Annotated in this window: 54 protein-coding genes, 1 tRNA gene and 1 pseudogene (2 of these 56 running past the window's edge); 32 read left to right on the forward strand and 24 right to left on the reverse strand. The window is 58.6% G+C overall.

All coding sequences use genetic code 11. The features are described 5' to 3' along the window. Window positions 1–553, forward strand: partial view of a TSUP family transporter gene (locus tag AC1DWG_RS13535; RefSeq protein ID WP_477752651.1) — the 3' portion only. 254 nt of this gene lie to the left of the window's left edge; only the last 553 of its 807 coding nucleotides appear in the window; the start codon falls outside the window, past its left edge; its stop codon occupies window positions 551–553. 29 nt (window positions 554–582) lie between these two features. Here the strand turns inward: AC1DWG_RS13535 and AC1DWG_RS13540 are convergent, their stop codons facing one another. Continuing rightward, a complete protein-coding gene (locus tag AC1DWG_RS13540) occupies window positions 583–1,032 on the reverse strand; it encodes a carboxypeptidase regulatory-like domain-containing protein (protein ID WP_477763792.1) in 450 nt (149 codons plus the stop codon). 253 nt (window positions 1,033–1,285) lie between these two features. Here AC1DWG_RS13540 and AC1DWG_RS13545 point away from each other — a divergent pair, with 253 nt between their 5' ends. From AC1DWG_RS13545 to vapC, 6 genes are all read left to right on the forward strand, one after another. Then, window positions 1,286–2,344: a PDDEXK nuclease domain-containing protein gene (locus tag AC1DWG_RS13545; RefSeq protein WP_477787888.1), complete on the forward strand. Its 1,059-nt coding sequence runs from the start codon at window positions 1,286–1,288 to the stop codon at window positions 2,342–2,344. Window positions 2,345–2,412: 68 nt separating this feature from the next. Beyond that, window positions 2,413–3,387 (forward strand): alpha/beta hydrolase family protein, encoded by a 975-nt coding sequence (locus AC1DWG_RS13550; protein WP_477787889.1) that lies wholly within the window; start codon window positions 2,413–2,415, stop codon window positions 3,385–3,387. A 36-nt stretch (window positions 3,388–3,423) separates the two neighbouring features. Then, entirely contained in the window at window positions 3,424–3,840 is a 417-nt protein-coding gene (locus AC1DWG_RS13555; RefSeq protein WP_477752655.1) for a hypothetical protein, read from the forward strand. Window positions 3,841–3,846: 6 nt separating this feature from the next. Beyond that, window positions 3,847–4,299: a hypothetical protein gene (locus AC1DWG_RS13560; protein ID WP_477763789.1), complete on the forward strand. Its 453-nt coding sequence runs from the start codon at window positions 3,847–3,849 to the stop codon at window positions 4,297–4,299. Between the two features lie 168 nt (window positions 4,300–4,467). Continuing rightward, window positions 4,468–4,698, forward strand: a complete 231-nt coding sequence (vapB, locus tag AC1DWG_RS13565) for a type II toxin-antitoxin system VapB family antitoxin (protein ID WP_223544571.1) — start codon at window positions 4,468–4,470, stop codon at window positions 4,696–4,698. Further along, window positions 4,698–5,105 (forward strand): type II toxin-antitoxin system tRNA(fMet)-specific endonuclease VapC, encoded by a 408-nt coding sequence (vapC, locus tag AC1DWG_RS13570; RefSeq protein WP_477763788.1) that lies wholly within the window; start codon window positions 4,698–4,700, stop codon window positions 5,103–5,105. The genes vapB and vapC overlap by 1 nt, the downstream gene beginning before the upstream one ends. Window positions 5,106–5,182: 77 nt before the next feature. Here the strand turns inward: vapC and gabP are convergent, their stop codons facing one another. Then, window positions 5,183–6,574 carry a GABA permease gene (gabP, locus tag AC1DWG_RS13575; protein ID WP_477752658.1) on the reverse strand — a complete coding sequence of 464 codons (1,392 nt, stop codon included), beginning with the start codon at window positions 6,572–6,574 and terminating at the stop codon, window positions 5,183–5,185. Between the two features lie 564 nt (window positions 6,575–7,138). On the opposite strand from gabP, the gene AC1DWG_RS13580 reads away from it, so the two are divergent. The 10 genes and pseudogenes from AC1DWG_RS13580 (at window position 7,139) to AC1DWG_RS13625 (ending at window position 16,314) form a co-directional block, all read left to right on the forward strand. Next, on the forward strand, window positions 7,139–7,912 hold the full coding sequence (locus AC1DWG_RS13580; protein WP_007972784.1) for an ABC transporter ATP-binding protein: 774 nt from the start codon (window positions 7,139–7,141) through the stop codon (window positions 7,910–7,912). Window positions 7,913–7,925: 13 nt separating this feature from the next. After that, a complete protein-coding gene (locus AC1DWG_RS13585) occupies window positions 7,926–8,672 on the forward strand; it encodes an ABC transporter substrate-binding protein (RefSeq protein WP_477787890.1) in 747 nt (248 codons plus the stop codon). A 78-nt stretch (window positions 8,673–8,750) separates the two neighbouring features. After that, entirely contained in the window at window positions 8,751–9,446 is a 696-nt protein-coding gene (locus AC1DWG_RS13590) for an ABC transporter permease (RefSeq protein WP_008046524.1), read from the forward strand. Further along, the gene (locus AC1DWG_RS13595; RefSeq protein ID WP_477787891.1) at window positions 9,443–10,132 is read left to right on the forward strand and encodes an ABC transporter permease; all 690 of its coding nucleotides are present in this window, start codon (window positions 9,443–9,445) and stop codon (window positions 10,130–10,132) included. Before AC1DWG_RS13590 ends, AC1DWG_RS13595 begins: the two co-directional genes overlap by 4 nt. After that, window positions 10,113–11,342 carry a methyltransferase gene (locus AC1DWG_RS13600; RefSeq protein WP_477787892.1) on the forward strand — a complete coding sequence of 410 codons (1,230 nt, stop codon included), beginning with the start codon at window positions 10,113–10,115 and terminating at the stop codon, window positions 11,340–11,342. Before AC1DWG_RS13595 ends, AC1DWG_RS13600 begins: the two co-directional genes overlap by 20 nt. 344 nt (window positions 11,343–11,686) lie before the next feature. Further along, entirely contained in the window at window positions 11,687–12,511 is an 825-nt protein-coding gene (locus AC1DWG_RS13605) for an FkbM family methyltransferase (protein ID WP_477787893.1), read from the forward strand. Window positions 12,512–12,589: 78 nt separating this feature from the next. Next, window positions 12,590–12,665 (forward strand) — tRNA-Thr (locus tag AC1DWG_RS13610). A 164-nt stretch (window positions 12,666–12,829) separates the two neighbouring features. Beyond that, window positions 12,830–14,158 (forward strand): tyrosine-type recombinase/integrase, encoded by a 1,329-nt coding sequence (locus AC1DWG_RS13615; RefSeq protein WP_477787894.1) that lies wholly within the window; start codon window positions 12,830–12,832, stop codon window positions 14,156–14,158. Window positions 14,159–15,062: 904 nt separating this feature from the next. Then, window positions 15,063–16,042: pseudogene (locus AC1DWG_RS13620) on the forward strand (integrase domain-containing protein). Next, window positions 16,039–16,314: a hypothetical protein gene (locus tag AC1DWG_RS13625; RefSeq protein ID WP_477787895.1), complete on the forward strand. Its 276-nt coding sequence runs from the start codon at window positions 16,039–16,041 to the stop codon at window positions 16,312–16,314. Before AC1DWG_RS13620 ends, AC1DWG_RS13625 begins: the two are co-directional and overlap by 4 nt. 135 nt (window positions 16,315–16,449) lie before the next feature. Here AC1DWG_RS13625 and AC1DWG_RS13630 read toward each other — a convergent pair whose 3' ends face one another. The 8 genes from AC1DWG_RS13630 to AC1DWG_RS13665 form a co-directional block, all read right to left on the reverse strand. After that, a complete protein-coding gene (locus tag AC1DWG_RS13630; RefSeq protein ID WP_477787896.1) occupies window positions 16,450–17,427 on the reverse strand; it encodes a hypothetical protein in 978 nt (325 codons plus the stop codon). Continuing rightward, window positions 17,424–18,533, reverse strand: coding sequence for a DUF3696 domain-containing protein (locus AC1DWG_RS13635; protein ID WP_477787897.1), 1,110 nt, complete (start codon window positions 18,531–18,533; stop codon window positions 17,424–17,426). Before AC1DWG_RS13635 ends, AC1DWG_RS13630 begins: the two co-directional genes overlap by 4 nt. Then, a complete protein-coding gene (locus tag AC1DWG_RS13640) occupies window positions 18,526–19,656 on the reverse strand; it encodes a DUF262 domain-containing protein (RefSeq protein ID WP_477787898.1) in 1,131 nt (376 codons plus the stop codon). Before AC1DWG_RS13640 ends, AC1DWG_RS13635 begins: the two co-directional genes overlap by 8 nt. 608 nt (window positions 19,657–20,264) lie before the next feature. Then, entirely contained in the window at window positions 20,265–20,975 is a 711-nt protein-coding gene (locus tag AC1DWG_RS13645; RefSeq protein ID WP_477787899.1) for an SDR family NAD(P)-dependent oxidoreductase, read from the reverse strand. A 44-nt stretch (window positions 20,976–21,019) separates the two neighbouring features. Then, on the reverse strand, window positions 21,020–21,676 hold the full coding sequence (locus tag AC1DWG_RS13650) for a DsbA family oxidoreductase (RefSeq protein WP_477787900.1): 657 nt from the start codon (window positions 21,674–21,676) through the stop codon (window positions 21,020–21,022). Continuing rightward, a complete protein-coding gene (locus AC1DWG_RS13655) occupies window positions 21,673–21,894 on the reverse strand; it encodes a tautomerase family protein (RefSeq protein ID WP_007972813.1) in 222 nt (73 codons plus the stop codon). Before AC1DWG_RS13655 ends, AC1DWG_RS13650 begins: the two co-directional genes overlap by 4 nt. Before the next feature lie 243 nt (window positions 21,895–22,137). Beyond that, window positions 22,138–22,428, reverse strand: coding sequence for a hypothetical protein (locus AC1DWG_RS13660; RefSeq protein ID WP_223462748.1), 291 nt, complete (start codon window positions 22,426–22,428; stop codon window positions 22,138–22,140). A 252-nt stretch (window positions 22,429–22,680) separates the two neighbouring features. Then, complete coding sequence (locus tag AC1DWG_RS13665; RefSeq protein WP_477787933.1) at window positions 22,681–23,745, reverse strand: S8 family peptidase; 1,065 nt, start codon at window positions 23,743–23,745, stop codon at window positions 22,681–22,683. 267 nt (window positions 23,746–24,012) lie between these two features. Here AC1DWG_RS13665 and AC1DWG_RS13670 point away from each other — a divergent pair, with 267 nt between their 5' ends. The 3 genes from AC1DWG_RS13670 to AC1DWG_RS13680 all read left to right on the forward strand — a co-directional run bounded on the left by AC1DWG_RS13670 (window position 24,013) and on the right by AC1DWG_RS13680 (window position 27,918). Continuing rightward, window positions 24,013–25,947 carry a RecQ family ATP-dependent DNA helicase gene (locus AC1DWG_RS13670; protein WP_477787901.1) on the forward strand — a complete coding sequence of 645 codons (1,935 nt, stop codon included), beginning with the start codon at window positions 24,013–24,015 and terminating at the stop codon, window positions 25,945–25,947. 230 nt (window positions 25,948–26,177) lie between these two features. Next, window positions 26,178–27,404, forward strand: a complete 1,227-nt coding sequence (locus AC1DWG_RS13675; protein ID WP_477763777.1) for a 3-hydroxyacyl-CoA dehydrogenase — start codon at window positions 26,178–26,180, stop codon at window positions 27,402–27,404. A 79-nt stretch (window positions 27,405–27,483) separates the two neighbouring features. Then, window positions 27,484–27,918, forward strand: coding sequence for an acyl-CoA thioesterase (locus tag AC1DWG_RS13680; RefSeq protein WP_477763776.1), 435 nt, complete (start codon window positions 27,484–27,486; stop codon window positions 27,916–27,918). Window positions 27,919–27,985: 67 nt separating this feature from the next. Here AC1DWG_RS13680 and AC1DWG_RS13685 read toward each other — a convergent pair whose 3' ends face one another. The 4 genes from AC1DWG_RS13685 to AC1DWG_RS13700 all read right to left on the reverse strand — a co-directional run bounded on the left by AC1DWG_RS13685 (window position 27,986) and on the right by AC1DWG_RS13700 (window position 32,944). Then, window positions 27,986–28,474: a glycine zipper domain-containing protein gene (locus tag AC1DWG_RS13685; protein ID WP_108216151.1), complete on the reverse strand. Its 489-nt coding sequence runs from the start codon at window positions 28,472–28,474 to the stop codon at window positions 27,986–27,988. Between the two features lie 305 nt (window positions 28,475–28,779). Beyond that, window positions 28,780–31,128 (reverse strand): FdhF/YdeP family oxidoreductase, encoded by a 2,349-nt coding sequence (locus AC1DWG_RS13690; RefSeq protein WP_477787902.1) that lies wholly within the window; start codon window positions 31,126–31,128, stop codon window positions 28,780–28,782. Next, complete coding sequence (gene fdhD / locus AC1DWG_RS13695; protein WP_218429609.1) at window positions 31,125–31,964, reverse strand: formate dehydrogenase accessory sulfurtransferase FdhD; 840 nt, start codon at window positions 31,962–31,964, stop codon at window positions 31,125–31,127. The genes AC1DWG_RS13690 and fdhD overlap by 4 nt, the downstream gene beginning before the upstream one ends. A gap of 92 nt (window positions 31,965–32,056) precedes the next feature. Continuing rightward, the gene (locus AC1DWG_RS13700; protein WP_414876990.1) at window positions 32,057–32,944 is read right to left on the reverse strand and encodes a LysR family transcriptional regulator; all 888 of its coding nucleotides are present in this window, start codon (window positions 32,942–32,944) and stop codon (window positions 32,057–32,059) included. A 128-nt stretch (window positions 32,945–33,072) separates the two neighbouring features. Here AC1DWG_RS13700 and lysM point away from each other — a divergent pair, with 128 nt between their 5' ends. Beyond that, window positions 33,073–33,513: a peptidoglycan-binding protein LysM gene (gene lysM / locus AC1DWG_RS13705; protein ID WP_046040810.1), complete on the forward strand. Its 441-nt coding sequence runs from the start codon at window positions 33,073–33,075 to the stop codon at window positions 33,511–33,513. 110 nt (window positions 33,514–33,623) lie between these two features. Here lysM and yrfG read toward each other — a convergent pair whose 3' ends face one another. Beyond that, on the reverse strand, window positions 33,624–34,286 hold the full coding sequence (gene yrfG, locus AC1DWG_RS13710; RefSeq protein WP_150755608.1) for a GMP/IMP nucleotidase: 663 nt from the start codon (window positions 34,284–34,286) through the stop codon (window positions 33,624–33,626). An 88-nt stretch (window positions 34,287–34,374) separates the two neighbouring features. Between yrfG and nudE the strand changes: the two genes are divergently transcribed. Then, window positions 34,375–34,941 (forward strand): ADP compounds hydrolase NudE, encoded by a 567-nt coding sequence (nudE, locus tag AC1DWG_RS13715; protein WP_477753844.1) that lies wholly within the window; start codon window positions 34,375–34,377, stop codon window positions 34,939–34,941. Further along, window positions 34,938–35,765: a 3'(2'),5'-bisphosphate nucleotidase CysQ gene (cysQ, locus tag AC1DWG_RS13720; RefSeq protein ID WP_477787903.1), complete on the forward strand. Its 828-nt coding sequence runs from the start codon at window positions 34,938–34,940 to the stop codon at window positions 35,763–35,765. The genes nudE and cysQ overlap by 4 nt, the downstream gene beginning before the upstream one ends. A gap of 101 nt (window positions 35,766–35,866) precedes the next feature. Here the strand turns inward: cysQ and AC1DWG_RS13725 are convergent, their stop codons facing one another. The 4 genes from AC1DWG_RS13725 to rfbC form a co-directional block, all read right to left on the reverse strand. Then, window positions 35,867–36,322: a YiiD C-terminal domain-containing protein gene (locus AC1DWG_RS13725; RefSeq protein ID WP_477753842.1), complete on the reverse strand. Its 456-nt coding sequence runs from the start codon at window positions 36,320–36,322 to the stop codon at window positions 35,867–35,869. Window positions 36,323–36,363: 41 nt separating this feature from the next. Beyond that, a complete protein-coding gene (locus tag AC1DWG_RS13730) occupies window positions 36,364–37,758 on the reverse strand; it encodes a sigma-54-dependent transcriptional regulator (RefSeq protein ID WP_477759702.1) in 1,395 nt (464 codons plus the stop codon). Then, complete coding sequence (locus AC1DWG_RS13735) at window positions 37,755–39,563, reverse strand: sensor histidine kinase (RefSeq protein WP_477763773.1); 1,809 nt, start codon at window positions 39,561–39,563, stop codon at window positions 37,755–37,757. Before AC1DWG_RS13735 ends, AC1DWG_RS13730 begins: the two co-directional genes overlap by 4 nt. Before the next feature lie 93 nt (window positions 39,564–39,656). Then, window positions 39,657–40,202: a dTDP-4-dehydrorhamnose 3,5-epimerase gene (rfbC, locus tag AC1DWG_RS13740; RefSeq protein ID WP_320401895.1), complete on the reverse strand. Its 546-nt coding sequence runs from the start codon at window positions 40,200–40,202 to the stop codon at window positions 39,657–39,659. Window positions 40,203–40,378: 176 nt separating this feature from the next. Here rfbC and AC1DWG_RS13745 point away from each other — a divergent pair, with 176 nt between their 5' ends. From AC1DWG_RS13745 to AC1DWG_RS13770, 6 genes are all read left to right on the forward strand, one after another. Continuing rightward, entirely contained in the window at window positions 40,379–43,291 is a 2,913-nt protein-coding gene (locus tag AC1DWG_RS13745; protein WP_477787904.1) for an aminotransferase, read from the forward strand. Between the two features lie 275 nt (window positions 43,292–43,566). Next, complete coding sequence (aguA, locus tag AC1DWG_RS13750) at window positions 43,567–44,673, forward strand: agmatine deiminase (protein WP_477787905.1); 1,107 nt, start codon at window positions 43,567–43,569, stop codon at window positions 44,671–44,673. 242 nt (window positions 44,674–44,915) lie between these two features. Continuing rightward, complete coding sequence (locus tag AC1DWG_RS13755) at window positions 44,916–45,128, forward strand: hypothetical protein (RefSeq protein WP_477753836.1); 213 nt, start codon at window positions 44,916–44,918, stop codon at window positions 45,126–45,128. 336 nt (window positions 45,129–45,464) lie between these two features. Next, on the forward strand, window positions 45,465–46,136 hold the full coding sequence (locus AC1DWG_RS13760; RefSeq protein ID WP_477763770.1) for a DsbA family protein: 672 nt from the start codon (window positions 45,465–45,467) through the stop codon (window positions 46,134–46,136). 261 nt (window positions 46,137–46,397) lie between these two features. Then, on the forward strand, window positions 46,398–47,684 hold the full coding sequence (locus tag AC1DWG_RS13765; RefSeq protein ID WP_477787906.1) for an OprD family porin: 1,287 nt from the start codon (window positions 46,398–46,400) through the stop codon (window positions 47,682–47,684). 274 nt (window positions 47,685–47,958) lie between these two features. Then, window positions 47,959–48,312 carry a DUF1493 family protein gene (locus AC1DWG_RS13770; protein WP_477763768.1) on the forward strand — a complete coding sequence of 118 codons (354 nt, stop codon included), beginning with the start codon at window positions 47,959–47,961 and terminating at the stop codon, window positions 48,310–48,312. Between the two features lie 99 nt (window positions 48,313–48,411). Here the strand turns inward: AC1DWG_RS13770 and AC1DWG_RS13775 are convergent, their stop codons facing one another. The 3 genes from AC1DWG_RS13775 to AC1DWG_RS13785 form a co-directional block, all read right to left on the reverse strand. Next, window positions 48,412–49,953 carry a phosphoenolpyruvate carboxykinase gene (locus tag AC1DWG_RS13775; RefSeq protein ID WP_056726915.1) on the reverse strand — a complete coding sequence of 514 codons (1,542 nt, stop codon included), beginning with the start codon at window positions 49,951–49,953 and terminating at the stop codon, window positions 48,412–48,414. A 180-nt stretch (window positions 49,954–50,133) separates the two neighbouring features. Then, a complete protein-coding gene (gene hslO / locus AC1DWG_RS13780; RefSeq protein WP_477763767.1) occupies window positions 50,134–51,036 on the reverse strand; it encodes an Hsp33 family molecular chaperone HslO in 903 nt (300 codons plus the stop codon). 228 nt (window positions 51,037–51,264) lie between these two features. Continuing rightward, a complete protein-coding gene (locus AC1DWG_RS13785; protein WP_108216131.1) occupies window positions 51,265–51,669 on the reverse strand; it encodes an RNA-binding S4 domain-containing protein in 405 nt (134 codons plus the stop codon). Between the two features lie 216 nt (window positions 51,670–51,885). On the opposite strand from AC1DWG_RS13785, the gene rimB reads away from it, so the two are divergent. Next, complete coding sequence (gene rimB / locus AC1DWG_RS13790) at window positions 51,886–52,365, forward strand: retropepsin-like aspartic endopeptidase RimB (RefSeq protein WP_477753119.1); 480 nt, start codon at window positions 51,886–51,888, stop codon at window positions 52,363–52,365. Beyond that, complete coding sequence (gene rimK / locus AC1DWG_RS13795; RefSeq protein ID WP_007972871.1) at window positions 52,362–53,267, forward strand: 30S ribosomal protein S6--L-glutamate ligase; 906 nt, start codon at window positions 52,362–52,364, stop codon at window positions 53,265–53,267. The genes rimB and rimK overlap by 4 nt, the downstream gene beginning before the upstream one ends. A gap of 38 nt (window positions 53,268–53,305) precedes the next feature. Here rimK and AC1DWG_RS13800 read toward each other — a convergent pair whose 3' ends face one another. After that, window positions 53,306–54,601 (reverse strand): ATP-binding protein, encoded by a 1,296-nt coding sequence (locus AC1DWG_RS13800; protein WP_477787907.1) that lies wholly within the window; start codon window positions 54,599–54,601, stop codon window positions 53,306–53,308. Between the two features lie 115 nt (window positions 54,602–54,716). Next, a complete protein-coding gene (ompR, locus tag AC1DWG_RS13805; protein WP_007972873.1) occupies window positions 54,717–55,457 on the reverse strand; it encodes an osmolarity response regulator transcription factor OmpR in 741 nt (246 codons plus the stop codon). Window positions 55,458–55,819: 362 nt separating this feature from the next. Between ompR and AC1DWG_RS13810 the strand changes: the two genes are divergently transcribed. After that, a protein-coding gene (locus AC1DWG_RS13810) for a Tex family protein (RefSeq protein WP_477763766.1) crosses the window boundary here: on the forward strand, window positions 55,820–56,450 show its beginning. Its footprint extends 1,694 nt past the window's final position; 631 of the gene's 2,325 nt are visible here — the first part of the coding sequence; it begins with the start codon at window positions 55,820–55,822; its stop codon lies beyond the right edge, outside the window.

Genomic DNA, 56,450 nt, shown 5'->3' on the forward strand with positions numbered 1-56,450 from the left:
CGCCAGTGGTGCCTTGCTGGTCAGCTCTATTGATAAGCGCTATCTGGAAGTTTGCGTACCTATCATGCTGATCCTGGTAGCCATCTATTTTGCGCTCTCTCCAAAGCTGGCCAATGAAGATCGACGCAAGAGAATCGGCATTCTGCTTTTTTCGTTTAGCGTTGCGCCGATTCTTGGCTTCTACGACGGTATATTTGGCCCTGGTGTGGGCTCTTTCTTTATCGTCGGATTCGTACTGCTCTGCGGCTTGGGCATGATGCGGGCCATGAGCTTTACCAAACTTGCCAACGCCTCATGCAATCTCGGCTCTCTGTCGGTCTTTATCACCAAAGGTGTGATTATCTGGCCGGTAGCCATTGCCATGGCTTTGGCAGCCTTCGTCGGCGCTCAATTGGGTGCACGGGCCGCTGTCCGGGTCGGACCACGGTTGATCAAACCCATGTTGATCGTGGTCTGCTGCGCCTTGGCCATCAAGCTGCTGAGCGTAGAAACCAACCCTTTACGCGTTGCACTCATCCAAGCGTACGCGGGTGTTAATAACGAAAAACCCTGAGTCGCAGGACCCAGGGTTTAGAGCTCTCGTTAACTCGCATCATTCCAGTGGAAAACCAGGTTACGGGCTGCACCACTGCCAACATCGACAACGTCCTGCCGTGTTTCGCCGTTGCGCGTCGCAATGACCGTGTATTTACCGGCAGGCAGATTCACGTAAACCAGCGGACCGGCGTCATTGAGCGTCAGCACGGTCTGCCCCGGGGCTTTCTGAATAACTACCTTCACGTCAGGAATGTATTTATTTTCCGTCCCGACAGAGAACGTCATGTGCAGGTTATAGCCGGTGGTCTGCTGGATGGCCTTGGACTCATCCTCGCCGATACCGCCGGACAGGTAGGCGATGCCGTTTTGCTCATGGCTTTGCACCTGCACCCCCGAGCTGTCGATGGGCTCAAGGCTGGCGGCAAGTGACATCGCTGGAAACATCAGTACGCCTACAGCGGTGAGGGGCAACAGGAGTGTATGGAGGTATTTCATGATGACGACTCCCGGGCTCTGCAGAACCCAATCTTTACATCCATTGGATTTCCAACCGGAGGGAGGGGTTCAGATTGATTTGGCCTGAGTACGAAACGTACTACGCCATTTGTTCCGCAGCCCTCACCTGCCCTCCGACACGTCCTGCCAGCGAACCCGGCATTTCCTGCCTGTGTTTCAGTAACTCCCGGCATCTTCGAAGGGTGCTCACTTGTCATTCTCTTTCGCTGTTCAACCTGCTGCGGAAGACTTCATGACGGCCCTCACACCCAACGACACTCACGACCCACATCTCGCATCACTGCTTGGCAGCCTTGGCAAATTGATCCATCAGGCACGTCAGAAGGCACTTCGGGCGGTCGATACCGTTCAAGTGCAAACCTGTTGGCAGATCGGGCGACATATTGTCGAGTTCGAGCAGGAAGGGGCTCGGCGTGCGAGATATGGCAAAGAGTTACTGTCGACCTTGGCCAAAGTGCTAACTGCGGAATTCGGAAAGGGATTTGACGCTTCCAACCTTCGGTATATGCGTCTGTTCTATCAAGCCTTTCCAATTCGTGACGCACTGCGTCACGAATTGAGCTGGACCCACTACCGCCGCTTGCTTCGGGTCGACAACGACAGCGCGCGCCTCTGGTACATGAACGAATCAGTCACCCAAAACTGGTCAAGCCGAGCGCTGGAGCGCCAGATCAATACGCTGTACTACGAACGCCTGCTGGCGAGCCGCGATCGCGGCAGTCTCAAGCAGGAGGCCGCCACCCACATTCAGAACATGAAGGCCAGCCCTCGGGATTTCATCCGTGATCCGGTGGTACTGGAGTTTCTTGGTTTACCCAATGCCGGCAAGCTTCAGGAAAGCAAGATCGAACAAGCGCTGATCGAACAATTGCAGGGCTTCTTGCTGGAACCGGGAAAGGGCTTCGCATTCATTGCCCGCCAGCAACGCATCAGTACCGACAGCAAAGACTTCTACATCGATCTTGTGTTCTACAACTACTTGCTCAAGTGCTTCGTCATCTTCGATATCAAGCGCGGTGAACTGACCCATCAGGATCTGGGGCAGATGGACATGTACTTGAGCATGTACGACGACCTCAAACGTGGCGCGCAAGACAGTCCCACCGTCGGCATCATTCTCTGCGCGCAAAAGGATGAATCCGTGGTGCGTTACTCAGTGCTGGAAGGCAACGAGCAACTGCTCGCCAGCAAGTACAAGCTTGTCCTGCCGAGTGAAGAGGAACTGCGTAACGAACTGGATCGGCAATGGGCGGCACTTGAAGAACGACTGCTCGATCAACAACCGCGTTGAGGCGAACGGATTGTTCATCAACGGCATCAAGACTATCGTTGGCAGCTACCCGCAAAGGACTGATGCCGATGAATTTGCAGGACACGCCTCCACCGGCCCCCACTCAAATCGAGTTGCCGCTGCCGATTACCACGCCCGGCAAACCATTCAAGGAAACCGCCTCGGACGGTTTCATCCTCGGTGGCTTCACCTGGCGACACCCCTCTCGGGACGCCGCTCGTCCGGTCGTGATCATCAATGCCGCCACCTCGGTCCGTTGTCGCCACTACTCGCGTTTTGCCGACTACCTGTTCGCCCACGGCTTCGATGTCATCACCTATGACTACCGCGGCATCGGCGAGTCGCGGCCGGCATCGCTCAAGGGGCTTCAAGCCTCGTGGAGCGATTGGGGAGCGCTGGATTTCGAGGCGATGCTCGAGCGCGCACAGCGTGAGTTCCCAAGGCAGCCTATCGATGTGGTCGGCCACAGCTTTGGCGGCTGTGCAGCGGGGCTGGGGGCGTCCGGGCACCTGATCCGGCGCCTGGTGACGGTCGGTGCGCAATTCGCTTACTGGCGCGACTATGCACCTGCCCATCGCTGGCGCATGTTCGCCAAGTGGCATGTGCTGATGCCACTGGTAACGATGATCTACGGCTACTTTCCGGGCAAACGCCTCGGATGGCTGGAAGACACACCCGCCGGCGTGGTCCGTGACTGGAGCTTCTCCACTGCCCGTTTCGAGAAACGCTCCAGCGCCCGCACAATCAGCAAAACCGCCGGGCAGCTGCCCTTTGCCGGTGTCACCGCGCAAACCCTGGCCATCAGCATCAGCGACGATCCCTACGGCACAATTCCGGCCATCGAACGCCTGCTCGGCTACTTCACCGGCAGCACAAACTCTCACCTGCGTATCCATCCCGAAGACATCGGCGAAGAAGAAGTCGGACATTTCGCCTTTTTTCGCAGCGCATACCAAGCCACACTATGGCCCATTGCATTGGCCTGGCTGCAAAACGGCGAACTGGCCCCCGATACCCCCGGGCGGCGAGTACCGCGCAGCTAAGTCAATTGCCCTTTCAACGAATACGGAACGACGCCCATGGCCTCCGCCAACAAGCAGCAAAAACGCGCCTCCCGCGCCAAGGCCAAGGCCAAGCAGAACCGCACCCAGCGGGCTGCCGCGCCGGTGGAACTGGACCCGAACGATGATCGCATCGACTTCGAATCGGTGGACCTGACCGACATGTTCAAGGAGATGATCGACGCACAAAAGATCAGCCAGCAGGCCATGTGCGCGGCCTTTCTGGAACATCCGCTTATCGCACTGGTACTGGAGCAGGAAGGTGAGGAAACAGCGACAGACTTCATCCTCGCTGCTCTGATCGAATATCGCCAATGGTCGACCGAAACCGACGAAGCCAGCGCCCTGGCGTGGATCGAATCACCGGCCTTCCAGGCTGACTACGTGGCGGCGTCCGACGCCATTGCCGCGCAAACCCAACAGAAACCGAACTGAGTTCCCATGGCCTCCCTGAACAAGCAACAGAAACGCGCCAAGCGTGCAAAAGCCAAAGCCAAGCAGATCAATATCCACGGCCGCAAACCCGCCGCGCTGGACGATGACCTTGGCCACCTCGCCGAACCGATCCCGGAATACACCCTGGCGATGTTCAGCAAAATGCGCGACGCGGAAACCGTCAACCGCAGCGAAATGCTCTCGGTGCTGCTGACGAACCTCGCCTTTATCATCATCGACCATCCAGAACTGCTGGACATGGAAAACGCCGATGACGAAGGCATGGCCGCCACCCACCTGGCCGCCGACATGCTGATCGACTACCGCATGTGGGCCGACGGCATGGACCGCGACGCCGCCCAGGCATGGCTGAGCGAGCCGCAGTTCATCGCCGATTTCAGCGCTGCACTGGATGTCTACCGCGAGTCGCTGGAAGTACCGGAAGAAAAAGCCGAGTAAGGGTTACGACTCAAACAAAAACGGCCGCTCGTCATCACTGACAGCGGCCTTTTTAGCTCTGAATCGAGTGCTTTCCTTCCGTCAGGCACCGCGTATATCCCATTGACATATCCAGCGCAAAACCTATCCTTTGGACACATCGCGCCAGCAAAAGCGCAGGAGGTCCAAATGGAACAGACAACCCTTTTCATGAGCAATCGAAGCCAGGCCGTTCGCCTGCCGAAAGCTGTAGCCATGCCAAGCGACGTGAAACGAGTCGACGTCGTCGCCGTAGGTCGAAGCCGAATCATCACTCCCGCCGGTGAAACCTGGGACAGTTGGTTCGATGGCGAAAGCATCACGGCAGACTTCATGACCGATCGCGAGCAACCCGCCGAGCAGGAGCGTGAGTCGTTCTGATGATCAAGTACATGCTCGATACCAACATCTGCATCTTCACCATCAAGAACAAACCACAGGTGGTACGGGAGGCGTTCAACCGTCATCACGGCCAACTGTGCATCAGTGCGGTCGCGCTGATGGAACTGATCTACGGCGCGGAAAAATCAGCAGCGCCCGAAAAAAACCTGGCGGTCATCGAGGGCTTCGCCGCCCGACTTGAAGTCCTGCCCTTCGACAACGAAGCAGCAGCGCACACCGGAATGATTCGATCCGAACTGGCAAAGGCCGGCACACCCATAGGCCCGTACGACCAGATGATTGCCGGGCACGCACGCTCACGCGGGTTAATCGTGGTCACCAACAACCTGCGGGAGTTCGAGCGCGTTCCAGGGTTACGCGTAGAAGACTGGGTTCATGTCGACTGAACACAGAACAATCGACAGAAACAAAAACGGCCGCTCGTCATCACTGACAGCGGCCGTTTTGCATTACGCGGTATGGATCAGTTCAGCACCACCGCGCCGCGTTTTTCCAGGTTGCGGCGGCGAGCCACCAACAAGCCGGCCGCTACCACCAGAGCACTGAGCAAGCCGGTCGCGAGAATTTCCACACGATGGGCTTCCTGGAACAGCATGATGGTCAGGGCCGCGACGATGAACACGATCACCGCGTAGGTCAGGCCCGGGAACAGCCACATGCTGAAGACGATTTTCTCACCGCGAGCCACCCGCTGTTTGCGCATGCGCAGTTGCGAGATCGCAATCACCAGGTACACCAGCAGAGCAATAGCGCCGGAGCTGGCCAGCAGGAATTCGAACACCGCCGCCGGGGCCACGTAGTTGGCGAAAGTTGCCAGGAACGCGGCACCAGTGGACAGCATCACCGCCCAGTAAGGCGTACCACTTTTGTTGGTGCGGGTGGACATGGCCGGCGCATCGCCGCGCTTGCCCAGGGAGAACAACATCCGCGACGAAGTGTAGAGCGCCGAGTTCAGGCAGCTGGTCACGGCGACCAACACCACAATGTCGACGATTATCTTGGCATTCGGGATGCCCATGCGTTCAAGCACAGTCTGGTAGGAACCGAGGCTGGCCAGTACCGGGTCGTTCCATGGCACCAGGGCCACGACGATGAAGATCGACACGAGGTAGAACAAGCCGATCCGCCAGATCACCGAGTTGGTGGCCTTGGAGATTTGCTTGCCAGGGTTCTTCGACTCCGCGGCCGCGATGGTCACGATCTCGGTGCCCATGAAGGAGAACATGGTGGTCAGGATGGCACCCAACACCGCGCCCATGCCGTTTGGCAGGAAGCCCTGGGTGTCGAACAGATGGGAAACGCCGCTGACCTGGCTGCCCGGCAGGAAGCCGAAGATCGCCATGAGGCCCAGAACAATGAAACCGATGATGGCCAACACTTTGATCAGGGCAAACCAGAACTCGAATTCACCGTAGTTTTTTACGCTGAAGAGGTTGGTCACGGTCAACAGCATCGTGATGACCAGGGCGAAGGCCCAGATGTCCACACCAGGGAACCAGGCATGCAGGATGGTCGCGGCGGCGTTGGCTTCCAGTGGAATCACCAGCACCCAGAACCACCAGTACAACCAGCCGATGGTGAAACCGGCCCAATGACCGATCGCGCGGTCGGCGTAAGTCGAAAACGAACCGGTGTCCGGCGAGGCAACGGCCATTTCGCCGAGCATGCGCATCACCAGCACCACCAACATGCCGGCGGCGGCGTAAGCCAACAGAACAGCCGGACCTGCAGCGGCGATGGCGTGACCCGAGCCAACGAACAAGCCGGCGCCGATAACCCCGGCAATCGACAGCATGGTCACGTGGCGCGGTTTGAGCCCCTGTTCGAGGCCATTAGAGCTTTGGGTACTGCTCATTAAAACTACCTTTGTAAGGAGAAGCGAATGCGTGCATCCCGTTCGGCGATCCTTCTCGTAAAAAGAAGCCAACAGGGCGTTCTGGATTCTGCACGCAATAATTGCGCCAAAATATTTCAAAACCCTCTAACCCGGCGATCTCGCCTCGACCGGACAGTCATCGCAACCCATTGAATTTAATGGCACTTCGCCAGAGCGTTACCCTGCCACCCACTTTGTGGGGCGAATCAGCGCACCGGAAACACACCTGAAAATGGCTCCGCGCACATTAAAAGTGCACAAGAGGTGCATTTGGCCGGATAGCGCTTCCAACACCCTGTCAAAGCTGGCAACATCGCGCCTTTTTTTGCGGCAGCCGCCGCGCTTTTTATCGACAGGCAAGGTTCAAACGGCTGTTCGGTTGTTGATGGGGCGACAGTCTGCTGCACCGATGCGACAACCTGCCACACGCCAGCCGTTTACCGTCCGTAGCGCTGTTGGCTGCCATTGAAACGCTATGCTAGGTTGGCCGCCTCGCCAGGAAGGCCGCCAACAGCAGGAGCGCAACATATATGAGGAACGCACATGGCTGAGGCCACGCCCGCGCTTGAAATCCGCAACTTGCACAAACGCTACGGTTCGCTGGAGGTGCTCAAAGGCATCTCGCTGACCGCCCGCGACGGCGATGTGATCTCGATCCTGGGTTCCTCCGGCTCTGGCAAGTCCACGTTCCTGCGGTGCATCAACCTGCTGGAAAACCCGCACCAGGGCCAGATCCTGGTCGCCGGCGAAGAACTCAAGCTCAAGGCCGCGAAGAACGGCGAACTGGTGGCCGCCGACGGCAAGCAGATCAACCGCCTGCGCAGCGAAATCGGTTTTGTGTTTCAAAACTTTAACCTGTGGCCGCACATGAGCGTGCTCGACAACATCATCGAAGCCCCGCGCCGCGTGCTCGGCCAGAGCAAGGCCGAAGCCATCGAAGTGGCCGAAGCCCTGCTGGCCAAGGTTGGCATCGCCGACAAGCGCCATGCCTATCCCGCGCAACTGTCCGGTGGCCAGCAACAACGGGCGGCCATCGCCCGCACCCTGGCCATGCAGCCCAAGGTCATCCTGTTCGACGAACCCACCTCGGCGCTTGACCCGGAAATGGTCCAGGAAGTACTTAATGTCATCCGCGCGCTGGCCGAAGAAGGCCGCACCATGCTGCTCGTGACCCACGAAATGGGCTTCGCACGTCAGGTCTCCAGTGAAGTGGTGTTCCTCCACCAGGGCCTGGTAGAAGAGCAAGGATCGCCACAGCAGGTGTTTGAAAACCCGCTTTCGGCGCGCTGCAAACAATTCATGTCCAGCAACCGCTAACGGAGCTATCCACATGCAGAACTGCAAAAAGGTCTTCCTGGCTGCCGCCGTCACCCTGGCGTTCAGCGCCGGTGCCATGGCCGAATCCCTGAAGATGGGCATCGAAGCGGCTTACCCGCCGTTCAACAATAAAGATGCCAGTGGCAATGTCGTCGGCTTCGACAAAGAGATCGGCGACGCCCTGTGCGCCAAGATGAAAGTCGAATGCACCGTCGTGACCTCCGACTGGGACGGCATCATCCCGGCCCTGAACGCCAAGAAGTTCGACTTCCTGATCTCCTCGATGTCGATCACCAACGAGCGCAAGCAAGCGGTGGACTTCACCGACCCGTACTACTCCAACAAGCTGCAGTTCATCGCCAAGAAAGACATCGACTTCAAAACTGACAAGGACTCCTTGAAAGGCAAGGTGATCGGCGCCCAGCGTTCGACCCTGGCAGGCACCTTCATGGAAGACAACATGCCGGGCGTTGAAGTCAAACTCTACGACACCCAGGAAAACGCCTATCTCGACCTGACTTCCGGCCGCCTGGACGGCATCCTGGCCGACAAGTACGTCAACTACGAATGGCTGAAAAGCGACGCTGGCCGTAGCTATGAGTTCAAGGGCGATCCAGTGGAAGAAAGCGACAAGATCGGTATTGCCGTGCGCAAGAAGGACCCGATCCGCGAGAAGCTGAACACCGCGCTGAAAGAAATCGTCGCTGACGGCACCTACAAGAAGATCAACGACAAGTACTTCCCGTTCAGCATCTATTGATTCTGACCTGCCTGACCGGCGCTGCCGTTTGACGGCGCCGGTTCTCGGCCTTGCCTGCCGCGATTTGAAAAGAAATCCATGATTATCGACCTCTACGGATTCGGCCCGGCGCTCGCCGCTGGCGCGCTGATGACTGTGAAACTGGCACTCTCGGCCCTGTGCCTGGGGCTGGTACTCGGTCTGCTCGGCGCCTTGGCCAAGACCTCCCCGTACAAGCCGCTGCAATGGCTTGGCGGCACTTATTCGACCCTGGTTCGCGGCATCCCTGAATTGCTCTGGGTGCTGTTGATCTACTTCGGCACGGTCAACCTGATGCGTGCCCTGGGCGAGTTCTTCGGCAACCCCGACCTCGAACTCAACGCTTTCGCCGCCGGCGTGATTGCACTGGGCCTGTGCTTCGGCGCCTACGCCACGGAAGTGTTTCGCGGCGCGATCCTCGCCATCCCCAAAGGCCATCGTGAAGCCGGCGTGGCCCTGGGCCTGTCGAAGTGGCGCATCTTCACCAAGTTGATCATGCCGCAGATGTGGCGCATCGCCCTGCCCGGCCTGGGCAACCTGTTCATGATCCTGATGAAAGACACCGCGCTGGTGTCGGTGATCGGCCTGGAAGAAATCATGCGTCATGCGCAAATCGGCGTGACCGTCTCCAAACAGCCGTTCACCTTCTTTATGGTGGCCGCGTTCATGTACCTGGGCCTGACGGTGCTGGCGATGACCGGCATGCACTTCCTGGAAAAACGCGCCGCTCGCGGCTTCGCGAGGAGCACCCAATGAACTGGGAAGTCATCATCAAGTGGCTGCCGAGACTGGCCCAGGGCGCGACCCTGACCCTGGAACTGGTGGCCATCGCCGTGATCGCCGGTTTGCTACTGGCCATTCCACTGGGCATCGCCCGTTCGTCGCGCCTGTGGTGGGTGCGGGCATTTCCCTACGGCTACATCTTCTTTTTCCGTGGTACGCCGTTGCTGGTTCAGCTGTTCCTGGTCTACTACGGCCTGGCGCAGTTCGACGCAATTCGAAACAGCTCGATGTGGCCGTACCTGCGCGATCCGTTCTGGTGCGCCACGGCGACCATGACCCTGCACACAGCGGCCTACATCGCCGAGATCCTGCGCGGCGCTATCCAGGCGATTCCACCGGGCGAGATCGAAGCGGCACGGGCACTGGGCATGTCCAAACCCAAAGCGCTGCTCTACATCATCCTGCCGCGTGCCGCGCGCATCGGCCTGCCGGCCTACAGCAACGAAGTGATCCTGATGCTCAAGGCCAGCGCCCTGGCCAGCACCGTGACCTTGCTGGAACTGACTGGCATGGCCCGCACCATCATTGCCCGGACCTACCTGCCGGTGGAGATCTTCTTCGCCGCGGGCATGTTCTACCTGGTGATGGCCTATGTGCTGGTGCGCGGCTTCAAGCAGCTGGAGCGCTGGCTGCGCGTCGATGCCTGCCAAGGGCGTTGATACCGGCGTGTTGACGGGCGAGATCCTGCTAGCCCGTTTCACCGCGCTGGATGCTTTTCTGACAGAGCATCAGGCACTGTGGAAACCCCGACCGTTCACTCATCTACAGCTACCCTGGGAAGCGTCCTACCCGGAGCTGGCCGCATGGCTACGCGAGCGAACGCTGGACGACGCGGAAAACGCTCACAACCAACCTGCCCTGCTGAATGCGCCGGAGCCCTTTGCTTGCCTGGCAATGATGTCCGTTGCCTTGAGTGCGGTGGATGAATTGCCCGCACGCACACTCGAAGCGGCCGGCCATCGGTTGAACGTCGATGTGCCGGGGCGCAAATGGCAACAGATCGAAGCCTTCGCCAGTCGATTGCAGTTTTCCGAGGCACCGCGGCATTGGCTGGACTGGTGCTCGGGCAAGGGACATCTGGGGCGCCGCCTGCTGCAAGCGGGGCAACAACTGACATGCCTGGAATACGACCCGGCACTGGTCACCAGCGGCCAGGCACTCAGCCAACGTCATCACCTGCACGCACTGCATATCGAACAGGATGTGCTCGCGGCAGACGCCGCTTGTCTACTGAGTGCGCATCACACGCCCGTCGCGCTTCACGCCTGCGGTGATTTGCATGTGCGACTGATTCAACTCGCCAGCGCAACAGGCTGCAAACAAATCGCCATTGCGCCGTGCTGCTACAACCGGATCGGTCTTGCCCAATACTCGCCGATTTCCTCAGCCGCCAAAGGCTCCGGCTTACAGCTTTCCCTCGACGACCTCGCATTGCCCATGAGCGAAACCGTTACCGCCGGTGCCCGCGTGCGACGTCAACGCGACACCTCCATGGCCCGGCGTCTGGGCTTCGACTTGCTGCAACGGCAACTGCGCAGCATGGACGAGTACCTGCCAACCCCTTCCCTGCCCAGCGCCTGGCTGGACAAACCCTTCGCCGATTACTGCCATCACCTGGCCGCACTCAAAGAGTTATCCACAATCGTCCCGCAAGATTGGCCAGCCCTCGAAGCCGCCGGTTGGCAGCGCCTGGCCGAAGTGCGCAACCTTGAACTACTACGCGGACTTTTCCGACGTCCACTGGAACTTTGGCTGGTCCTTGACCGGGCACTTTTCCTCGCCGAACAGGGCTACAGCGTCCGCATCGGCACCTTCTGCGAAACCCCGCTCACGCCGCGTAATTTCCTGCTCCTGGCCGAACGCGCTTAAACACATTCGACCTGTGGATAACTCTGTTGATGGAATTATCGTGGATCCAATATTCATGCCAGTTTCAGGGCTAAAACCATATTGTTCATTTTTTCTACACTCGGATAAAAAATCGAAAAAACAGGCATTTGCGGACAAATGAGAACGGATCCACACATTCGACTTAAACCCAGTGCGCTGCCGATGGCATTGTGCATAAGCATTTAATCAAAACGACATAAATGCCTAATCCCGGATCGCAGACAGGGGAAATTGCACCGCTGCACTTCTCTTGATATACACAAACGCCAGGGCGCCAGCATGCGCGGCCACGAACAAGAACATTCTTCCGACAGGATGCGCCAGTGACTTTCATTTCTTACGCACAGAATTTCGAAGACATACGCCTGTGGCGCGCCCTCAAAACCGTCGAGAACGGCTTCTACATCGACGTCGGGGCAAACCATCCCACCCATGATTCGGTCACCAAGGCGTTCTACGACAACGGCTGGACCGGCATCAACGTCGAACCGATGCCCAACTACTACGAAGCCCTGTGCCAGCAACGTCCCAAAGACACCAACCTGCAATGCGCGGCCGGTGAAAGTGCTGACGACCTGACCTTCTACGGCATCGCCGGCACCGGCCTCTCGACCCTCGACCCGGCCATGGCCAAAATGCACAAAGACGCCGGCATGGACGTGCGCAGCCAAACGATCAAATCCCGCACCCTGACCTCCATCTGCGAAGAACACGCCCGGGGACGCGCCATTCACTTCCTCAAAATCGATGTCGAAGGCCACGAAGAAACCGTCCTGCGTGGCATGGACTTCACCCAATGGCGACCATGGGTAATCCTCATCGAAACCCCTTGGGACCGCGACCAGACCTGGGAAAACCTCGTCATTGACGCCGGCTACCAATCCATCCTGTTCGACGGCATCAACACCTACTACCTCGCCGAAGAACACCTGAACCTCAAACCCGCCTTCGACATCCCGCCGTGCAACCTGGACGAATTCCAGTTCTGCAAAGGCCACAACTTCAGCCACCCCATCGGCGACACCGAACACCAGCTCGCCGCTGCCCTGCAACGCGCCGAACAGGCCGAAGCACAGCTGCGCGCAATGCAAAACAGTCGAACCTGGCAAGCCATTCAGAAACTCAAGAAAACCCTGCTGCGCGCCTGACCTGAAGCTCGAACAAAAATAGTCAGAATTCAGGGGTTTACAGAAGCCAACCAATCGCTATAATCGTCGCCCTGACACGCCGGTATAGCTCAGATGGTAGAGCAACTGACTTGTAATCAGTAGGTCCCGGGTTCGATTCCTGGTGCCGGCACCACATTAGGCTCCATTGCATTCTACTGAATGCTCTGGAAGCCCCGAAAACCCGCCATTTGGCGGGTTTTTTCGTTCCAGGACCCTCTGTCGGGATCCAACAAAATCCCCCTTCCCCGAGGGTATGTTAGGGGTACTGCGATTTTCCGGTCAGGAGCGCGTACCCCTATGCCACGTCTAGCGATCCCTCTCAGCGACCTGCAATGCCGCACGGCCAAAACCCGCGAGCGCGCCTACAAACTGTTCGACGGTGGCGGCATGTACCTTTTCGTCAAACCCAATGGCGTGAAGACCTGGCGCTTGAAGTACACCAAGCCCAACGGCAAGGAAGGTACGCTCATCATCGGCAATTACCCCATAGTTACCCTTTCAGTCGCACGGCGTAAGCGAGACGAAGCCAAGGCATTGCTGCTCGACAACCTCGACCCAATGGAAGAAAAGAAGAAGGCCAAGATCGTAGCCCAGCGGGCGGCACTGCTTTTCGAAACCGTCGCCCTGGAGTGGCACGCTGATATGTCCCGCCGCTGGACCGAAGGCCACGCAAAAACCGTAATGAGCCGACTGCGCACCCACGTCTTCCCGCTGATCGGCCAACGCCCCATCGCTGAACTCGATACCCATGACCTGCTAGAAATCACCCAGCGCATCAAGGAACGCGGCACCATGGATGTGGCGTTAAGGGTACAGAATTACTTATCCACCATCATGCGCGGGGCAAAAAGAGCCCGGCAGATCACCATGAATCCTGCACTGGATCTGGCAGGCTCGATTCACGCGCCGCGCACAGTCCATCGCCCGGCCCTCTCCCTCAACCGCCTACCCGAACTGCTACACCGTATCGACAACTACAACGGCCGCGAACTGACGCGCCTTGCCGTCCTGCTCACGCTGCATGTATTCGTCCGCTCCAGCGAACTGCGCTTCGCGCGATGGAGTGAGTTCGACCTCCAACGCGCCATGTGGGAAATCCCCGATACACGCGCACCGATTGAAGGGGTACGCAACTCCACACGTGGGACCAAGATGAACGGCGACATTCAAATGGTTCCGCTATCGCCGCAGGTCATCGAAATACTGGAGCGCCTGCGAAGCCTCAGTCGCTTTTCAGAGTTGGTGCTACCGGGCGACCACAAGTACTGGAAGCCCATGTCCGAGAATACGGTGAACACCATGCTCCGTAACGTCAGCTATGACACCAGCAAGGACGTGTGCGGCCACGGCTTCAGGACCATGGCCTGTAGCGCTCTGCTGGAGTCCGGGTTATGGACCGATGCAGCCATCGAAAGACAAATGAGCCACAAGGAACGCAACCGCGTGCGCGCCGCGTATATCCACAAGGCCGAATTCCTCGAACAGCGCCGGCTGATCATGGCGTGGTGGAGCAACTACATCGACGCCAACCGCCATGGGCATGTGACTCCCCACGAGTTCGCTCACCCAGTTGGCGACAACATCACTGCCCTACAAAATAGCCGTGGCGCATCCAAACGTGGGTAAGCCAATGAGATCACCGCAGTCCGCCCTTCCACGCGGGTCCATCCAAGCGGGGCTGCAAAGCCGCCCTGCTTGGATGGACCTCATTTAAAAAATCTAAAGCCCACGCGACTGTCTGTGGAAAACCACTGATTTCCACCGGTGGATAATTTCATCCACAGCCGCAGAATCCCCGAAAATTCGAGCCTTGACCCGAATTATCCACAGGCGTAGAAAAGATCGGGCAAAGCGCTGTCGTCGACAGCAACCCAGGTAGCCAGAACCTTTGAGGCTACGCCACACCGTGGTGGTTCTCCCAAAGTGCGATTAGCGTCCGGCGGCTCGCACAGTCACTCACCGAGTGATGGATGCCTACTTCAGATCATTGCCATTGCGGCAAATACATCCCCCTACCCAGCTGCCCTGCAGCAACCTATCCGCTTGGCCATTTCACTGCGCCAACCTGCGCCCGTCTCTTTCTTCTAGAAAGAGACGGGCGCTCGTACCGCTGCTGCAGCCCAACTCGTACAAGGCTTTGCGGCATTTCCCCTCGTGACAATCGGCGTGACAAACACCGAAATCACCAGCAACAGCGATGCAGATGATGGTGCCGCAACCCAAGGAACGGACTGCACCTGACTGACAGTCAGGCATGCCCCGGTCATCGCTTCACTGCCTTCACCCGACTCAGGATCTCGCGGCGCCGGTCTCGTCAGCCAGTGCAGCCTCCACCCGCCCACGTCTTCGGAAGTGTTCAGGAGGCCAGATCATGAAATGCCCAAGCTCCCGGTCGTAAAGAGCCGCCAGTCCCGCGTTAGTGGACAACCCTCACAGGTCGCAGGGGCCTTGATCCCTGATAACACTCAACATTCTTGGCGGGATGACGTGGGGAAGGTTTCAAAGGTTTGGTTTCGGGAGGAGTTTGATCATGCCACTGGTGGGCAGGCGAGATGGGCGCAATTTTGGCTATGGTCGGCAGTTGAGCTATGCCGGGCCGCAGGCATTGCGGGATCTGTTTGGTAGCGGGCATTACGGCACGGTGAAGGCGCACAGTGATCGCTGGCAGGCGTTTGTTCGGTGGTGTCGGTCGGAGGATGGACCAGGATTTAACGATGCGCGACAAATTGATCGGCAGACCTTGCTGGACTACGCCGGATATCTGCGTCAGCAAGTTGAACAAAGCGCTATAGGCATCGCCACCGCGCAAACCGATTGTCCAGCCTGAACCGGACCCTGGCTGCGCTTCGCGGTGATCCGTATGTGAAGGTCGTGAGTCCGAGCAAGGCGTTGGGAATGCGGCGCACCAGTGTTCGTCATTCAGTGCCGCAAGGCCAAGACCGCGAACAGGTGAAGCGGATCGTAGAGGTGCTTTGCGCACACCAGCAGCCGCGCGCCGCGGCCATCGTGCAGTTGGCGCGAGCCACTGGCATGCGCTTGCGCGAGGCCATTTTGGCCGACCTTCCCCGCCTAAAACGTGAAGCCGAACACTACGACAAAATCAACATCCAGGACGGCAACAAAGGTGGCCGCGGCGGCGCAACCGCGCCTCGTTGGATCACGGTGGATGACCATATTCGCGAAGCGCTCAGGTACGCCGAACAGGTTTCGCCCGATGGTGGCCGCAACCTGCTGGCACCGAACGAAAGCTACCTCGATTTCTTGCAGGGGATCGTCCGCCCCGCCCGAGATATCCTCCATACGCAAAATCTCAAAGGCTTCCACGAATTGCGGGCAGCCTATGCTTGCCAACGCTATGAGCAAATCACCCATCATCTTGCGCCCATCAACGGTGGCAGGTGCAGGCGCCTCAATCCACGTCTTGATCGAGAGGCACGCTTACAAATCAGCTATGAGCTCGGACACGGCCGTATCGATGTGGTATCGGCGTACATCGGTGGCCGAGCATGAGCAAGCCATTCGATATGGAGCTGTTCCTGGCGGGAGTCCTGACCGGATCGCACACCACCCGCCAACGCCACCTGCGTCAGGCGAAGGCTATCCAAACAGCGATCGCTGAGCGCTGGCAACGCGACAATCCATGGACTTGGCAGAGAAAACACCTTGCGTGGTTTTTGAATCACAACCTAAACCAGCACACTGAATCGACGCGCTATTACTATTTGCTGACCATGCAATTACTCACTCATCGCTTAGGAAAACTCTGGCAGTTCAACCGCTAAACGAAGGTCAGAAAACGGCCAAGACCAGTCGGTCAGATATGGGTATGAAACAAGTAAGTATTTAGTAATGCTCGCCCGATATCTAGGAACTCTGAACTGCATAAATTTAACGCTGGCAATTTGGTGTCGCTTGATTCATAAAGTTAAATGTGGGCCGAGATAAGCTACATAAATACGCTTTTTAGCAGGATCGGGATAAAAATGCATGCGATACCCGTCAGGTAACTTAACATGATTCTCACAGTAAACCTGACGCCCATCATCCAGCCAGAAAAGTCGCTCTTTCTTCTTTCTGGCGTCCTCGTTAACACTTGCAGACTCGCCGCTTACCTCAGCGGCAAGCCCCAAATCTCTTAAATACTCGTGCCTATACTCAACGTATTCGCCGGCATTCCATTTGACGCAAAATAACTCCAAAATGTTTAGCGCATCTCTGGACTTTAATAAAATATCTGGTCGGGCAGACCAACTTTGGAGGGTGGTTCCTATTTGATTTGCAAGTAATGTTATATTTGGAAGTAAGCTAGCTCTTTGCAGCCAGATATTTTTTGCGTTATCAAGCAACGAGTTACGGCGCAGCGTTAGTTCCTCGCCATGGGCTGCCAAGCTATCCCCATTACTAAGATTTAGAATGTTTTCCTCTCTTTGCTGCGGTGTTGCATCAAGTTCAAAAATCCATACATTGATGCGGGCATTCGCCCAATCAGGCAAAGCAGTAAAGCTTGCAAGAAATGTTCTAAAATAAAACGCCGCCAACAAAACTGGCTTACCAGAACCCTCGCCTGGAAGTCCGACCTCGATAGTGTCGCCAACGCTTTCAATGTCTACGTTTTGAAAGAGTGGTTGCTTGGTTTCTATAGATCTCAAAAACCGACAGCAGTCCGCAAGTTCAGCAACTTGTCTGGCCGAGGCAAACCAATTGCGGACAAAGTAACCACTCGCAAGCTCCAGCCCCATAAGCGACTTATCCTGATCCTTATCGACGAGTAGGACTTTTAAGCCTGCCTTACGGCAAATCTTGAGTACGTTAAAAAAAACTAATAATCCATTATCTGCATCCTCTTTACAGGTAAAGGGCAAAGAGTGATGGTTAAGCACAATTCCATTGCTCATAATAATTGGTCCAGTTCCTTATCCCATTGGTCAAAAAAGCCATCTGGCCAACAATCAATGCGCCCCTTGTCATCGATATTTGGATACATCACTTCTGAAGCATGGATTGGATTGTGAACATCACGCTGCAAGAAAAAAACCTTTACATCACTGGCTTCTACAATTTGTTGCTTCACCGCAACCCGGATGCCATTTAGAAAGTGGTCGGAATGAGATTCAACAATTAGCTGCACGTCGTTTTTCGCTGCTATCGCACACAGTTTTCCCATAAGAGCCTGACCAGCAGGGTGCAAGTGCGATTCTGGGTTCTCAATAATCAGCAAATCGCCTTTGGCAGAACTTAAAATACTGCTAATAACAGGCAGAACGTAACTAAGGCCAAAGCCAACGTTCTGAGGTTTAAATTCTTCAGTTGTGTCTTTGCCTTGGTTGAACGAGTAACTAAGGCTTGCCGAATTGAACTGTGGCTGTGCCACCGCTTTGATTTTAAGACCTGGGGTGATGTCTGACATCCAAGCTTCAATATTTGCAAGCAAGGTTCCGGAAACAGCTTTGGGGTGTTGTAAAGCTGCAATCTCAAGTTCTTTAGCGCCATTTACCGCTATGAAATGCACAGCGAACTCACCATGGTGGCCAAGGGATTTCAAGTCACGAATATGGAATTCAGACAGCTGATGATGGCTTTGCGGGCCCAATCTATCTGCACTTAGGTACTGAAAGTTAGAATTAAATAGGCTCAAGGTTTCAGAATGCCCATCTATTCCCGATCTACGCAACGGCAATAAATCCGAGTCATGCTGATAGTCAAACTCAAAGACGACAGGCTGTGCTATCTCATTCCACTTGACGGTAAATATGATTTCTTCCTGCTCGCTGAAGCTTGAAAGTGCGTCCTTGCCAGTTCCAATGTTGACGTAATCACCATTTAATAACAACCCTTTGTTCTGCAGGGTGTTTCGTTCATACGACTGCCGCAGCAGGAGCAAGCTCTGAATCAAGGTTGATTTACCCATGCCGTTAAGGCCTGAGAATAAATTTAAAGCTCCAAGCGGAAAGCTGGCATTCAGCAAGGTTTTAAAGTTTTTGACATTAATGAATTTAATCATTTAGCACCATGTCGATCAGGGTTTGAACTTTTTTATAGCGAATTTTTACGTGAATTTTTTTCTGTGTAGAGTAAGTGATTGCATTAAAAAATTCGCTGTCTTTGAGCAAGTTTAACAGCTCTTCGCGCAACTTGGATTTTTTGCTAACTAGGATTGTGAAGTCCGAATTTTTTATCTTGGCCAGCTCGACCATCCAAACCTCGAACAGTGTTGAGTTCTTTGAAGGCTTGCGAGAGTTAGACTGAGGGTCTTTTTCAAATCCGGACCTGCCGAGCAATTGGTAGCAGCGTTCAATGGCAGTGGAGTATTGGTTCTTAAAGTTTTCGCGGTATTGTTCGTCGCCTCTTTTAATGTCTTCCATTGCCTTGTCTAAAAACGAGGCTATTTCCTTTTTGTTTTGAGGGTCAAGATAGTCAAAGCGAAAAAAGGCCCAGAAGCGCAACACCAATTCTTGATCCTTCATGCGCTTAGATAAATCGCCCAGCATGATTTTCGAGCACTCTAAATTCGCTAGTTCTTCTAGCAACTCACGATCCCTGGGTTTGGCGAGCGCATTGCGTATCTCTTGATTGTTAAGCGTTAGGCCGCCGGTATTGATCCGACGAAACACAGAGTACTTAACGTCATCCGGGGTGCCCGGCTTAATCATGTAAACGGTTACTGGGCATTCCTCAATTCGGCGCTGATACTGACGATGCAGTTTGTCAAAGGTCTTGCCGTTAAGTTCGGTTAAGAACTCAAGCCCGTTCAGACGAAGTTTTTTATCCAAAACAAACTTTCGAATGGTTGATAGTCGCTGCAATCCATCCACAATCAACCAGTTGTTTTCGTCAGATGCATCAAAGTAAAAAGCGGGCAATGGAAATCGTATCAATATCGACTCGATTAACCGGCTCATCTTGCGGTTATCCCATAACTCAGCATGTCGTTGAAAATCGGTATTCATATCGATTTCATTGTGCTGTATTCGTTTTATTAGCGCGTCCAGCGACTTGGGCTCCACCACAATATCGATATCCGTAGGATTAAACGGATGCATTACTTCATCGAGCAGTTCCGGCTCCTCCTCTGAGCCAGGTGCGATCAACTCCTCATCGAGATCGGTTTCTAGGTAATCAGTCATATTGTTCCCTTAAATTTATTGCGCGTTATCCATTAGCACTTTTTGCATCATGCCGTGCTTGATGTGGCGAGCTTCGTCTGCGGCGTCGCTGAATAACTCCTGCTTGGGCCCATAATATGGCCATCGCAAACTCACGTATAGGATGGCGAGCCCCCACGTAGCTGTCATTGCCTAGGTAGAATTGGCCCCTTGGCCGACGATCGGCAGATCATGGCCGGTTGTTACCTGTCGCGAAGGGCAGCAAAAGGGCCGTCTGCTGCCTATCACTACGGCAGCTTTTGGCGGATTCCTGCCTATTCTCAACGGAGGGGATGATCGACAACGTTCAAATTCAGGAGGTTTACCATTCGTATGCGGCTCTGAATTACTTACAGACCGACAATGTGCTGACATCTAAAAAATCCCGAGTTCGATTCCAACGAACGCCATAACTAGCTGATTTATTTATAGTTACTAGTTGGGGTACGCCGAATTTTCCAGCGAACTCCAGACGCCCGAAAAACCTACTCTCGCCGAAACATACCGTTCGTCTGGTGCCGCACCATACAAAACAAAGCCCCTGCAGAAATGCAGGGGCTTTGTTGTTTCCGAGCTTTAAAAAAGCGCTTTCAGTGCCCCGCGCTCTGACCACCATCCACGTGCAGGATTTCGCCGGTAACGAACTTGGCGCCGTCCAGATACACGACTGCTTGTGCAATATCATCGATCTCGCCCATGCGCCCGACCGGGTGCAGATTGCCCAGTGCTGCGTGGGTTTCTTCGCCGTGCATCGGGGTCTTGATGATGCCTGGGCTGACGGCGTTTACCCGAATCCCGCGCTTGGCGTATTCGATGGCCAGGGATTTGGTTGCCGCGTTGAGGCCGCCTTTGGTCAGCGAAGCCAGCACCGATGGCACGCCGTCGATGGCGTGGTCCACCAGGCTGGTGGTGATGTTGACGACGTGGCCGCTGCCCTGTTTTTCCATCTCGGCGATGGCGAGTTGGGTGATGTAGAAGAAGCCGTTGACGTTCACCGACAACACATTGGCGTAGTCTTCTGCGGTGTACGCGGTGAACGGCTTGGCGATGAAGATCCCGGCGTTGTTGACCAGGGTGTCGATGCGACCGAAACGGGAAATCGCTTCGCGGATGACGCGCTGGGCGGTTTCCGGCTCGCCGATGTCACCGGCCACGGTGTGAATGTCCGGATCGGTGGACGGCTTGATCGAGCGCGATGTGGCGACGATCCGGTAACCGAGTTCACGAAAGGCTTTGACCATACCGTCGCCAAGACCTTGGGATGCGCCGGTGATGACGATGACTTTTTTCGAAATGCTCATGATGAAGACCTCTGACAATTAAAAGTGGGGTAGAAAATCTGTAATCAGGCTTCGGCCGGTGCCTTGGCCATTTGTCTCAACATCTGTTCGTAGTACTCGACCGATTGCGAGCCGGACACCAGGTGATGACCGTTCAGCACCATGGCTGGGACCGAGTTGATGCCGTGCTGCTGGTAGTAGGTTTCAAGTTCCCGAACCTCATCGGCGAACGCACCGGACGTCAGCACCTCTTGTGCACTTGCCCCATCCAGCCCCGCTTCAGTCGCCAGACGCACCAGCGCCTGGTGATCACTCGGGTTCTGGCCTTCGCTGAAATAGCCCCGTAGCAGCACCTTCTTCAACTCGACTTGCCGGCCTTCCTGCAACGCCCACAGCAACAAACGGTGCGCATCGAAGGTGTTGTAGAAGTGCGTGCGCTTCTCCAGATCGAACTTGAAGCCGATGGCCTCGCCGCGTGCGATTTGCATGGCCTTACCGGCGGCGATGTCGTCGGCGGTTCTCCCGTACTTACGCATCAAGTGCTCGACCGCTTGCTCACCTTCGGCCGGCATATTCGGGTTCAGCTCGAACGGCTTGTAGGTCAGCTCGACCGAGACTTCCCCGGCCACGTTCTCGATCGCCTGCTCCAGCGCCGTCGCCCCCAATGCGCACCAGGGGCACACCACATCGGAAATGAAATCGATGGTGACGGAGGACGTCATGACTTCCCCTCCGCCTCGGCCAGTTGCTTGCGGTACTGGGTGGTGGTGATGCCGGCGTAACCCCAGTTATCGGTGTCGACTTCCTCGATCACGATGTGGGTCAGGTCAGGGCGTTTGTTGAGGACGCGTTCCAGTGTTTCAGTGATTTCGGCAATCACCTGAGCTTTCTGCTCAGTGGTAACGCCATCGCGGGTGATGCGTACGGTTACGAAAGGCATGAGGGAAACTCCAGTGACCTTCCCGTCGGGATGATGGGAGAGGCGTTGGAGGTGAATGTAGGGGGTTGGCGGGAGGGGATAAAGGTGGGGGCGGGAACTTCATTCGTTACGTGGTGTAATTAGTGCTGTAGAACGCCCGGCTCGCCCGAAGGCGTCCCGCACACAGCCGCCATGGCAATGCACTGCGAGAACATAAATGTCCGCGGTGCGAATGATGCTCCGGCAGGGGATTGTGGTGGTGCTTCAGCCGGTGAGTTTCGGCAAGCGCTGCCGGGCGATGTCGAGCATGTCGTTGCCGTCCTGGGTCAGCAGGTACAGGGCGCTGACGATCTTGGGGATGTCGCTCGCTTCGGCCTGTTTGAAACACGTGCAATAAAGGGTTTCGAGCAGGTCGCTGGCGGCGCGGATGCGTTGTCGGGCGGCGTCGAGGATCTCGAAGGGGTCGGCCTCGGTATCGATGACCAGCACCGGGGTTTCGCTGTAGCTGGATTTGAGCGACTGATAGCGTTCGGTAGATGTCTTTAGCGAGGGCATTGATGTCTCAGTCCTGTAAGAGATCGGAGGTGATCCGGCAGGCCGCCACAGTATTTTCAGCCGCGCTAAAACTATGAAGAGTGTGGCGAAGCAGAGCAATACAGCCGCAATGGACAGGTTTTGTAGGGCGTTTACTGCCTTGGGAGGAATGCTCCTACGCACCCCCCAGGGTTGTATCGAAGAATGCTTCTACAGGAAATGATTCCTACAAAGCTGCGCAGAAAAATATGTAGGGTGCTCGATGGGCCGGACTCAATCGACTGCCGGTGCGCGAGGACGTCGCGACGCCGCATCAAGGTCGAGCAATCCTCGGCCGTAGGCTTCACTGTTGGCGTAGAGACCGGTCCGGTTTGCGGTTTCAAGCAAGTGGTTGCGCACTTGCTGTGCACTCATTTCTGGGTACAGGCTCTGGACTGCCGCCAACGCGCCACTGACCAACGCGGCGGCGGGGGACGTACCGGCAGTCTGGACGTATTTGCCGTCCTTGCCAGTGGTCAGCAATCCCTGGTCTGCGCCTGAGTCCCCACCAGGAACGGCGATGCACCAGGCCGCTGCGACACCACAATAGTTAGATTTGCCATTGATGGCACTGCCATCGTTTTTCAATGCAACTACGGCGATCCAGCCCTTTTCCAACTCAGGGATGGCAAGGGGTAAACCCGGCTCTGCAAGAGGCTCTCGTTTGAGTTCATTACCGGTCGGAAACACAAATACCGCGCCTTGCTGAACCAGTTTTCGCGCGCTCGTCAGCGAGTCGGGCATGATCTGTTTGTAACGTGCTTCAGTGATTTCCGTTGCTGGAATGGCATTGGCCCACGAGTTGTTGAATATGCGCGCACCGAGATCGAACCCGGCTTGCCAGGAGCGGGAAATCTCACTGTCGAAGAAGAAGGGTTCGTTGTCGTCACCGAAACGGTAGGGGATCAGTTGAGCGTTGAACGCAACGCCGTGCATACCCCGGTCGTCTTTGTTGGCGGCCAGAATGCCGGCCATTTGAGTGCCGTGGCCAACGCGATCATGGGTACCGGGACGATTCTCGACATAGTCAAAACCGGGGTCGCGGACCCTGCCTTGAAATTCTGGTAGTTCGGCGTTCAGGCCTGAGTCAATCAACGCGACTGGTACGCCTTGGCCGGTGCCGCCACGTGCGTACAGGCGTGATGCCTGGATGACCGCCAACCCCTTTTGAGCGTGATACTCGGCTGTTTCGAATGTGCCCGGTTTGATTGCGGGCTTTTCGGGCGTGGTCAGACATCCACTGAGCAGCAGCGGCACTGGCAGCAACAGAGCAAATGGAAAAACAGTTCGTTGAAACATGATCGGTCCTTCGGCAGGGGCCGCGCACATCAGGCCTCCTGTTGTCATGAAGACTTCGCGCAGCGTTACGGGTGTGGGGGTGAACCATACCTGTGGGGGGAGACGGGGCGTCAGGTGGCAAAGTGCTCTTTGTGTTTCGATCTGTGGCGTCAGCAGGGCGTGTTGAGGCTGTATCATCCCGTATCGTTTATGCCCCGACCTTTTCTCGATTCGCTGCGATCACCGACTAGTCTTTTGGCTTTGCAGCGGTCAACGGAGTGACAGCTTATGCACAACACCCTGGAACAGGTTTTCGGTTATCCACAATTTCGACCCGGTCAGGAGGCGGCCGTCAGTGCCGTGCTGGCCGGGCGTTCGGCGGCGGCGATTTTCCCCACCGGTTCCGGCAAATCCCTTTGCTACCAATTGCCGGCGCTGTTGCTGCCGCACCTGACGCTGGTGGTCTCGCCGTTGCTGGCGTTGATGCAGGATCAGTTGGCGTTCCTGCAGCGCCACGGCATCTCGGCGGGCAGTATCGATTCGGCCCAGAGCCGCGATGACGCCAGTGATGTCATGGCCCGTGCCAAGTCCGGCGAGTTGAAGATTCTGATGATCTCAGTGGAGCGCCTGAAGAACGAGCGCTTCCGGCATTTTCTGCAGCAGGTGCCGATCTCGCTACTGGTGGTGGACGAGGCGCATTGCATTTCCGAATGGGGTCATAACTTTCGCCCGGACTACCTCAAGCTTCCCGACTATCAACGCCAGTTCAACATCCCGCAGGTGCTGCTGCTGACCGCAACGGCGACGCCCAAGGTCATCGCCGACATGCAGGCGAAATTCGCCATCGCCGCCGAGGATGTAGTGACCACCGGTTTCTATCGCTCGAACCTGAATTTGCTGGTGGAGCCTGTTCGCGGAGCGGACAAGCGCAGGCGCCTGGTCGAATGGATGAGCCAGCGTCCGGACCAGCCGGGCATCGTCTATGTCACCTTGCAGAAAACCGCCGAGCACATCGCCGAACACCTGAACCGCAATGGCATTCAGGCCGAGGCTTATCACGCCGGGTTGCCCCATGAGCAACGGGAAGCGATCCAGCGTCGCTTCATGGGCGGGCAGTCCAATTGCATCGTCGCCACCATCGCCTTTGGCATGGGCATCGACAAGAGTGACATCCGCAACGTGGTGCATTTCGACCTGCCAAAATCCATCGAAAACTACAGCCAGGAAATCGGCCGCGCCGGGCGTGACGGGCAGCCGTCGGACTGCCTGGTGTTGGCCAACCGCGACAGCCTCAACGTGCTGGAGAATTTCGTTTACGGCGACACGCCCGAGCTGGATGGCATCCGTTGCGTGCTTGACGAGATGCATGCCGCAGCACCCGAAGGCCAGTGGGAGTTTCTGCTGGGACCGTTGGCCGATCAGAGCAATATTCGCCAGTTGCCGCTCAAGACCTTGCTGGTGCAACTCGAGTTGCGCGGGTTGATCGCCCCGCGCTATGCGTACTACGCCGAGTACCGTTTCAAGTATTTGCTGGAGCCCGAGGCGCTATTGGCGCGTTTCGAAGGCGAGCGCAGGGATTTTGTCGCTGCGATCATCCAGACTTCCAGCCGCGCCCGGACCTGGGCCACGGTGAATTTCGAAGCGTTGTACGAGCAGCACCAGGCCGAGCGCAGTCGGGTGGTCAAGGCGCTGGATTACTTCCAGGAGAAGGGCTGGGTGGAGCTCGAAAGCAAGCAGATGACCGAGGTCTACAGCGTGCTGCAAAGCGGGTTCGACAACGTCGCGTTGAGCGAGGAGCTGCACGGCTATTTCACTCGGCATGAGCACACCGAAGTCGCGCGGATTCACGCGATGCTGGATCTGTTCGCTACCGACCGATGCCTGGGTTATCGCCTGGCCGAGTATTTCGGTGACCACAATGCACCGCAGCAATGTGGACACTGTTCGGTGTGTCATGGACAGGTGGCGCGGCTACCGGCACCACCGGAGTTGCCGGCGCTTGTGGATAAAAATTTCGAAACGCTGTGTGGCGATTTTATCCACAGGCACGAGCAGCACACGGGCAACGTGCCCTCGGCTGAACGCGTGACACGGTTTCTGTGCGGGATCAGTGTGCCGTTGTTCACCAAGCTCAAGGCAAGGACGATTTCGGGGTTTGCGGCGCTGGAAGATTATCCGTTTGCCCGGGTGCGGGAGTGGGCTGAACAACATCTGGCAGGCTGAAACACGGTCAATGTGGGAGCGAGCCTGCTCGCGATAAGGCCGGAACATTCAACAGTGATGGCGACTGACACACCGCTATCGCGAGCAGGCTCGCTCCCACGGGGATCTGTGGTGTCTTCGGGGCTACATCCATCCGCTGAATGTTGCTCATCACAGGAATAAATTTCAAAAAAAACCAGTGGCTGACTATGGTGATGACTGTCTTCGGATCGCCAACAAGAGAACAAAACATGAGCCAGACACCGTTGAATATTCAGCGCGCCGCCGTCATCGGCGCGGGCACCATGGGCCGTGGCATTGTCATGTGCCTGGCCAACGCCGGAGTGGCCGTGCAGTGGCTCGACAATAACCCGCAGATGCTGGAGCAGGCGCTGGTCACCGTGGCGGACACCTATGCCCACAACGTGCGCCAGGGCCGCATTGACCAGAGCGAAGCCGATGCCCGTGTGGCGCGCGTTACGGCGGCAGAGGGTTATACGGCCATCCGCGATGTCGACCTGGTCATCGAAGCGGTGTACGAAAATCTTGAGCTCAAACAGAAAATCTTCCGCGAGCTCGATGGCCTGCTCAAACCTGAAGCGATTCTGGCGAGCAATACTTCGGCGCTGGACATCGACGCCATTGCTGCGATTACGGGTCGCCCGCAGCAGGTCCTGGGCCTGCACTTCTTCAGTCCGGCGCACATCATGAAGCTGCTGGAAATCGTCCGTGGCGCGCAGACTGCACCGGCAGTTCTCGACGCGGCACTGGCGCTCGGCCAGCGCATGGGCAAGGTCAGTGTGGTGGCGGGCAATTGCGACGGCTTCATTGGCAACCGCATGCTCAATACCTACGTGCTCGAAGCGCGAAAAATGCTGCTGGAAGGCGCTTATCCCTACCAGGTGGACGCAGCGCTGCAAGGGTTCGGTTTCGCCATGGGGCCGTTCCGCATGTTCGACGTGGTGGGTGTCGACCTGCAGTGGCGCGCCCGGCAACTGTCCGGTGTCGGGCAGGACGCTCCAGAGGTTCAGGTGGATAACCGACTGTGCGAAATGGAGCGCTTTGGCCAGAAGAGTGGCAATGGCTATTACCACTACGAGCCGGGCAGTCGCCAGGCCGAACACGATCCGCAGGTCGACGCACTGGTGCTTCAAGTCAGTGAGGCGTTGGGGTTCCAGCGCCGCGAGATCAGCCCGGAAGAAATTCTCGAGCGCTGCTTGCTGGCACTGGTCAATGAAGGCGCGAAGATCCTTCAGGAGGGCATTGCCAGGTCGGCTCACGACATCGATCTGGTCTACCTCAATGGTTACGGATTCCCGGCGGACAAGGGCGGGCCGATGGCCTGGGCGGATCAGCAGGGGCTGGCGGACATTCATCGGCGCTTGATGGACCTTGAGACGCGTCAGGGCGATCACTGGCAACCGGCGCGGGTGATTGGTGAGCTGGCGGCGGCTGGCAAGGGCTTTGCAGACAAGTGATTCATGTGGCGCCTGCTCGCGAATGATCGCGACGCGGTTTCACCTTAGACTGCAGAACCCACTCCAGGAACTGACACTGATGTCCAACCCGGCAATCCAACGCACCGACTACCCGCACTTCCAACCCATCACCACCCGCTGGCACGACAATGACGCCTACGGTCACGTCAACAACGTTACCTATTACAGCTTCTTCGATACGGCGGTGAACACTTACCTGATCGAAGTCGGCGGCCTGGATATCCATGGCGGTGAGGTGGTGGGGTTCGTGGTGAGCTCGGCCTGTGATTACTTTGCTTCCATTGCCTTCCCGGACCGCATCGAGATCGGTCTGCGGGTGGGCAAGCTGGGCAACAGTTCGGTGCAATACGAACTGGCCGTGTTCAAGCAAGGGGAAGATGAAGCCTGTGCGGCGGGGCGCTTCGTACATGTGTTTGTCGATCGGGTGTCAAATCAACCCGTAGCGATTCCTGCAGGGTTGCGCGGCGCGCTGGAGTGTCTGGTGGTTCAGTAAGGCAAAAAAAATCGCAGCCCTTGGGGCTGCGATTTTTGATGTACTCACCAGCGAGGCGCTCGAGGCCTTAGTCGCGGTAATACCTGTGGTGGTGCTTGCGATGGCCATAGGCATGGCCGCGGCCCGGATGGTCGTCACGGTAGTAGCGACGATCGTCATGGTCGCGATACGAACGATGACCGCCGTCTTCATCATCGTAATCTTTGCCCATGTGGTTACCCAGCGCGCCACCGGCACCGCCGCCTGCTGCGGCGCCGATCAGACTGCCGGTCGTGCCGCCCATGCTGCGGCCGACCACGTTACCGCCTGCCGCGCCTAACGCACCGCCAAGGGCTGCTTCGCCACGGCTGTGTTTGTTTGCGCCGACGGCGCTACCACCCGCGCCACCCAGGGCTGCGCCGATGGTGGAACCTGTACTGCCGCCTAACGACTGACCGACGACCGAGCCTAGAACCCCGCCCAATGCGCCGCCTACACCGGCTTCGGTGGTGCCGCCAGCAGACGCGATACCGCTGACCAGGCCAAGGGACAACAAGAGAATCGAGGAGAACTTCATGGAGGAACCTCAAGGGGATGACGGCGCGATCCTGAGGCTCTGGAATGGGCGTGACAATCGAAATCCGACGAATAACACGACCTGTATACAATATTGCAAGTTACTGTTTTTCGGGCGGAACTTTACGTTTTTTTGCCGGTCTTTTACTACTTCGCAAAGGCCGTTTTCGTGAGGAAACGGCCTTTTTTGTGGGCGCTTGAAATGTTTTTGAGTGGGTCATTAAAGTCAAAAAGATCGCAGCCTGCGGCAGCTCCTACAGAGATCGGTGTAGGAGCTGCCGCAGGCTGCGATCTTTTGATACTGCGCTACGCAGACCTGGCCATGATCAGTCCGGTCTCACTCGCCGCTTCCAACCGGATCGCCACAAACTTCGATGTTGGCGTATGGCTGCCATCGCCGATGCTTTCCAGCGGCACCAACGGGTTCACTTCCGGATAGTAGGCCGCCGCTTGCCCGGCCGGGATATCAAACGCCAGCAGCGTGAAGCCTTTTACCCGACGTTCAACACCATCGTCCCAGAGTGAAACGATGTCCGCCTTCTGCCCCGGCTTGAAGCCCAGGCGGATGATGTCGGCTTCGTTGACGAACAACACATCGCGCTGTCCCTTCACGCCGCGATAACGGTCGTTGAGACCATAGATCGTGGTGTTGTACTGATCGTGGGAACGCATCGATTGCATGATCAGATCCGGCAGCACCCCGGTGGCGCGGGTGCGTTCGTGCACCAGATCCTCGGGCAGGATGTTTGGCTTGAAATTGGCCCGGCCCGACGCAGTGTTCCACTTGCGCGCACCGGCACTGTTGCCCAGGTAGAAACCGCCCGGATTCCTGACCTTCTCGTTGAAGTCCTTGAAGCCTGGAATGGTCTCGGCAATCAGGTCACGGATGCGACGGTAATCGGCCACCAGCCAATTCCAGTCCACCGGGTGGCTGCCCAGGGTCGCGGCGGCGATGCCGGCCAGGATCGCCGGTTCCGAACGCATCTGGTTCGACAGCGGCTGCAGTTGACCATTGGAGGCGTGGACCATGCTGAACGAATCTTCGACAGTCACCGCTTGCGGGCCTTCGGTCTGGATATCGATGTCGGTGCGGCCCAGGCACGGCAGGATCAGCGCGTCCTTGCCGTGGGTCAAATGGCTGCGGTTGAGCTTGGTGCTGATCTGCACGGTCAGGTTGCAGTTCTGCAGGGCCTGGAACGTGCGTGGGCTGTCCGGCGTGGCTTGGGCGAAGTTGCCGCCCAGACCGATAAAGACTTTCGCCCGGCCGTCAGCCATCGCATGAATCGCCTCGACCACGTTGTGGCCGTTGTGGCGCGGCACCTTGAACTGGAAGCGACGCTCCAAGGCATCGAGGAACGCCACTGGCGGACACTCGTTGATGCCCATGGTGCGGTCGCCCTGCACGTTGCTGTGACCACGCACCGGACATAGACCGGCACCGGGCCGGCCGACGTTGCCGCGCAGCAGCATCAGGTTGGCGATTTCCTGGATGGTCGCCACCGAATGCCGGTGCTGGGTGATGCCCATGGCCCAGCACATGATGACGTTCTTGCCCTTGGCGTACATGCGCGCCGCTTGTTCGATCTCTATCAGCGTCAGGCCCGACTGCTCGACGATCTGCTCCCACGGCGTTTCGTCGATGGTCGCCAGGTACTCCAGCACATTGGCGCTGTGTTCATTGAGGAAGTCGTGGTCGAACACCGCCGGTGCACCGGTTTTCTGCGCATCGCGCTCCCACAGCAGGAGGAATTTCGCCATGCCGCGCATGATCGCCATGTCGCCGCCCAGGGCCGGGCGGAAGAATGCGGTGTTGGTTGGCCTGTCGCCGTTGGTGAGCATTTCGATCGCGTGCTGCGGGTGCTGGAAACGTTCCAGGCCACGCTCCTTGAGCGGGTTGATGCACACCACTTGAGCGCCGCGCTTCACCGCTTCGCGCAGCGGTTCGAGCATCCGCGGGTGGTTGGTACCGGGGTTCTGGCCCCAGACGAAAATAGCGTCGGCGTGTTCGAAGTCGTCGAAGGTCACAGTGCCTTTGCCGACACCGACGCTTTGCGACATCGCGACACCGCTGGCCTCGTGACACATGTTCGAGCAATCAGGGAAGTTGTTGGTGCCATAGGCGCGCACGAACAGCTGATAGAGAAAAGCCGCTTCGTTGCTGGCCCGACCCGAGGTGTAGAACTCTGCCTGATCCGGGCTCGACAAGCCGTTCAGGTGTTTGGCGATCAGCGCGAACGCGTCGTCCCAGCTGATCGGCTTGTAGCGGTCGGTTTCGGCGTCGTAGCTCATCGGCTCGGTCAGGCGGCCCTGATATTCGAGCCAGTAGTCGCTTTGCTCCAGCAGCGAAGTGACGCTGTGTTTGGCGAAGAATCTGGCGTCGACCCGGCGTTTGGTCGCTTCCCAGTTCACCGCCTTGGCGCCGTTCTCGCAGAACATCACCATGCCGCCTTCTTTAGAATCACCCCAGGCGCAACCGGGGCAGTCGAAGCCGCCGTTCTTGTTGGTCTTGAGCATCATGCGCAGGTTTTTCAGCGCGTTGTCGCTGGTCAACCAGGCCTGAGCGACGCTGATCAGTGCCCCCCAGCCACCGGCCGGGCCTTTGTAGGGCTTGTAGCGAGGGACAGGTGTCTGGTCGGCTTGACGGTGTTGACTCACGCTTGTTTCTCCAACGTTGGGCTGTAGACCCGCGGTGCATTCTTCTGTGGCAGATGGATGAGGTTGAGGTTATGGCGACGGGCCCATTGCACGGCAAGGCCCGTGGGCGACGACAGGCTGACCAGGGTCTGGATGCCGGCGCGCAAGACTTTCTGGATCAATTCGAGGCTGCAGCGGCTGGTGACGATCGCCAGCCCGCCAGCGGTCGGGATCTTTTGACGGATCAATCCGCCGATCAGTTTGTCTAGGGCGTTGTGCCGACCGATGTCTTCGCGACCCAGCAGCAACTCGCCCTGATCATTCATGAACACCGCGGCATGTACCGCACCACTGTGCTGGCCAAGGGGCTGGAACGCGCCGATGCGCTGGCGCAGGCCGTCGAGCCATTCGGCAGGCGGCAAGGGTGCGCCAGGCAACACCTGAAGCTCGGGGAGTGCCTGCTCCACTGCTTCCACACCGCACAGCCCGCAACCGCTGGTGCCGGCCAGTTGCCGACGCTGCTGCTTGAGGTTCCAGAAGGCGCGGTTGGCGATGGTCACTTGCGCGTATTGCGCCGAGCCAGAGCCGGTCAGTTGCAGGTCATAAATATCAGTGGCGTCCTCGATGATGCCGCTGCCCAGGCTGAAACCGACAATGAAGTCTTCGAGGTCCGTGGGTGTCACCAGCATGACGGCCTGGCTGATGCCGTTGTAGGCAATCGCCAGCGCGACTTCCTCGGCCAGCGCGGTGCTGGTCGATTCCGTGTCTTCAAGGTTGCTGTAACTGTACGTCTGGCTGGCGGCGGGCGCGGGCGTTTCGAGGGCAGGCGCCGCGCAGGCTGGGCGCTTGGTATTCATGGCATCACCGACGGTTTGATCAGCTTTAAGACTAGGCGTGACAACTTGTCACGTCTAATCGTTAGTACTGATGTGCCGATAGATACTGTCGATCAAGCACTGGGCAACGATTGTCGATAAATCGCGAAACAGGCCTCCGCCAAGGCCGAGCGTGGCGCGCTGCGACGCATGATCAGCCCCAGCCGGCCCACGGTCTGGGCGTTTTCGATCGGTTGCAGGCGCAGATGATCGGTCAGCTCTTCCAGACCTCCGTCCAACGGCATCACGGCGCAGCACAAGCCGCCGTGCACAGTTTGTAAAAGTTGATGCACGGCATCCGTTTGCAACAGCGGCTGCGGGGTGAGGCCGCGGCTGTGGAAGTTGTGGTCGATGGATTGGCGAAAGTGCATGCCGCTGGAGAGCATGCCCAGTGGCAGTTCGATCAATGATTCCCAGCTCAGCGGCGCCTCGCCAAAGCTGAAAAAACGTTGGTCGTAGAGCAGACCCATGCGGGTTTCGCTGAAGGCCAGGGAGTCGAAATGTTCGGTGTCCAGGCGCTCCAGGTAGGAAACACCGAGGTCCAGGCGATTGTTCGCCAGTTGTTCGAGTATTTGCTCCGAACTCAGCGCCGAAAGCTCGAAGCGCAGGTTCGGATGCTCCCCGTGCAGGCGTTGAAGCAGCGGCAGCGGATCGAAGCTCGACAGCGGCACCACGCCCAGACGCAAGGTGCCGACCAGATTGCCGCGACAGGCGGCCGCCTCGGCATACAAGCCGTCGTACGCCGCCAGCACCGTGCGCGCCCAGGCCAGCACTCGTTCGCCCGGTGCCGTAAAACCTTCGAAGCGCTGACCACGATTGACCAGCGGCAGGTCGAGTTCTTCTTCGAGGCTGCGCAGGCGCATCGATAGTGTCGGTTGAGTAATGTGGCAGCGCGCGGCGGCCTGGCCGAAATGGCGGGTTTCGTCGAGCGCGATGAGGAATTTCAGCTGCTTGATGTCCATCTTCGCTCCTGGGCGCGGGAAGAGGCCGATTCTATCGCAAGCGGGGTCATTGGTCGGGCTGGATTCGCAAGTGATGGTCGTGGTCTAGGCTTTGGCGTCTGGAACCCCAAACCCAAGGAGAGTGCACCATGAGTCTTTTGAGCTTTGTGAAGGAAGCAGGCGAAAAACTGCTGGATTTGCTGACGCCAGGCAACGCCAACGCCAGTGAGCAGTTGAAGGAACACATCAGCAAGGTCGGCCTGGGCAACCCGAATGTGCAGGCGACGGTCGATGGCGACAAGGTCACGGTGACCGGTGAAGTGGCGAGTCAGGAAGAGAAGGAAAAGATCCTGCTGGCAGTGGGCAATATCGCCGGGGTTGGCAGCGTGGATGATCAGATTACTGTGACCGGGCCTGTTGTTGCTGCCGCGGTGTTTGTCACGGTGGTGAAGGGCGACACCCTCAGCGCGATTTCCAAGCGCGTGTACGGCGATGCCAACAAGTACAACAAGATTTTCGAAGCCAATAAGCCGATGTTGTCGCACCCGGACAAGATCTATCCGGGACAGTCGTTGCGGATTCCCGAGTAATGCGAGGCCTGTAGGAGCTGCCGCAGGCTGCGATCTTTTGATCTTTATCTTCGTTTGTTTCATACCGCCAGGATCAAAAGATCGCAGCCTGCGGCAGCTCCTACGGTCAATCAAAGCCCCGCAATCAAATCCCGATAATCCCCGACCGCTGCAAACTCCGCCGTATCCTTCGGCCCCTTGCGGCTATCCGGTTCACGCACAGCCAGCAAATGCGCCACGCCAAAGTCCCGTGCACTGCGCAGGATCGGCAAGGTGTCGTCGATGAACAGGCTGCGCGCCGGATCGAAATCGATATCGGCTTGCAACGCATCCCAGAACTGCGGGTTTTCCTTGGGGAAGCCGTAGTCATGGGAGCTGATCAAGCGCTCGAAGTACGGCGCCAGCTCGATTTTTTCCAGCTTCAACGACAGCGCATCCCGATGGGCATTGGTGATCAGCACCACGCGCTTGCCGGCCCGTTTGATCGCCGCCAGAAAGGTGTCGGCATCCGGGCGCAGGGCGATCAGGTGCGCGGTTTCCAGTTTCAGGTCGCGCACCGACAGCTTCAGTTCGGCACTCCAGAAGTCCAGGCAGTACCACTGCAACTGGCCGGCATTGCGTTCGAATAACGGCTGCAATTCCATCTCGGCCATGGCCCGGCTGACCCCGTGCAGTTCGGCGTAACGCTGGGGCAGGTGCTCCATCCAGAAGTGGTTGTCGAAATGCAGGTCCAGCAGCGTGCCGTCCATGTCCAGCAGAACGGTATCGATGTCGGACCAGGGTAATGAAGGCATGGCAACGTCTCGGGCAGTAGAAAGATTTCTGGCGTAAACAATCGGGAAAGCCGCGTTATAGTAGCGCGTTCACGCCAAGGAGCTTTGCATGCGCCAGAAACCCACCATACTCGCCCGCGAAATTGTCGCCACCAGTCGATTGTTCTGCGTGGAAGAGCTGAAGTTGCGCTTTTCCAACGGCGTGGAGCGCACCTATGAACGCCTGGTCGGCAAGGGTGCCGGGTACGGCGCGGTGATGATCGTGGCGATGCTCGATGCCGAGCATGCGGTACTGGTCGAGGAGTATTGCGGCGGCACGGATGAATATGAAATGTCATTGCCCAAGGGTTTGATCGAGCCGGGCGAAGACGTGTTGGCAGCAGCCGAGCGCGAACTCAAGGAAGAGGCTGGTTTCGGCGCGCGGCAACTGGAGCACCTGACCGAGCTGTCGCTGTCCCCCGGTTACATGAGCCAGAAGATTCAGGTGGTGCTGGCCACCGACCTCTACGAAGAGCGTCTGGAAGGCGACGAGCCCGAGCCGATGCGGGTGGACAAGATCAATCTGCGTGAACTCTCGGCGCTGGCGCAAAACCCCCACTTTACTGAAGGCCGTGCCTTGGCGGCGCTGTACCTGGCCCGAGACCTGTTGACTCAGCGCGGAGCGTTCCAGCCATGAACTTCCCGCATCCGTTGATGGCACCTGTCATCGAGCTGGCCTTGCAGGCCGGTGAGGCGATCCTGCCGTTCTGGCGCACGGGCACGGCCGTCACGGCGAAGGCTGATGATTCGCCGGTGACCGCTGCTGACCTGGCCGCACACCACCTGATTCTGGCCGGGCTGACGGCGCTCGATCCGAGCATCCCGGTGCTCTCCGAAGAGGACGCCAACATCCCCCAAAGCGTGCGGGCCGGATGGCAGCGCTGGTGGCTGGTTGATCCACTGGATGGCACCAAGGAGTTCATCAGCGGCAGCGAAGAGTTCACCGTCAACATCGCCCTGATCGAAAACGGTCGAGTGGTGTTCGGCGTGGTGTCGATGCCGACCAACGGTCGTTTCTATGTCGGTGGCGCCGGCCTCGGTGCCTGGCGCGGCGATAAAGGTGGCACGCCGGTGGCGATCAAGGTGCGTGATGCATTAGCGCCAGGCGAGTCGTTCACCGTGGTGGCCAGCCGTCGTCATTCGAGCCCGGAGCAGGAGCATTTGCTGGCGGGGTTGAGCGCGATCCTTGGCGAGCTGCAACTGGCCAATATCGGCAGTTCGCTGAAGTTTTGCCTGCTGGCCGAAGGCGTGGCGGATTGCTATCCACGTCTGGCACCGACTTCGCAGTGGGACACGGCGGCAGCGCAAGGCGTGCTGGAGGGCGCGGGTGGTGAGGTGCTGGAGTTGAGCGGTGAGCCGTTCAGCTATCCGGCGCGGGAGTCGCTGTTGAACGCATTCTTTCTGGCTTTGCCGGCGAAGGCGGCCTGGCGGGAGAAGCTGCTGGCGCTCGCTACCCTGTAGGAGCTGGCTTGTCGGGTCGCCGCATCGCAGCGAAGCGGTGTGTCAGGCACACCGCATTGCATCATTCGCCAGCAAGCCGGCTCCTACAGAGGTAGTGGCGCTTAACGGTGCAGCACGTACTGCCCGACAAACCTCACCGCATCCTCATCATGGCCTTCATTGACGACCCGCGTATGCAGCGTCAACCGCGCTCGGCTATATCGCTGGAACGTGGTCAGGAATTTCTTCCAGATCACCGGATCCGGTGCCTGGCAAATGGCGTTGGCATCGCCCGTCACTGGCAGCGGATAGCTGATCTGCCCTTCCTGAATCACGATGTGCCCGTCGGTAATGCCTTCTTCCTTGAGGCGCAGATGCAGCCAGCCCCAACCGGCCAGGACCGCGCCGCAATACAGGCTGCCGCCGAACATGGTGCTCTTGTGGTTGACGTTGGCTTCCAGTGGCAAGTGCAGGCGCAGTTGCTGGTCATGCCAGTCGAGCACTTTGAGGCCCATGTCCCGGGTGAGGGGAATGTCGTGATGGAGGACTGATTCCAGTTGTCGACTGTCGCGGCTCATTCAGGGGGCCTCTTGCTTGAAGTGGATGATTGGACGGTAGCTCAGTCGAGGTCGTCAGGGTGGGCCGAGGCACCACTGTCGGCGAAACTCAGACCGTGCTTGCGCAGTTTGTCATGCAGGGTCTTGCGCGGAATGCCGAGGGCTTCGGCGACGCTGCGCACGGAGCTGTGCGAGCGTGCCAGTTCGGCGGCAATGAGGGTTTTTTCGAAGTTCTCCACTTGCTCGCTCAAACCGCCGCTGACGGCTTCGACCCTGTTGCCAGCGCCGCCTTGCGGCGTGTTGTTGTCGAGGGCCAGTTCCAACCCGAGGGCAAAACGCTCGGCCGCATTTTGCAGCTCGCGCACGTTGCCGGGCCAGGTGTGGCGCAGCAGCAAGGCACGTTGTCCCGGTTGCAGTTCATGGGGCGGCAAGCCGTGGCGGGCACTGGCTTCATCGGCGAAATGCTGAAACAGCATCAGCGCATCTTCGCCCCGTTCGCGCAATGGTGGAATCCGCAATGGTGCGACATTCAGGCGGTAATACAAGTCGGCACGGAAACGTCCTTGATCCGCCGCCTGGCGCAGGTCTTCCTTGGTGGCGGCGATGATGCGGATGTCCAGCGGGATCAGTTGATTGCCGCCCAGGCGTTCGACTACCCGTTCTTGCAGCAAGCGCAGCAATTTGACCTGCACATCCAGGCTCATGCTTTCGATTTCATCGAGGAACAACGTGCCGCCATTGGCGAACTCGAACTTGCCGATGCGACGTTTCTGCGCACCAGTGAAGGCACCGGGCTCGTGGCCGAACAGCTCGCTTTCGACCACTGATTCGGCCAGGGCACCGGCGTTGATCGCCACGAACGGACCGTTGCGACGGCTTGATAAATCGTGCAGCGCCCGGGCCACGACTTCTTTGCCAGCGCCGGTTTCGCCGAGGATCAGTACATCGGCCTTGGTCGCCGCCAGGGCACCGATCTGCTCGCGCAGGCGCAGCATCGAAGGTGAGTGGCCAACCAGGCGGGCGCTCAGCTCATTGCGGTCGCTCAAGGCCAACCGCAGGCTGCGGTTGTCCAGCACCAGCCGACGCAGGGCTAACGCCCGGCGCACACTGTCGAGCAGGGCGTCGCTGGCGAAGGGCTTTTCCAGAAAGTCATAGGCCCCGGCGCGCATGGCCTGCACGGCCAGCGGCACATCGCCGTGGCCGGTGATCAGCAGCACCGGTAGCTCAGGGTCCTGGGCATGCAGTTCGGTCAGCAGTTCGAGACCGTCCATGCCGGGCATGCGGATATCACTGACCACCACACCCGGCCAGTCGCGCTCCAGTTGCGCGGCCAGGCCCTTGGCTTCGGCCAGCGGCAGGATTTTCAGGCCCGCCAGATCCAGCGTTTGGCTCAGGGCCTGGCGCAAATGGGGATCGTCGTCGATCAACACGACCTGAATGCGGTTGTCGATGGTCATGCACTTCGGTCCTCGGACGGTTGCAGGCTCACGCCCGGTGCGCCTGCGCGCAGCTTCAGGGTAATCAGGGCGCCGCCCTCCTTGTGATTGGCGAACGACAGTTCACCGCCGAAGGCGCGCATCAGGGTTTCGCAAATCGCCAGCCCCAAACCGAGACCCTGGGTTCGGGTCTTGGTGGTGTAGAACGGCTCGCTGGCGCGCCCAAGGGCTTCCATGCAAAAGCCGGGGCCGTTGTCGCGAATGTACAGGTTGACGCCATCGGCCGTGGATTGGGCACTTAGCCAGAGTTTACGTGGCGGGCCTTTTTCCGTCAGGGCATCCAGGGCGTTGGCCAGCAGATTGCCGAGTACCTGGCGCAGGCGGGTTTCCCCGGCCTCAACCCACAGGGTGGCGGCCGGCAAGTCACGGATCAGCTCGACTTCCATGCTGCGTCGACGCTTGGCCAACAAGGCCAGGGCATCGTCCAGCGCCGGTTGCAGGGCGACGCTTTCCGGGGCATGCCGGTCGCGCCGGGCAAAGGCGCGCAAGTGGGCGATGATCGAGGCCATGCGACCGGTCAATTCGCTGATCAGCTTGAGATTGCCGCGGGCATCGTCGGTGCGCTGGTGATCGAGCAGCACCTCGGCGTTTTCCGCGTAGCTGCGAATCGCTGCCAGCGGCTGATTGAGTTCGTGGCTGATGCTCGCCGACATGGTGCCCAGTGCCGACAATTTGCCGGCCTGTACCAGATCATCCTGGGCGCGTACCAGCTCCTGCTGGGCTTGTTCGCGCTCCAGCACTTCCTGTTTCAGGCGCCGGTTCAGGCCTTCGAGATCGCTGGTGCGCTCGGCGACCCGACCTTCCAGCTCGTGCCGGGCCTTGGCTTCGAAAGCGATGCGTTCGAGGTAATGGCGGCGGCGCTGCATCATCAGGCCGAGCAGCAACATCACCACCAGCAAGGTTGCACCACCGATGGCCACCACCGTGCGCACCGGACGGTCGATCAAGGTGCGCGGGGCGAGGATGCTGACGTCCCAGCCGGTTTCGGCGATCTGCTGGGTCTGGGTCAGCCAGGCATTGGGATTGAATTTCAGCGGTTTTGGCTCGCGGGTTGGATAGGGTTGAATCGCGGTGATGGCCTTGCTTTCTTCCTCGTTCAACGGGCGGGTCGAGCGGAATCGCCACTCCGGTCGCGAGGTGAGAATGACCACGCCATTGTGGTCGGTCAGCAGCAGTTGTTCCGGGGTTTTGCCCCAGAGGCTTTCGGTGTGGTCGAGGTCGACCTTGACCACCAGCACGCCGACGATTTTATCGCCATCACGCACGCCAGCGGCGAAGAAGTAACCGCGCTTGGCGGAGGTGGTGCCCAGGCCGAAAAAGCGCCCGAGCCGCCCGGCCATGGCTTCGCTGAAATACGGACGGAAGGAAAAATTGCGCCCGACGAAACTGTCGTGCTTGTCCCAGTTGGAGGCGGCCAGGGTCTTGCCATTGGCGTCCATCAGGTACATGACTTCGGCGCCGGTCTGGGTGGCAATATTTTTCAGCAGGTGGTTGGCGTTGCCTTGGGTGACGCCATCGTCCGGCGCACCGAGCACGGCGCGCAAGGCCGGCAGGTCGCCGAGGATCTGTGGCAACACTTCATAGCGATGCAGGGTACCCAGCAGGTTGGCGACGTAGAGATCGAGGGTCTGACGATTCTGACTGGCCAGCTCGCTACGGTAGTAACGCTCGGCGAGATGTTCCAGCGGCCACAGCAACGGCGCCAGGCACAGTGCCAGCAGGGCCAGGCTGCGCCAACGGGGTCTGGGAGGGAGAGTCGGTTTCATGAGCAGCATGCGCCTGTGGGTACAGGCGCATTATGCCTAGGCTTACCCGCCTTGGGTCAGGTGCATCTTGATAGGCGAGCTTCAGCCGGCCTTTCAGGCAAAGACGTCAGCGTCCTTGAAAAATACCCCGGCCTGATCTTTCGCCGACAACTGCGGCGTGCCTTGCAGTTGCCAGTCGATGGCCAGGTCCGGGTCGTCCCAGCGAATGCTGCGCTCGGCGGAGGGCGTGTAGTAATCGGTGGTTTTGTAAAGGAACTCGGCAAACTCGCTCAATACGACGAACCCGTGGGCGAAACCTTCCGGGACCCAGAGCTGACGATGGTTGTCGGAAGACAGTCGCACTGCGACCCATTTGCCGAAGTGCGGTGAGCTGCGACGGATGTCTACGGCGACGTCCAGCACTTCACCGACCGTGACGCGAACCAGTTTTCCCTGGGTATTTTCCAGTTGGTAATGCAGACCGCGCAGCACGCCCTTCTGCGAACGGGAGTGATTGTCTTGAACGAATTCAGTGTCCAGTCCGGTGGCCTCTTTGAAGGCCCGGGCGTTGAAACTCTCGTAGAAGAAACCACGTTCGTCGCCAAAGACCTTGGGTTCGAGGATCAGAACACCGGGCAGATCAGTGGTCACTACATTCATGGTGGCTCTCCAGCAGTGTGTGTTGAATGGCCGCCATTCTTGCGCAAAGCGCCGACCGAGGCGAGTACCAGAACAAAGCCCGCTCCCACAAATGCCCCCATGCCGCTTCCGGGGGGTTGCGTATCGCCCGAACCAGTGGCGATATAGGCGCCTAATAAAATTTCAGGGGTCGTTGTATGCCGCTCGCCACGTTGATTCATCGCGCCAGTTTGCCCAGCCCGCAGGTGTCTGCGGATCAAGCGCGAGCGCTGCTGGAAGAACATTACGGGTTCAGCGGCAGGTTGCAGGCCCTTGGCAGCCAGCAAGACCTGAACTACCGCGTCGACAGCGAGCAGGGACGTTTCGTCCTGAAAATCTGCCGTGGCGACTATTCGGTAATTGAGCTTCAAGCACAGCACGCCGGGCTCGGGCACTTGGGGGAGCACCCCGATGTGCATGTGCCGCGTGTTATCCCGGCGAAAAACGGTGCAGAACTTCTGTGTCTGGACATGGGTGGCCAGGCGGTCCACGTTCGCCTGCTCGATTACATCGAAGGCCAGCCGCTGACGAGCCTCGGCCATTTCAACCCGACGGTGGTGTCCGGCTTCGGTCGCCTGTGCGGTGAAATGGACCTGGCCCTGGCGGATTTCGACCATCCGGGGCTGGTGCGAACCCTGCAATGGGACGCCCGCCATGCTCACGCCCTGATCGCGCATTTGCTGCCGGTGATCAAGGATGAGGCCCAGCGCAAACTGATCGTCGAAGCGTCCGGGCAAGCCGAGCGGCATTTGCAGCCACTGCAAGACAAGCTGCCGGTGCAGGCCATTCACATGGATATCACCGACGACAACGTGGTGTGGCAGCGCGATGCGCAGCGCCATTGGCAGCTGCAGGGCGTGATCGATTTCGGCGACCTGGTGCGCACCTGGCGCATTACCGATCTGTCGGTGACCTGCGCCGCGCTGCTGCATCATGGCGAGGGCGATCCGTTCTGCATTTTGCCGGCGGTACAGGCCTATCACGCGGTCAATCCGTTGCAACACGAAGAATTGCTGGCGCTGTGGCCGCTGATCGTCGCCCGCGCGGCGGTGTTGGTGCTCAGCGGCGAACAGCAGGTCAGCATCGATCCGGGCAATGCCTACAGCCGCGATAACCTGGTCCATGAATGGGAAATCTTCCGTGTGGCCACGTCGGTACCATTGGCGTTGATGGAAGCGGCGATCCTCACCGCCGTCGGCCAGAACCTGCCCACCATCGGCAGCGAAGGCTTCGCGCCGCTGTTGCCAAGCCTGGTGGGGCGTGAGTTCGCGCTGATCGACCTGGGTGTGCTCAGCCCGCATTTCGAGGCCGGGAACTGGGAGCAGGAGCGTGTCGATCAGCGCCTGCTGGATGAAGCCGCTGCGGCACATGGCCTGGCGGCCAGTCGCTACGGACAATACCGCTTGTCCCGCACCCGCCCGGACAGCGCCGCTGAACCGGACACTTGCCCGTTGCACGTCGAGTTGCGTGTGCCTCAGGGCACGGCGGTCGAAGCGCCGTTTGCCGGGGTAGTGCATCACCCATCGGCGGGCGTGCTGCAACTGGACGGCCCGCAATTGAGTGTGCGGCTTTGGGGCGTCACGCCGTCGCTGCACAGCGGCGCAGCACTGGTCAAAGGCCAGGTACTGGGCTCGGTCAGCGGGCCATTGATCGTGCAGTTGTGCCGTGGCGCGTCGATCAATGCGCCGCTGTTCTGTACGCCTTCGCGCGCGGCAGCCTGGCAAGTGTTGTGTCCATCACCGGCAGCGTTGCTGGGGCTGGCGTGTGACGCCGAAGCTGAGCTCGACGGAGCGACGTTGCTGGCCCGGCGCGACGCCAGTTTCGCCCGTACGCAAAAACATTATTACGTCGACCCGCCGCGCATCGAGCGCGGCTGGCGCAACCATTTGATTGACATGCAGGGTCGTTCCTACCTCGACATGCTCAACAACGTTGCGGTATTGGGCCACGGTCACCCGCGCATGGCGGCGGTTGCCAGTCGCCAGTGGTCGTTGCTCAACACCAACTCGCGCTTCAACTACGCGGCCGTGGCCGAGTTCTCCGAACGTTTGCTGAAGCTGTCCCCTGACGGCATGGACCGCGTGTTCCTGGTCAACAGCGGTAGCGAGGCCAACGACCTGGCGATTCGACTGGCGTGGGCCTACAGCGGCGGCCGCGACATGCTCAGCGTGCTGGAGGCTTATCACGGCTGGACGGTGGGGGCCGACTCGGTGTCGACCTCGATCGCCGACAACCCCAAGGCCTTGAGCAGTCGCCCGGACTGGGTGCACCCGGTGACCGCGCCAAACACCTATCGCGGTGAATTCCGTGGCCCCGACAGCGCGCCGGATTATGTGCGTAGCGTCGAACACAACCTGGCGAAAATCGCCGAGCAGAATCGCCAATTGGCCGGTTTCATTTGCGAGCCGGTGTATGGCAATGCCGGCGGCATCTCGCTGCCACCGGACTATTTGAAACAAGTCTATGCCATGGTTCGGGCGCGGGGCGGCGTGTGCATCGCCGACGAAGTGCAGGTGGGCTACGGGCGCATGGGCGATTTCTTCTGGGGCTTTGAAGAACAGGGCGTGGTGCCGGATATCATCACCATGGCCAAGGGCATGGGCAACGGTCAGCCACTGGGCGCGGTCATCACCCGTCGGGAAATCGCCGAAGCGCTGGAGGCCGAGGGTTACTTCTTCTCCTCTGCTGGCGGCAGCCCGGTCAGTTGCCAGGTCGGCATGGCGGTGCTGGATGTAATGGAAGAGGAAAAACTCTGGGAAAACGCCCAGGTCGTCGGCGGGCACTTCAAGAAGCGCCTCGAAGCGTTGATCGATATTCATCCGTTAGTGGGCGCGGTGCACGGTTCCGGTTTCTACCTGGGCGTCGAGTTAATCCGCAATCGCGAAACCCTGGAGCCGGCCACCGAAGAAACCACCGCGCTGTGCGATCGCTTGCGTGAACTGGGGATCTTCATGCAGCCGACCGGCGATTACCTGAACATCCTCAAGATCAAGCCGCCGATGGTCACTTCGCGCCAGAGCGTGGATTTCTTCGTGGACATGCTGTCGAAGGTGCTCGAAGAAGGCCTGTAAACACATCCCCTGTAGGAGCGAGCCTGCTCGCGATAGCGGTCTTCCGGTCAAAAAAATGGTGACTGATATGGCCTAATCGCGAGCAGGCTCACTCCTACAGGACACTGCTGTGGTAGTTCGATTGATATCGGCTTTTTATCGATTGTTTTTGTAATTATGGATGTAAGTTGCTTTAAAAGCCGATATTTATCGGATATAAAGTAGCGCAGTCCACGGCGTATACCAATGCGCTTCCATTTCTGTCAGGCATCAATGCCACTCCGGAGTCCTGAGCCATGACCACGTTGAACAGCACCCCTCGCGCCGACGGCTTCTACATGCCAGCCGAATGGGCACCCCAAACCCAGACCTGGATGATCTGGCCCGAGCGCCCGGACAACTGGCGACTGGGCGGCAAACCGGCACAATCCGCGCATGTGGCAGTGGCCAAGGCCATCGCCCGTTTCGAACCGGTGACCGTGGCGGTTTCCGCCGGCCAGTACGAAAACGCCCGTGCCCGTCTGAACGTGCCGAATATTCGTGTGGTGGAAATGTCCAGCGACGACGCCTGGGTCCGAGACTCCGGTCCGACCTTCGTCATCAATAACAGTGGCGAAGTCCGTGGCGTGAACTGGGACTTCAACGCCTGGGGCGGCTTCGACGGCGGCCTGTATTCGCCGTGGAACCGCGACTCGCAGGTCGGCGGCAAGATCCTCGAGATCGAGCGCAGCCCGCGTTACCGCACCGAAGGCTTCGTGCTGGAAGGCGGCTCGATTCACGTCGACGGTGAAGGCACGCTGATCACCACCGAAGAATGCCTGCTCAACCGCAATCGCAACCCGCACATGAATCGCGCGGAAATCGAAGCGGTCCTGAGTGCGAACCTGGCTGTGGATAAAATCATCTGGCTACCGGATGGCTTGTTCAACGACGAAACCGACGGCCATGTGGATAACTTCTGCTGCTACGTGCGTCCGGGTGAAGTGCTGTTGGCCTGGACCGATGATCCACAGGACCCTAACTACCCGCGCTGCCAGGCGGCGATGAAAGTGCTGCAAAGCAGCACCGACGCCAAGGGTCGCCCGTTCACGGTGCACAAAATGCCGATCCCGGGTCCGCTGTTTGCGACTGAAGAAGAGTGCGCCGGTGTCGATCCAGTGGACGGTACTCAGGAGCGTAACCCGACGGTTCGTCTGGCCGGTTCCTACGTGAACTTCCTGATCGTCAACGGCGGCATCATCGCGCCGAGCTTTGACGACCCGCAGGATGGCCCGGCAAAGGAAATCTTGCAGAACCTGTTCCCACAGCATGAAGTGGTGATGGTGCCTGGTCGCGAACTGTTACTGGGGGGCGGGAATATTCACTGCCTTACCCAGCAACAACCCGCACCGCACAAGGAGTGAGTGAGGTCGTAACAGCTTGAGTTGATTGCGAAATCCCTCAGGCTGTCGATTAGCCACCAGCGTTGCACGGAGCCCGCGGCCCTACAGGCCTGCGGGCTTTTTTGTATCCGCTTGGCCACACTTCAGAAACCTTGGCACAGCTCTTGTATCCCTGCTGTTGTACTCGGGGTGGGGAGGACTTCGATGTTCTGTCATAAACCTTGGATAAGTTAGCCGCTCACAAACCGGGAGAGAGCGCTGAAATGAACGCCGAAGTGAATGTTATGGGCGAAAAGGCGTTGCATCCCCTGGCAGTAAACAGCGAATCGCTCCAGATCCTGGCGCACTGGTTCAAGTCCAATGGAATGCGTCAGATCAGTGAAGCTGATCCGCGCCGGACGATGATCGAGCGTTACCCTGCTGGTTTATTCAGCGAGGCGGAACTGGATGCGTTGTGGGATGTAATGGAAGGATAAGAAGAACAACAACGGATTGAACAAGAAAAAGCGCTGCCGGGATGGCAGCGCTTTTTTTTGTGCGTGTTTTGCATGAACGACTGTAGGAGCTGGCTTGCCAGCGAAGGCCATCTGTCATTCACCATCAATGTTGAATGTGCAAACCTCTTCGCTGGCAAGCCAGCTCCTACAAGTTTTGCGGTGTTCAGGTCACGGTCCCCCAGGCTACGCGGCGCCCAGCTCGTTCCTGCGGGAGCATTCGACCGATTCCTGAAACAGACTGAAAGCCGTTCCGGTGTTTTTCAGTCATGAACTCAGGACTAATCTGCCGGCATCGATTTTTGCCGGAGCCTTGCCATGATCCTCCACTACATCTACGACCCGTTGTGCGGTTGGTGCTACGGCGCCAAACCGCTGGTGCAGGCCGCCCAGGCTGTGCTGCCCGTGATTGCCCACGGCGGCGGCATGATGACGGGGGCCAATCGGCAAAAGGTTTCGCCACAACTGCGCAGTTACGTCATACCCCATGACCGGCGTATCGCCGAATACAGCGGGCAGCCGTTCGGTGAAGCCTATTTCGAAGGTTTGCTGCGTGATCACAGCGCTGTGTTCGACTCGGCTCCACCCATCGCTGCGGTGCTGGCGGCCGAGCAAATGGGAGGTCGCGGGCTGGAGTTGTTGGGGCGTTTGCAAAGTGCTCACTACGTGGAGGGGCGTCGCATCGCCGATGAGTCGGTACTGTTTGAACTTGCCCACGGCATGGGGCTGGACCGCGAAGCCTTCGAAAAAACCTTCAGGGCGGCTGACACCGAAGGCCATATCAGGAACAGCCGGGCTCTTTTGGCCAAGGTCGGCGGGCAGGGCTTTCCGACCCTGGCGCTTGAGCACAATGACCAATTCACCCTGATCGATATCGGGCCATGGCTGGGCAAACCCCAGGCATTTGCGCAGTGGTTGAGTCAGTCGCTACCCGATCAGGGATCATCCATTTCCATAGCAGCCTGTGGCCTCGATGGCTGCAGTGATTGAATATTCCTGCCGCATAAAGGCATTTCTTAGACGGTTTTCACCTGTTTTTAGAAGATTCATGAAATTGACACATCGTTGAGGGCGCAGCTACGATTCGGCCCAACGCCTGTGGCCGACCGCCACGATCAAAAATTATAAAAAGGCCCGCCGCGAGAAATCGTGGGCGGGCCTTTTTGTTTTCGTCATGAAAAAAGAGCGCGATAGCGCCGTTTCGGGAGTTCGACACAGCGCGTATCAACCGGAAATAAGGAAAAGAACACGATGTTGAACAAGCGAATCAGCCTGATCGCTCTGGGGATGTTGAGTGCGACACAGGCCATGGCGAACGACCAGGCCGAATCCAAGGGTTTTGTTGAAGACAGCAGCCTCAAAGTGCTGCTGCGCAACGCCTACATGAACCGTGACTTCAAAGACGGCAACCCGGATAAATCCGAGTGGGGCCAGGCGGCTATCGGCACGTTCTCGTCCGGCTTCACCCAAGGCACCGTGGGTGCGGGTGTGGACGCTTTCGGGCTGTACGCACTGAACCTGGAACGCAGCGAAGACCGTAGCGGCGCGCAAGGCATCGACTTCTTCAAAAAGGGCGACAGCGGCCAGCCGGCTGACGACCTGTCCAAGGGCGGCGCAGCGATCAAGTTCCGCCTGTCCAGCACCACCCTGACCTACGGCGACCAGATGCCGGCCCTGCCGGTGCTGAACTACGACAACTCACGCCTGCTGCCGGAAAGCTACACCGGCACCTTGATCACCTCCAAAGAGATCAAAGGCCTGCAACTGGACGCCGGTCGCTTCACCGCCGAATCGCGCAAAAGCGCTGAAGGCCGTGACAGCGGTGGCTTGAAGTCGATCAACGTATTGGGCGGTAGCTACCAGTTCACCGAGCAATTCAAGGCCGCGCTGTACGCTTCCGACGTCGAAGACGTGCTGAAGAAACAATACGTGAACGCCAACTACGTGTTCCCGATCGACAAGGATCAGTCCCTGACCCTGGACTTCAACGGCTACCGCACCAAGCTGGAAGATTCCTACGTTCGCGAAAACGCTATCACCGGCGACGACAACAAGATCTGGAGCCTGGCGGCCACCTTCATCACCGGCCCGCACTCGTTCACCCTCGCGCATCAGCGCAGCACCGGCGACAGCAACCTGGGCTACGCCTACGGCGGCTACCAGAAAGACCAGGGTCGCGTCGGCGACGGTGGCAACACCATCTACCTGGCGAACTCCTACTGGTCCGACTTCAACGCCGAAGACGAACGCAGCTGGCAGGTGGGCTACGGCCTGGACTTCAACACCTTCGGTGTACCGGGCCTGAGCTACAACGTGGCCTACGTGCGCGGCGACAACATCACCACTTCCACCAGCGAAGGCGGCACCGAGCGCGAGATCTTCAACCAGATCAAATACGTCGTCCAAAGCGGCCCGGCCAAAGACCTCAGCGTGAAACTGCGCAGCTCGGTCCTGCGCGTGTCGCAGAAATCGAGCGAGTACAACGTCAGCGGCAACGAAGTGCGTGTGTTCGTGGATTACCCGATCAATATCTTTTGATGATCGGTTGTGGTGTCGAGGCCTGATGCAAGGCTGAGAATGAAGAAGCCCCGACTGGTTCGGGGGCTTAATGTGATGGTCAGCCTAACCGAGAAGCCCTGCAGGTTTGCGCTTGCAGGGCTTTTCTCGTTTTCGGTCGTGCGGATGCAGAAAACATCATCGACAGCTTCAAAGAAGTTGTCAGCCAATGGCCAACACTAGCGGGGGCTTTGGGGCTATTGAAACGTGAGCAGGATAATATGGCGCCTGCATTTCGATTAGCGGAGCCTACGCAATGAACCTCGCCCCCAACCTCCCCGACGACCACTTGATGCAGCAACTCATGCAATTGCTGCATGAAGAACTCGGCTTCCCCGAGCGCAAAACCATCAGCCTCGCCACCTCGATCAACTTCGACCTGGGCTGCAACGGTGCAGACGCCCGGCATTTGATCGAAACCCTGGAAGACCACTTCGCCATCGATTTCGTAGATTTCGACAGCTATCGCTATTTCCAGCCCGACGGCTTTGACGTGAATCTAAAGCGAAAATCCAAGGGTCGCGGCGAGAAGGTGCCTTTGACCATCGGCATGCTCTACCGGGCCATCAAGGCCCAACGCTGGGACACGGATGAGCTCGAGGGCCTGTAACGGCCCGACGCATTCTGACTTGCCCGCGAAAAACTGAATTTTGCGCACAAAAAAAAAGCCGCCCCGAGGGGCGGCTTCTTCGTTAGCTCAATCCAACACTTACAACTTAGGACCAGCAGCCTTGATCGCGTCGCTCACTTCGAACTTCTTGAAGTTCTCGATGAACAGGCCGGCCAATGCTTTGGCGGCTTCGTCGTAGGCGGCTTTGTCGGCCCAGGTGTTGCGTGGGTTCAGCAGGCCAGTCTCAACGCCCGGTACGGCCACTGGCACGTCGAGGTTGATGGTGTCCAGGTGCTCGGTCTCGGTACCGATCAGCGCGCCGCTCTGGATCGCTGCGATCACGGCGCGGGTGGTCGGGATGTTGAAGCGCTTGCCGACGCCGTAGCCACCGCCGGTCCAGCCGGTGTTGACCAGGTAGACCTTGGAGCCGAAGCCGCGGATGCGCTTGATCAGCAGCTCAGCGTATTCACCGGCCGGACGCGGGAAGAACGGTGCGCCGAAGCAGGTGGAGAAGGTCGACTTGATGCCGCTGCCCGAACCCATTTCGGTCGAACCGACCAGTGCGGTGTAACCGGACAGGAAGTGGTAAGCCGCTTGTTCTTCGTTGAGGATCGACACTGGCGGCAGCACGCCGGTCAGGTCGCAGGTCAGGAAGATCACAGCGTTCGGCTCGCCACCGAGGTTCTTCTCGGAACGCTTGGCAACGTGCTCCAGCGGGTAGGCGGCACGGCTGTTCTGGGTCAGGCTGACATCGGCGTAGTCGGCGTGCTTGGCGTCATCGATGACGACGTTTTCCAATACCGCACCGTGCTTGATGGCTTTCCAGATAACCGGCTCGTTCTTCTCGGACAGGTCGATGCACTTGGCATAGCAACCGCCTTCGATGTTGAACACAACGCCTTCGCCCCAGCCGTGCTCGTCGTCACCGATCAGGTAACGGCTTTCGTCGGCGGACAGGGTGGTTTTACCAGTGCCGGACAGACCGAAGAACAGGGTCACGTCGCCCTCTTCGCCGATGTTGGCGGCGCAGTGCATTGGCAGTACGTCGGCAGCCGGCAGCAGGAAGTTCTGCACCGAGAACATGGCTTTCTTCATTTCACCGGCGTAACGCATGCCGGCGATCAGCACTTTCTTCTGTGCGAAGTTGAGGATCACACAGCCGTCGGAGTTGGTGCCGTCACGCTCTGGCACGCACTCGAAGTTGGCAACGTTGAGGACCTGCCACTCGTCACGACCCGCCGGGTTGTACTGAGCCGGGTTGATGAACAGGCAACGGCCGAACAGGTTCTGCCAGGCAGTCTGGGTGGTCATCTTCACGGCCAGATAGTGCTCGGAAGCCGCACCTACATGCACGTGGGAAACGAAATGCTCTTGCGCGTTATTGAATGCCTCAACGCGAGCCCACAGGGCGTCGAACTTGTCGGCCGGGAACTTGCGGTTGATCGGGCCCCAGGCGATGGCGGCCTGGGTGCTTGGCTCTTCAACGATGAAACGATCGACTGGCGAACGGCCGGTACGGTGACCGGTACGAACAACCAGTGCGCCGGTATCGGCAAGCTCGCCTTCACCGCGGTTGAGGGCTTCTTTAACCAGATCATCAACACTCAGATCGGTGTACACGGCATTGTTGGCTTGCGTCATGAGGTTCCCCGTCGGCCAGTGGCCGAGTGCTCCAAACGTTTTTGTAGTAGAAAGTCGTGCACTACTACCGCGAAAAAAGTGGGCCGGATTATGCCAGAAAAGCCCAAAAAGAGTAGGCCCCTCCTGTCGTAACGGCATTAATCCGGCGGCAGCCAGTGAATTTACCTGCGCTGAATCGTTTTAGTGACGGGTATCTGACGGCGTCTCGATACCCGCACCGGCGAACAATTGAGTCACGTCGGCGGCATCGAACAGGTAGCGCTGATTGCAGAACTGGCAATCGATTTCGATGTTGCCACCGTGTTCGACCACCAATTGCTGCGCGTCTTCCATACCCAGACTGACCAGCGCATTGGCTGAACGTTCGCGGGAGCAGCTGCAGCGGAAGCGCAACTTCTGCACATCGAACAGACGCACCTGCTCTTCGTGGTAGAGACGATGGAGCACGGTTTCGTTGTCCAGGCCCAGCAGTTCATCGGCGGTCAGAGTGGTGGCCAATGCGGTGAGGTGCTGCCAGCTGGCAGCGCGTTCCTCTTCGTCTTTAAGGCGGTCGGCGGGCAGTTGCTGCAGCAACAGGCCACGGGCGCGGCGGCCATCGGCGCAGAGCTTGATACGCGTGCCAATCTGCTGCGACATGACGAAGTAGTTGGTAAAGCAGTCGGACAACGTTTCGCCATCCAGATCGACGACGCCCTGGTAGCGTTGGCCCTGTTTCGGGTCGACGGTCAATGTCAGCGAGCCATCCGGCATCAAGTCGGCCAGGGTAGCGTCGGGGGCAATGCGGTCCGCTTCGTAACGGGCCAGGCCACGAATATCGCGCTCGCTGGAGCACTCGATCATCAGCAGCGGGATCGGACCTTCGGAGCGGGCCTGCAGGATCAGCAAGCCATCGAACTTCAACGCGCCGACCAGCAACGCTGCAGCCGCCATCAGCTCGCCGAGCAGTTGCGCGACCGGCTGCGGGTAGGCGTGTTTGGCCAGGACTTCGGCGTAGCTGAGCTCCAAAGAGACCAGCTCGCCACGGGTGTCGCTGTCATCGAAGATGAAGCGTTGGGTGAAGTCGTTATCCGATAGGTCGGTCATAAGTCTGGGTATCTGAAGTGGTGACAAAAGTGATTACAGAATTCGAGGTTACGCCTTGGCCATAGCGTCTTGCTGTCTGGTTATGGCTTACAGGCCGGCGACTGCGTGCGCTTTACGACGAATGGCACTGCCAATGGCTCATGCAGGGTAGGCGAATTACCCCATATGGCTACGCGCAAGCACAATTACAAGTCTTTGCCTGTATGAGTGATCGACGGACCCGGTCAATCATTCGTTGCTGCTGCCACGAAACTTGAACAGATCCCGCCGCTGTTTCTTGCTCGGTTTGCCATCGGTGCTCACGCCCAGAGCGCCTGCTTTACGCTCGGCGGCGGCGTTTTCGCGCTTGGCGATGCTGGCTTCGGTTTCGGCGTACAGCATCTGCGCTTCCGGCGCGCCACGGCGAACGATCGACAGCGCCTGGACCACCACCGTGCGCTCGTCGAAACCAGTACGAATCACGAATTCATCGCCGATACGTGGCTCCTTGCCGGGCTTGCAGCGCTCACCCCGGCAATGCACCTTGCCGCTTTCAATCGCCGCTTTGGCCAAGGCCCGGGTTTTGTAAAAACGCGCAGCCCACAACCATTTATCGAGGCGGACTTTGTCGTCCTCTTCGTTTTTTTGTGCCATGGAATTTCCTCATTCTGAAATATTGGTGAACTGTACTACCGTTTCTGTCGTACCAAGAATTACTCCGTCCCGGACTACAATGCTGACATTCCATAACCTCCTTGCGGGGCTGGAAATCCGGGCCGTAGATATCTGTCGCCTTTTAATCATTATTCTGCGTGAATACCGCGAATTCGGTCGCCTGCGGCCACCGCGGCTTCTACCGGTTGAGCAATATTGAAGACATTTGACCATTTGACCGTTATCGGTCTGCGCGAGTGGGTGGCGCTCCCTGATTTGGGAGTCGCCGGCCTTCGGGCAAAAATCGATACCGGCGCCAGCACCTCAAGCCTCCACGCCACCGAAATCGAGCCGTTCGAGCGCGACGGCGAGCAGTGGGTGCGTTTCACGGCACACCTGGGCACGGTGGTGCAGTTGCGTCACCGTCGCTGCGAAGCACCGCTGGTGACAAGGAAAACCATTAAAAGCTCAAACGGTCACGCGCAGGTGCGATACGTGATCAGCACCACACTGGCCCTTGGTGATCGGGTCTGGCGGGTCGAGTTCACGCTCGCCTGCCGCAAGTCCATGCGCTATCGCCTGCTGCTCGGCTCAAAAGCCCTGATCCACGGCCAGTTGGTGGTCAATCCGGGCATCAAGTATGTACAAGACAAGCCGGTGTTCCCGGTATCTACCTCCTCCACAGGTGTTGCATGAAGATCGCTGTGCTGTCGCGGAACCCGCGTCTGTATTCCACCCGTCGTCTGGTCGAAGCCGGTACCGAGCGTGGCCATGAAATGGTGGTGGTCGACACCTTGCGCGCCTACATGAACATCGCCAGCCACAAGCCGCAGATCCACTACCGCGGCAAACCGCTGGAGGGTTTCGATGCGGTGATTCCACGGATCGGTGCGTCCGTGACCTTTTATGGCTGCGCAGTGCTGCGCCAGTTCGAAATGATGGGGGTATTTCCACTCAACGAATCGGTGGCCATTGCCCGTTCGCGGGACAAGCTGCGTTCGCTGCAATTGCTGTCTCGTCGCGGGATCGGTTTGCCGGTGACCGGCTTTGCCCACTCCCCCGATGACATTCCCGACCTGATCGAAATGGTCAACGGCGCGCCGTTGGTGATCAAGGTGCTGGAAGGTACCCAGGGCATCGGCGTGGTGCTGTGCGAAACCGCCACGGCCGCAGAATCGGTGATCGAGGCATTCATGGGCCTCAAGCAGAACATCATGGTTCAGGAGTACATCAAGGAGGCTGGCGGGGCGGATATTCGCTGCTTCGTCGTCGGTGACAAGGTGATTGCGGCGATGAAGCGCCAGGCCAAACCCGGCGAGTTTCGCTCCAACCTGCATCGCGGTGGCAGCGCGAGCCTGATCAAGATCACACCCGAAGAGCGCATGACAGCGTTGCGTGCGGCGAAGGTCATGGGGCTGGCGGTGGCGGGAGTGGATATCCTGCGCTCCAATCACGGGCCGCTGGTGATGGAAGTGAACTCGTCGCCGGGGCTTGAAGGGATCGAGACCACCACCGGGAAGAATGTGGCGGGGATCATCATTGAGCATCTGGAGAAGAATGGTGGGCCGAATATGACGCGGACCAAAGGTAAGGGTTGAGCCTGAAAAGATCGCAGCCTCGCTTCGCTCGACAGCTCCTACRTCAACCCCAACGGCAACCGCACCCGCGCTTCCAGCCCACCACCCGAGCGATTGCGTAGTTCGACATTCCCGCCATGCATCGAAGCGATCCGCTTCACGATTGCCAATCCCAACCCGGTGCCCTTGCCGCCGCGGGCACGATCGCCGCGGGTGAACGGGTTGAAAATCGCCTCCAGCTCTGACGGATCGATCCCCGCGCCACGGTCCATGACACTCAGGACCACATACGGCGCACTGGTATCCCCGGACACATATGCCGCCACTTCCACCCCGCTGCCGGCGTGATGCAGAGCATTACCGATCAGGTTGTTCAGCAGCCGCTTCATCGATACCCGACGCAGCGGGAACGGCTGGATCGGCTCCAGGCGCAAATGCACTTTCTCTTCGTTCTGGTTGTACGGCGCGGCGACTTCACGAACCAGATCGCTCAGGTCCACTTCTTCCACCGACTCATCACGTCCGTCACGAATGAACGCCAGGAACTGGTCAAGAATCGCGTCCATGTCTTCGATGTCACGGATCATGTCGTCCGTCAGGTCACTGTGGTCGCCCATCAGCTCCAGGGACAGCCGCAAGCGGGTCAACGGCGTACGCAAGTCGTGGGACACCCCGGCCAGCATCAACTCGCGTTCGCGACCGGCCTGCTCGACGTCTTCGGCCATCTGGTTGAAGGCGCGGTAAACCTCGGTCATCTCACTCGGCGTATCGCTGATCGGCAGGCGCACGCTGCGACCCTGGCCGAGTTGCCGTGCGGCATACACCAGACGCTTCAAAGGTTGATTGAGCTGGCTGACGAAGATCCACGCAGACGCCGTGGACAGCAGACCGATAGCAAGGAACCAGCCAAGCACATTCCAGATTTTCTGACCACGCAACGGGTGCGGATACAACGGCACTTTCAGCCAACCTTCACCCAGGCTCGGAGCACGAACCCACAGTGCCGGGGGAGAATGCATGCGTAATCGCACTTCGGTGTCCGGCCCCAACTCGGTCTGCATCTGTCGCTGGTAAATCTCACTGTAGGGCCAATGTTGCTCGCCTTCCGGGACACCGGCGCCCACTACCCTGATCAGGGGTGCACTATCGGCAATCTTTGCGCGGTTCTCTTCATCAGCCGCCCAGTAGGCACGCAACACCAGGGCGACACCGTGGCTGTATTGGCGGTCCACCAGCACGTCTTCGTTCATCAGCAGATAAACCAGGGTCAGCGCCTTGGAGAAGAGAACGACGATGAGCACCAGCCAAAGGGTGCGAGAAAAGAAGCTCTGGGGAAACCAAACGGGGGTTTTCATGGATAGCCGTTAAACACTTGCAGGAGCGAGCGATGCTCGCATATTGCGGATCGCGAGTCTGCGGACAGGATCGATTGATCCGTTGTCCGCATGACCCGCTCCTACAAATCGCCAATCACTTGGTGGCGGTACCATCCGGAACAAACACATAACCCACGCCCCAGACAGTCTGGATGTAACGCGGTTTGGAGGGGTCGGGTTCGATCATCCGGCGCAGACGGGAAATCTGCACATCGATGGAACGCTCCAGGGCATCCCACTCGCGGCCACGGGCCAGGTTCATCAATTTGTCGCGGGTCAGCGGTTGACGCGCATTCATCACCAGGGCCTTGAGCACAGCGAATTCACCGGTGGTGAGCATGTGCACTTCTTCGCCGCGCTTGAGCTCGCGGGTGGCCAGGGACAACTCGTAGTCACCGAAGGTCACGCTTTCGTCTTCGCTGCCCGGAGCGCCAGGCACCGGAGCCGACTGGCGACGCAATACCGCCTTGACGCGAGCCATCAGCTCATCAGGGTTGAACGGCTTGGCCAGGTAATCGTCGGCGCCCAGTTCCAGGCCCTTGATGCGGCTCAGCTCGTCGCCCTTGGCGGTGAGCATGATGATCGGAATCTGGTTGTTCGCGTTGCGCAGACGGCGGCAGGCGGTCAGGCCGTCTTCGCCGGGCAACATCAGGTCGAGGACGACCAGGTTGAACACTTCGCGCGCCAGCAGGCGATCCATTTGCTCGGTATTCGGTACGGCGCGGGCGCGGTAGCCCTTGCTGACGAAAAAACGTTCCAGCAGGCTGCTCAGCCCCGGATCGTCGTCAACGATAAGAATTTTTTCGCCTTCAGCAGTTTGTGCAGTGCTGCTCATTGGATGCTCCCTTTGATCTCGGCGCGCATTATGGCGTAGCTGCCGTTATACGCACCGTGTGCATTGTTAGCAGATTTTTCCTATACCGCCAGAAAACCGGCCATTGCACCGGCAACCCGCGATGCCCCCGAATGCCGTAACGCTGGTTATAATGCCCGGCCTTTTGTGTCAGGCAACATCAGACAGGTACTACAGACGGACTCCATTTATTTTCATGGCGTCGGCAGTAATTGTTCGATTTCACGGGTCAACGGGATACCTTTTGATCCAGGTAGCGGTGCAGGCCAGGCCGCTCAACCAGACTCGCCGAGGCCCTATCTCTGCGCCTGCGAGCCTGCTTTCACAATTTTTCAGGTGGTTTTATGGACAGCATCAACAGCCGCATCGCCGAGGAACTCGGTGTACGCCCACAACAGGTCGAAGCGGCCGTCGCGCTACTCGATGAAGGCTCTACCGTTCCCTTCATCGCCCGTTACCGGAAAGAAGTGACCGGCAGCCTCGACGATACGCAATTGCGTCATCTGGAAGAGCGCCTGCGCTACCTGCGAGAACTCGACGAACGGCGTATCAGCATCCTCGCCAGCATCCAGGAGCAGGGCAAGCTGACCCCGCAACTTGAACGCGACATCAAGCTCGCCGACACCAAGACCCGTCTCGAAGACTTGTACCTGCCGTACAAGCAGAAGCGCCGCACCAAGGGTCAGATCGCCCTGGAAGCCGGCCTCGGCGAACTGGCCGACGGCCTGTTCAACGACCCGGCCCTGAGCCCGGAAACCGAAGCCGCACGTTTCATCGACGCCGAAAAAGGCGTGGCCGATGTGAAGGCAGCCCTCGAAGGCGCCAAGTACATCCTGATGGAGCGCTTCGCCGAAGACGCCGGCCTGCTGGAAAAGCTGCGCAACTACCTCAAGCAGGAAGCCACCCTCAGTGCCCGCGTGATTGCCGGCAAGGAAGAGGAAGGCGCCAAGTTCCGCGACTACTTCGAACACGACG

It is taken from the genome of Pseudomonas sp. P4_B3, from assembly GCF_056402295.1.

Excerpts from the sequence above, each read along its gene's own strand:
- AC1DWG_RS13550 (WP_477787889.1), top strand. The coding sequence starts at position 2,413 with ATGAATTTGCAGGACACGCCTCCACCGGCCCCCACTCAAATCGAGTTG.
- AC1DWG_RS13580 (WP_007972784.1), top strand. The coding sequence starts at position 7,139 with ATGGCTGAGGCCACGCCCGCGCTTGAAATCCGCAACTTGCACAAACGC.
- AC1DWG_RS13730 (WP_477759702.1), bottom strand. The coding sequence starts at position 37,758 with ATGACCATCGACAACCGCATTCAGGTCGTGTTGATCGACGACGATCCC.
- AC1DWG_RS13725 (WP_477753842.1), bottom strand. The coding sequence starts at position 36,322 with ATGAGCCGCGACAGTCGACAACTGGAATCAGTCCTCCATCACGACATT.
- AC1DWG_RS13645 (WP_477787899.1), bottom strand. The coding sequence starts at position 20,975 with ATGAGCATTTCGAAAAAAGTCATCGTCATCACCGGCGCATCCCAAGGT.
- AC1DWG_RS13660 (WP_223462748.1), bottom strand. The coding sequence starts at position 22,428 with ATGCCCTCGCTAAAGACATCTACCGAACGCTATCAGTCGCTCAAATCC.
- rfbC (WP_320401895.1), bottom strand. The coding sequence starts at position 40,202 with ATGAATGTAGTGACCACTGATCTGCCCGGTGTTCTGATCCTCGAACCC.
- nudE (WP_477753844.1), top strand. The coding sequence starts at position 34,375 with ATGCGCCAGAAACCCACCATACTCGCCCGCGAAATTGTCGCCACCAGT.
- AC1DWG_RS13560 (WP_477763789.1), top strand. The coding sequence starts at position 3,847 with ATGGCCTCCCTGAACAAGCAACAGAAACGCGCCAAGCGTGCAAAAGCC.
- AC1DWG_RS13775 (WP_056726915.1), bottom strand. The coding sequence starts at position 49,953 with ATGACGCAAGCCAACAATGCCGTGTACACCGATCTGAGTGTTGATGAT.
- AC1DWG_RS13665 (WP_477787933.1), bottom strand. The coding sequence starts at position 23,745 with ATGTTTCAACGAACTGTTTTTCCATTTGCTCTGTTGCTGCCAGTGCCG.
- vapB (WP_223544571.1), top strand. The coding sequence starts at position 4,468 with ATGGAACAGACAACCCTTTTCATGAGCAATCGAAGCCAGGCCGTTCGC.
- AC1DWG_RS13640 (WP_477787898.1), bottom strand. The coding sequence starts at position 19,656 with ATGACTGATTACCTAGAAACCGATCTCGATGAGGAGTTGATCGCACCT.
- AC1DWG_RS13770 (WP_477763768.1), top strand. The coding sequence starts at position 47,959 with ATGAACCTCGCCCCCAACCTCCCCGACGACCACTTGATGCAGCAACTC.
- AC1DWG_RS13745 (WP_477787904.1), top strand. The coding sequence starts at position 40,379 with ATGCCGCTCGCCACGTTGATTCATCGCGCCAGTTTGCCCAGCCCGCAG.
- fdhD (WP_218429609.1), bottom strand. The coding sequence starts at position 31,964 with ATGAATACCAAGCGCCCAGCCTGCGCGGCGCCTGCCCTCGAAACGCCC.
- AC1DWG_RS13760 (WP_477763770.1), top strand. The coding sequence starts at position 45,465 with ATGATCCTCCACTACATCTACGACCCGTTGTGCGGTTGGTGCTACGGC.
- AC1DWG_RS13635 (WP_477787897.1), bottom strand. The coding sequence starts at position 18,533 with ATGATTAAATTCATTAATGTCAAAAACTTTAAAACCTTGCTGAATGCC.
- AC1DWG_RS13680 (WP_477763776.1), top strand. The coding sequence starts at position 27,484 with ATGTCCAACCCGGCAATCCAACGCACCGACTACCCGCACTTCCAACCC.
- AC1DWG_RS13545 (WP_477787888.1), top strand. The coding sequence starts at position 1,286 with ATGACGGCCCTCACACCCAACGACACTCACGACCCACATCTCGCATCA.
- AC1DWG_RS13540 (WP_477763792.1), bottom strand. The coding sequence starts at position 1,032 with ATGAAATACCTCCATACACTCCTGTTGCCCCTCACCGCTGTAGGCGTA.
- AC1DWG_RS13655 (WP_007972813.1), bottom strand. The coding sequence starts at position 21,894 with ATGCCTTTCGTAACCGTACGCATCACCCGCGATGGCGTTACCACTGAG.
- AC1DWG_RS13650 (WP_477787900.1), bottom strand. The coding sequence starts at position 21,676 with ATGACGTCCTCCGTCACCATCGATTTCATTTCCGATGTGGTGTGCCCC.
- AC1DWG_RS13600 (WP_477787892.1), top strand. The coding sequence starts at position 10,113 with ATGCCTGCCAAGGGCGTTGATACCGGCGTGTTGACGGGCGAGATCCTG.
- lysM (WP_046040810.1), top strand. The coding sequence starts at position 33,073 with ATGAGTCTTTTGAGCTTTGTGAAGGAAGCAGGCGAAAAACTGCTGGAT.
- aguA (WP_477787905.1), top strand. The coding sequence starts at position 43,567 with ATGACCACGTTGAACAGCACCCCTCGCGCCGACGGCTTCTACATGCCA.
- AC1DWG_RS13630 (WP_477787896.1), bottom strand. The coding sequence starts at position 17,427 with ATGAGCAATGGAATTGTGCTTAACCATCACTCTTTGCCCTTTACCTGT.
- AC1DWG_RS13625 (WP_477787895.1), top strand. The coding sequence starts at position 16,039 with ATGAGCAAGCCATTCGATATGGAGCTGTTCCTGGCGGGAGTCCTGACC.
- AC1DWG_RS13785 (WP_108216131.1), bottom strand. The coding sequence starts at position 51,669 with ATGGCACAAAAAAACGAAGAGGACGACAAAGTCCGCCTCGATAAATGG.
- AC1DWG_RS13555 (WP_477752655.1), top strand. The coding sequence starts at position 3,424 with ATGGCCTCCGCCAACAAGCAGCAAAAACGCGCCTCCCGCGCCAAGGCC.
- AC1DWG_RS13755 (WP_477753836.1), top strand. The coding sequence starts at position 44,916 with ATGAACGCCGAAGTGAATGTTATGGGCGAAAAGGCGTTGCATCCCCTG.
- ompR (WP_007972873.1), bottom strand. The coding sequence starts at position 55,457 with ATGAGCAGCACTGCACAAACTGCTGAAGGCGAAAAAATTCTTATCGTT.
- vapC (WP_477763788.1), top strand. The coding sequence starts at position 4,698 with ATGATCAAGTACATGCTCGATACCAACATCTGCATCTTCACCATCAAG.
- yrfG (WP_150755608.1), bottom strand. The coding sequence starts at position 34,286 with ATGCCTTCATTACCCTGGTCCGACATCGATACCGTTCTGCTGGACATG.
- cysQ (WP_477787903.1), top strand. The coding sequence starts at position 34,938 with ATGAACTTCCCGCATCCGTTGATGGCACCTGTCATCGAGCTGGCCTTG.
- AC1DWG_RS13675 (WP_477763777.1), top strand. The coding sequence starts at position 26,178 with ATGAGCCAGACACCGTTGAATATTCAGCGCGCCGCCGTCATCGGCGCG.
- AC1DWG_RS13765 (WP_477787906.1), top strand. The coding sequence starts at position 46,398 with ATGTTGAACAAGCGAATCAGCCTGATCGCTCTGGGGATGTTGAGTGCG.
- rimK (WP_007972871.1), top strand. The coding sequence starts at position 52,362 with ATGAAGATCGCTGTGCTGTCGCGGAACCCGCGTCTGTATTCCACCCGT.
- AC1DWG_RS13615 (WP_477787894.1), top strand. The coding sequence starts at position 12,830 with ATGCCACGTCTAGCGATCCCTCTCAGCGACCTGCAATGCCGCACGGCC.
- AC1DWG_RS13595 (WP_477787891.1), top strand. The coding sequence starts at position 9,443 with ATGAACTGGGAAGTCATCATCAAGTGGCTGCCGAGACTGGCCCAGGGC.
- gabP (WP_477752658.1), bottom strand. The coding sequence starts at position 6,574 with ATGAGCAGTACCCAAAGCTCTAATGGCCTCGAACAGGGGCTCAAACCG.
- AC1DWG_RS13585 (WP_477787890.1), top strand. The coding sequence starts at position 7,926 with ATGCAGAACTGCAAAAAGGTCTTCCTGGCTGCCGCCGTCACCCTGGCG.
- AC1DWG_RS13685 (WP_108216151.1), bottom strand. The coding sequence starts at position 28,474 with ATGAAGTTCTCCTCGATTCTCTTGTTGTCCCTTGGCCTGGTCAGCGGT.
- AC1DWG_RS13700 (WP_414876990.1), bottom strand. The coding sequence starts at position 32,944 with ATGGACATCAAGCAGCTGAAATTCCTCATCGCGCTCGACGAAACCCGC.
- hslO (WP_477763767.1), bottom strand. The coding sequence starts at position 51,036 with ATGACCGACCTATCGGATAACGACTTCACCCAACGCTTCATCTTCGAT.
- AC1DWG_RS13735 (WP_477763773.1), bottom strand. The coding sequence starts at position 39,563 with ATGAAACCGACTCTCCCTCCCAGACCCCGTTGGCGCAGCCTGGCCCTG.
- AC1DWG_RS13670 (WP_477787901.1), top strand. The coding sequence starts at position 24,013 with ATGCACAACACCCTGGAACAGGTTTTCGGTTATCCACAATTTCGACCC.
- AC1DWG_RS13590 (WP_008046524.1), top strand. The coding sequence starts at position 8,751 with ATGATTATCGACCTCTACGGATTCGGCCCGGCGCTCGCCGCTGGCGCG.